Raw genomic sequence first — 57,671 nt, 5'->3', positions numbered from 1 at the left:
AACCAGATGAAGGAACAGCGACACCTCGTCGAGCATACGCTGATACGAATGAGCGGTTTTGACGATGATCGAATCGGCATATTTTTTGATTTTCAGCTCCTCGGCCATCGACAGGCTCTTACCCGTGAAGATGATGATCGGCAGATTTTCCAATCCCGGGTTTTTCTTGGCTTCTTCAAGCGTTTCGTAGGCCCGTTGATCAGGAATGCCCATGTCCAGGATAACGCAGTCAACTTCTTTTCCCTGCAGGGCGTCTATGCCTTCCGTGATGTTACTTTTCAGTTCTGAACTGATGTTGAAGGTCTCCAGGAAGTAGGCCAGTGCTTTGGCATGTTTGGGGTTATCTTCAATGATCAGCACCTTCTTGGGGTCGCGGGTCAGCACGTCTTCCAGCTTTTTGAAAACGGTCTGCATCTGCTCGAAGGCCATCGGCTTATCCACGAAATCGATGGCTCCTTTCAGCCGACTTTCGTTCTTTAGCTTGTGCGACGACATGATGTGTACCGGAATGGGGCGCGTTTGCGGGTTCGCCTTCAGCGCATCCATCACCTCCCAACCGCTCATGACCGGCAGCTGAATGTCCAGCAGAATGCCAATGGGTTTGTAGTGTGCCGCCAGCGCCAGGCCTTCGTCGCCCCGAACCGCCACAATGCCTTTGTAGCCTTTCTGACGGGCATAATCGAGCAGCGATTTGGCAAAGTGGACGTCATCTTCAACAATCAGGATCACCTTGTCTGTTTCCTCGATGGCGGCCCGATCGTCCGGAACGGCGTCGGGTACCTTGCTACTGATGTATCGCTTGCCGGGGTCTGGTGTCAGACCAGGTGATGCCGGCACTGGGTGGGGGGCAGGCGGCGCTTTTTCCTGCGTTTGCGGAACCGGCGGGGCCATGGCTAGTGGCAAACTGACCGTGAATGTACTGCCCTCCTCTACCTTGCTTTTCAACGTAATTTCGCCGCCCAATAGCTTCGCCAGTTCACGGCTGATCGACAAGCCAAGTCCGGTGCCGCCGTATTTGCGTTTGGTTGAGCCATCGGCCTGCTGAAAGGCTTCAAATACCAGCGGCTGCTTTTCGGCCGGAATCCCAATGCCCGTATCCGATACGGCAAAGTTGAGGGTTTGAGCGCTGGACGACTGGCGTGAGATACGGAGGCTGACCGTACCACTGGCCGTAAACTTAAGCGCATTCGAAAGCAGATTTTTAAGGATCTGCCCCAGCCGCATCCGATCGGTTTCAATCGCTTCAGGTACGTCCGGCATGATGGTAATCGAGAAATCAAGCCCTTTTTCTTTAGCCATCAGGCCGAATAACGCCTGTAGCTCGTCGGTAATGTCGGTCAGGGCCACTTCCTGATAATCGAGCTTCATCTGGCCGGCTTCGATTTTCGACAGGTCCAGGATTTCGTCGATCAGCCCCAACAGCCCGTTACCCGATGCCTGGATAACCCTGGCATATTCGACCTGATCGTCTGAGAGATTGGTTTCATTGTTCTCTGCCAGCAGTCGGCTCAGTAGCAGAATCGAGTTGAGGGGCGTCCGTAGTTCGTGCGACATGTTGGCCAGGAACTCCGATTTGTAGCGGGTGGCCAGTTCCAGTTCATCCGCTTTCTTCTGAATTTCGCCATTCCGTTCTTCCAGCAGCAGGCCCCGCTCTTCAAGCTCGGTGTTGGTTTGCTGCAATTCTTCCTGTTGCACCCGGAGTTCTTCCTCCGACGCCTGGAGTTTCTGCGCCTGCATTTCCAGTTCGGCGTTCAGGTTTTCCAGTTCGCTATGCTGCGCCTGTAACTCCTCGGCCTGTACCTGCGTTTCTTCCAGGAAGTTCTGTAACCGCACAAAATCCAGGGCTGCGTTGATGCCCATGGCCATCGTCTCTATGTTCTGTTCCAGAAACTGAACCTCCGAAGGGGTGGGCTGGCGCAGCAGGCCCACTTCAACAACACCTACACAGGTGTCGTCATAAACGAGCGGCACAACCGTTACCGACGTTGGCCGGGCGGCGCCCAGCGAGGAACGTACCTGACTATAGTCGGCGGGAAGGTCGGAGACGGTCAGCGATTTTTTGCTCACAATTGCCTGCCCGGCCAGGCCTGTTCCGGCTGCTATTGTCTGGGGAGCGTTGTCGGTCGCGTAGCTACCGGAAAGCTTGTAAGTACCGTCGGTATCCATCAGATACAACGTACCCAGCGGCGCGTTGAGGTAGTCGGTGATGGCGTTGATCAGGCGGGTGCCCAGGTTGGTCAGGCGCTTTTCGCCCCGGATCGCATCGTTCAGCTTTACAACGCCAGTCTGAAGCCAGTTTCTGTTTTTCAGGTCAGTAAACGTTTGCTCAAGCGAGGCGGCCATGCTGTTGAGGGCTTTGGCAATGCGCCCAAGTTCGTCGTCCTGCTCGTCGGCACTGCGCACGGCATAATCACCGTCGGCTATTTGTCGGGTTATGCCTTCCATTACGTTGATGCGTCGGGTGGTTTCGGCATATTCCCGTTCAGCGGCCCGTTGCTGAACCAGCCGATTATCCATGTCTGTTTTGATTCGCCGGTAGGTAAAGGCGGTGATCAGGATGGAGATAACCGCCGCAACAACCAGTAGAAAAGGCGTATAGGTTACGTAGAATTGCTGTTGCTGAAGCCGCGTTTGCAGCAGACTGCTTTCTGATCGCTGCACGCGGTCAATTATTACCCGGAGCGAATCCATAGCCAGTTTACCAGTGGCCATGGCGTTGTAGCGTTGCGCTGAATCCTGGCGTGTCCGGTTTTGCTGGAAAAGCGAGATTCCCCGGCGCATGAGCGTGAACTTACGCTCGTACAGATACTTCACTTCCTCCAGGTTTTTCTGTTGATCCGGACTGTCTGCAGTCAGGGCCCTGACCTGTTCGTAACTTTTTGTTACGCGCTCGTAGCTGTCTGTATAAGGCTGCAGAAAGGCCGGATCGAGTGTCAGCAGGTAGCCGCGCTGACCCGTTTCGGCATCTTTCATGGAGGAGATAATGTTCTCTGCTTCAATCAATACCTCGTTAGTGTGGTTCACCAGGTGCGAGTTGCTGATCAGTTTCTGGATGCTGTAGAATGACGCCACCAGGCTGATCAGCAGCAGCAGCGTTGACAGTGAAAAGACAACCTGAAGCTGCCTGATGACCGAGTTTGATAATTGCGGCATAAACGAGACTTGGTGAGCCTAACTGGTGAGCAGAGCAACAGGCTGCTCCGACTGTTTGATGGGGAGAACGAGAATGAAACGGGCACCTTCCCCTTCCTGACTTTTGGCGGAAATGAGCCCGTGGTGCTTGTCGATATTCTTTTTAGCAATGGCCAGCCCGATACCGGTTCCTTCCACGCTGGATTTGTTGTGCAGGCGCTGGAAGAGCACGAAAATGCGGCTTGAAAATTTCTCGTTGAACCCAATACCATTATCCTCCACGATGATCCGGCAGTAGGGGCCATCGGGCATTGGTGGCCCGTCAAGTGCTTTGCTGGCTATTAACTCGGCGTGAATGGCAATGACAGGCGGCACATGGGGCCTGGCAAACTTGAGCGCGTTACCGATCAGGTTCTGAAACACCTGCCTGATGCGGTGCGGAATGGTATCGAGAATGGGCAGCGGCCCCACCGAGATAGTTGCCCGCTGGCGGCTGATACTATCGTCGAAATCAAGCAGCAGTTCATCAAGCAAAGCATTCAGATTAGTGGGCTGGAATGATTCGGGGGCCGAAAGCTGGGCGTAGGCCAGCAGGTCGTTAATCAGGCTCGTCATTCGGGCCGACGCTCGAATGGATCGATCCAGGTACGTTGCCGCGTCGGGATTGTCGTTCAGGAACTGGTCTTTGATCAGGTCGTTCAGGAACTGGATTTTCCGCAGTGGCTCTTTCAGGTCGTGCGATACTACCCAGGTGAACTGCTGTAGTTCGTGGTTGGCCCGTTCCAGCTCAACATTGTTAAGAACCAACTCCTGCGTGCGCAGGGCTACTTCCTGCTCAAGTCGTTCGGCGGTTTGTTTCTGGGCATGAATGTCGGTGAACGTACCGATCCAGCGCACAATCGAATCGTTCTTTCGGCTGGGTACCGCCCGAAGCAGGTGATAGTGGTATCGGCCTGTACTTAATTCTTTCAGTCGGACTTCACGGGTAAATTCATGGCCACTAACCAGTGCCGCAGCCCAATCTGTAAGAAAATGGTCATCGGGATGCGCTTCGGGAAAGGCCGTATCTGTGCCCGTATAACGAATCCAGTGGGCGTTGACGTACTCGATCTGCCCGTCGGGTTTTACCGTGAAGGCCATGAGCGGAATAGAGGCTAGTACGGTCTGAAGATCGTCGACCTGGGTTGCCAGTTCTTCCTGCGCCCGTTTCCGAACGTCGATCTCGTGGCGGAGCGATTGCTGCGTTGCCCGGAGTTCCTGCTGCTGCTCGTAGAGTTTCTGGAGGGTCTTTACTTTTAAGACCAGAATATCCGGGTCAACGGGTTTGATCAGGTAATCGATGCCGCCAGCGGTGTAGCCTCGGGTAATGAATTTCTTTTCGGTGTTAACGGCCGATAGAAAAATGATGGACGTATCGCGGGCTTTGCTGAAACCAGAGATAGCGCTGGCCACTTCAAAACCATCCATACCGGGCATCTGCACATCCAGAATAATGACCGAATAGGCCGTAGTGAGCACTTTCCGCAGGGCTTCTTCACCCGATTCGGCCGTGTCGACCTGGAAGCGATGCAGTTCGAGGATCTTCTGGAGAGGAAGAATATTTTCCCGCCTGTCATCAACGATGAGGATCATGTAATGCTAGTAGTTAGTGCGTCGAAGCTGGGGGATTGCGCCGTAAAGATAACGTAGTAAGGTATGCTCTACCAGTCATGTTTACTGCATGGGGGATGACCAGTAGTTCCTGAATCAACCAGTAGTGTCCGTATCAGGTACGTTAGCGATAAAGTACGCAAGCGCTTCCTGTACCGATAGCTCCAGTTAAGGATTGATAAACTGTGCTGACCGTCAGCCTATTAGTGTAGAGCGGCCAACTCCGGTATGAACCGGTATGTAATGAGCCAGTTTATACCGGGGTTGGCTACACGTATACCAGCAAGACGGTGTTCAACTTAGTGTGTGGCCCAATCGGAGGTACGATAGAGACGCCGGTGGTATCCGGGAAAACGGCCTGCCTGATCAGAATTACGGTACGGAAAAAGACGAAGCCTGCTGTATCTGCTGAACCACCTGCGATATCAGGCCGAAAAATCACACAAGTAAGCTAAACTGGTCTCCATTAACGGGAGGTTCGAGGGCAAATAAACCGTGACCGTATCTAAGCGCCAAAGCTCCTGTTTATAAAACAGCAAAGTCCCGTCCGGCTACCTCGTAGTAGTGATTATGCAACCGCGTAACTGTATCCAGTTTCTCCCGTTTACCATCGCCAAAGTCAACGTTGCCGAGTGCTGAGTTGTCAATAGACCCTGCCTCTATCAGGAGTATCGCCGAGTGCGGTGTCTCGCCTACAGGATTCTTACAGATCAGAAGGCTAATGACCCTTCTGATATCTACCCGATCGGGTTTTATGATCAGCGGAGTGGCTTGGTTTCCGGGCACAGGGAAGGCAGTACATCATGCCCCGCAGGTACGTTAGCCTTTCTTGATCTATCGGAAAGCAGCCACAGAGAAGTACCTTTGCAAGGTCGCCACTACGAACGTGGCGACCTTCTTTGTTGGTATGCCGTTGATCACCAGCTCTACGTACCGCCCGCCCGCCTACCTGTGGAATGGCCATTTACAGACAATCGTCCCCTCGTTGTTCCGACAAATACCCGTCAGGTACGTTCGTCAGCGCATCGAAACCGCCGACGATGATTTCCTGGACCTCGACTGGAGCAAGACCCAACAAGCCGGCGAGGCAAAAAATCCGCTGGTTATCTTGTCGCATGGTCTCGAAGGCGACTCTACGCGGCAATATGTGGCTGGCACGGTTCGGCTGCTGAATCAGCACGGGTTCGATTGCCTGGCGTGGCACTACCGGTCGTGTTCGGGCGAAATGAACCGGCAGGCGCGTTTTTACCACATCGGCGAAACGGGCGATCTCCATACCGTTATTCAGCAGGCGTTGGCGGCTGGTTATCAAACGATTCACTTGGTCGGCTACAGCGCGGGGGGGAACATTACGCTCAAATACCTTGGCGAACAGGGGCAGGGCATACACTCGGCTATAAAAAGGGGCGTTGCTGTGTCGGTGCCGCTTGAGCTGCTGACCACCGCCGACCGGCTGGAGAAGTGGGACAGCATGGTGTATAATCGGCGATTTCAGAAAACGCTCAAAGAAAAAGTAATGCTGAAAGCAGGTACGTTGCCAGAGGCGTTACGGGCTACCGATCTGAGCCGGATTCGCTCGCTTCGGGAGTTCGATGACCTCATTACGGCGCCCCTGCACGGTTTCAACGGCGTAACAGATTACTACACCCGAAACAGTTCGCTGTCCTTTTTGTCGAAAATAACTGTGCCTGTATTGGTCCTGAATGCCCGGAATGACCCATTTTTGTCCCCTGAATGCTTTCCTGAGGCGCTGGCAAAGGAACTCACCCACGTTTGGATGGAGTTTCCAGAGCAGGGTGGCCATTGTGGCTTCCCGTCGGCCAACGGCTTACAGGCACCCACCTATGCCGAAGAACGAGTGCTTCAGTTCCTCACTCGGGCCATCGGCTAACGTACCTACACTTCATCGCAAGAGTCAGTCTGGCACTGACAACCAATTCATAACTGATTGACGTACAACAACCTGATTCATTAATTCTCTTGCAGATGACCACTCAAACGCCAACGCTCGAATCAACGGCATTACCCACCGACCAACCCTATTACGTCATTGATTTCGATAGCACCTTCACGAAAGTGGAAGCGCTGGACATTCTGGGTGAAATATCCCTGGCTGGCCGACCCGACCGTGACGACGTGCTCGATCAGATCAAAACAATTACCGATCGGGGCATGTCGGGCGAATTATCATTGGCGCAATCGATTCAGATGCGGCTGAAACTCCTGAACGCCCACCGCGATCAGTTGCCCGCCCTCGTTGAGCGCCTGTCGACAATGGTATCTGACTCGTTTCAGCGCAACCAGGCATTTCTGACCAGCCATGCCGACCAGATTTTTATCGTTTCGAGCGGCTTTAAAGAGTTTATCGTGCCCATCGTGACGGCGCTTGGCATCAAAGCCGAGAACGTCTACGCCAACACCTTCGAGTTTGACCAGGAAGGCCGGATCGTGGGCTGCGATGATAACAACCCCCTCTCGCAGGATAAGGGCAAGGTCAAACTGATGAAAGAACTGAATTTCGATGGTGATGTCTACGTCATCGGCGATGGCTACACCGACTATGAAATCCGGGAATCTGGCCTGGCCAACCGCTTTTACGCCTTCACCGAGAACGTGTCACGCCCTAAAGTTGTAGCGAAAGCCGATCATATTGCGGCTTCGCTCGACGAGTTTTTATTCGATAACAAATTGAGCCGTAGTCAGTCATACCCCAAGAGCCGGATCAAAGTGCTCCTGCTCGAAAACGTGCACCCAATTGCCGTCAGCCTGCTCGAAAAAGAAGGATTTAGCCTCGATATCCGGAAAGGCGCGCTCGATGAAGACGAATTGATCGAAGCCTTGCAGGGGGTCCATATCCTCGGTATTCGCTCGAAAACGAACGTGACCCGTCGGGTACTTGAGCATTCGCCCAAGCTGATGACCATCGGCGCGTTCTGTATTGGCACGAACCAGATCGATCTGGAGGCGGCTACTGAAAAAGGTGTGGCCGTGTTCAACGCGCCCTACAGCAATACGCGCTCGGTGGTGGAACTGGCCGTTGGTGAGATGATCATGCTGATTCGGGGCATTGTGCCGAAGAGCAACAAGATGCACGCCGGTGTCTGGGACAAGTCGGCGGTGAACAGCTTTGAGGTACGTGGTAAGAAACTCGGTCTGGTTGGCTATGGCAATATCGGTACCCAACTGTCGGTGGTGGCTGAGGCGCTGGGCATGGAAGTGTACTTCTACGACGGCGTTGATAAACTGGCGCTTGGAAATGCCCGCAAATGCCAGACACTGGACGATCTGCTGGCCGTTTCGGATGTAGTAAGCCTGCATACCGATGGCCGGAAGGAAAACAAGAACCTGATCGGTGCACGCGAATTCGGGCTAATGAAGCAGGGCGTGATTTTCATGAACCTGTCGCGCGGACACGTCGTGGATATTCCGGCGCTGGTGGATGCCATCAAGTCGGGTAAAGTAGCCGGGGCTGGCGTGGATGTATTTCCGTATGAGCCGAAAACGAACAACGAAGAGTTTATCAACGAACTCCGCGGATTGCCCAACGTCATTCTGACGCCCCACGTGGGCGGTAGCACCGAAGAGGCCCAATTCAATATTGGACAGTTCGTGCCGGCAAAATTAGTTAGCTACATGAACAACGGAAGTACGTATGGCAGCGTAAACTTCCCTGAGCTACAACTGCCACTGCTACACGATTCGCACCGGTTATTGCACATTCACGCCAACGTACCTGGTATTCTGGCTAAGATTAATAACATATTTGCAAAATATCATATTAACATTCAGGGTCAGTACCTGAAGACCAACGAAACCATCGGGTACGTTATCTCCGACATATCGAAGGATTACGCCGATGAAGTTGTTCAGGAGCTAAAAGACATTGACAATACGATTCGATTTAGATTGTTGTACTAAAAGGAGGAAGGTATGAAGGAGAACAGGAGGAAAGGGGTGCTTCGCTAGCAGAGCAAACGCATGTGAAAGATCCTTTCCTTCTGTTCTCCCTCCTACCTTTCCTTCCCCCATATGAGCCAAATCTACTTTACTCCCGGTCCGGCGGAACTGTATCCGACCTTTGCCCAGCACCTGCAAACGGCGATGGACGAACAAATAGGGTCGATATCGCACCGAAGCCAGCGGTTCCGGGATATTTACAAGTATACCGATGAGCAGCTGCGCATCCTGCTGAACATTCCGGCAACGCACGGGATCTACTTCACCGGGTCGGCCTCGGAAGTTTGGGAGCGGATGTTGCTCAACTGCGTAGAGCACGAGAGTTTTCACCTGGTGAATGGCTCATTCTCGCGTAAATTTTACGATTACGCCCTCAGCCTGCACAAGTTCGCTCACATCAACGAAAAGCCATTTGGCCAGGGTTTCGACGTGGCAGACATAGACGTACCTGATTACGCGGAACTGGTGGCTATCACGCACAACGAAACGTCGTCGGGTGTTCAGTTTCGGCCCACCGAGATCCATAAGTTGAAGCGGAAATACAGCAAAAAGCTATTCTGTGTCGATATGGTGTCGTCGGCACCTTACCCCGATCTGGATTTTACGCTGGTCGATTCGGCGTTCTTCTCAGTGCAGAAAGCCTTCGGCATGCCCGCCGGTTTGGGCGTATGGATTGCCAACGAAGCCTGCCTGGAGAAGGCTGAACGCCTGCAGAAATACGAGTCGATGACGATCGGCGCGCATCATACGCTTCCTGTGTTGAAGAAACACTACGAAACGTTTGAGACCCCCGCTACACCCAACGTGCTGTTTATCTACCTATTGGGTAAGATCGCGGCCGATATGAACAGGATCGGCGTGGCAACGATCCGTCGGCAAACCGAAGACCGGGCCAAACAGATCTACAAATTCCTGGAAACGAATGACGGCTTCACGCCTTTTGTGAAGGAAGATCGCCACCGGTCACAAACGGTTATTGTAGCTGAAACAACGCGGCCGGCGGCTGAAGTAATTGCAGCGGTGAAGGAATCGGGAATGGTTGTGGGCAGTGGCTACGGTAAGTTCAAAGACGGCCAGATCCGCATTGCCAATTTCCCGGCAACCTCTGCCGAACAGGTCGGCAAGCTGTTGGCCCGGTTGAAAGAAGTAGGGTAGAAACTAGTTTTTGGTGTAACGGTTCAGGCGGCTGCCGCCTGGTTTCAGGTGTCAAGTTTCAGGTGTCAAGTGGCGCTGCTAGCTCACTATTAGTTGATCAGCAGCGCTACTTGACACCTGAAACTTGACACCTGAAACTCTTTTGTAGCAAACCAAAAAGACTCTACTTGGTTAGTAGATAATAGTACATTACTCCAACTCAACGATGAAAACGATTATTTACACAGCCGCCCTTATTGCCGCCTGCTCGGCAAGCGTATTTGCCCAGGATAGCAGAACCCCGCCCGATTCGGCGGCCCGCCGCGAACGATTCAACCAAAAAGCCGACGAGGTAAAAGAAGATGTAAACCAGGCCGCCGATAAGGCAAAGGTGAAGGTTCGGGAAGAATACGAAGTAAGTCGCTCCTATCAGGAGCAGAATCAGCTAACGTGGTTTCAGAAGGGAAGCATCATGGGAGCAGCCTCGCTTGGGCTTGGTACTGGGTCGGGTAGTGGAACGTACCTGGCTTTTGCTCCCCGCGCTGGCTATTTCTTCAATACGGGCCTGGTAGCTGGTCTTCAGTTCAGCTTCGATAGCCGCCTGAATACCAGCTACAAAGCGAGCCAGACGGGCGTATTTCTGCGGTATTATCCATTTCGCACACGAATCAGTGGGTTTGGCGGCGTTGGCTACAATTTTGGCACCGAACGGTCGAGCAATATCGGAGCCGATCAGAAAGCCAACTACCAAAGCGTCAATCTGGAGATCGGTACCATGCTCTGGATACGCCGTAATCTGGGTGCTGAACTGGCCCTTGAAAGTAATTATTTCAGCCAAACCGATGCCCTGGCTGGTCGCAACAAAGGAGGTCGATTCCGCTTCGGTATAAACTATTTTTTTGGCCGGCCAAACAGGTAAAAAAGAGCCGAGAGCCAGGAGGCAGATGGTCGTAAGTCGCACGGCCAGTGTACCAGTTCTCTATAGACGCAACGCGCCTGTTTACCATCTGCTCCCGATAATTTAAAAAACGTTATGAATCAGAAAAAAGGAACCGGAAAGACAGCCCTCATCACGGGCGCTTCCAGCGGAATAGGCCAGGAACTGGCCAAATTATTTGCCCAGGATGGGTATAACCTCGTTCTCGTTGCCCGAAGCGAAGAAACGCTTCATCGGTTGAGTGAAGTATTCGAGATGAATTATGGCACCGAAAACGTAACCGTGATCGGCAAGGACTTATCGGAAGAGAACGCTGCGCAGGATGTGTATGACCAGGTAAAAGCCAAAGGCATCACGGTTGATGTGCTAGTCAATGATGCCGGGGTATCAACCTACGGTAAGTTTGCCAACGAGACCGATTGGGAGGCCGAAAAATCACTGATTCACCTCAACGTGCTTACTACGACGTTGATGACAAAACTGTTCCTGAAAGACATGGTGGCACGGAACGAGGGTAAAATCCTGAACCTTGCCTCGCTGGTCTCGATCACGCCGTTTCCGCTTCAGGCCGTGTATGCCGCCACGAAATCGTACATCTGGAACCTGACGCAGTCGCTGGTGAACGAGTTGAAAGACACCAACGTGACCATTACGGCCCTGATGCCCAATGCAACTGACACTGATTTCTTCAACAAGGCAGGTGCTGCCGACATTCTGGCAACAGACATTCTTGACGATGCCGCGATGGTGGCCAAGGATGGCTACGAAGGGCTGATGGCCGGTAAAGCCAAGGTGGTTCCGGGGGGTGTGAAAAATAAGGTGACCGAGATGATGGCCTATGTGGCCCCGCAGCAGATGCTGGCTGGTCAGATGCGGACGCTGAATACCCCTAAAGACCAGGTGGCCGAAGAAAGCAAAGAAACGGCATTGACCATCGGACTCAGTCTGGCAGCCATTGCCGTTACAGGTGTTGCTCTGGCACTGCTGTACAGGAACGTACCTGAGCTGGATAAGCTGAAGTACAAATACCAATACGGAAAAGCAAAGTATAAAGCTGGCAAGGTATATGATGATGTGCAGGAGGCTGTCGGTAATGTCCTGGCTTAAGCACTGAAAATGAAGTAGCTTACGCAGAAGGTCCATCAGGATTCGCTTAGACGGAAAAAGTCAACCCGCGAATTTTGGTGGGCCTTCTGCGTTGGCACTTACCGTCACTGCCTTCCCTACTTTTATGTTTCATTTCCAACCGTAACCTATGGCTACCACCTTACCTGCTGCTTTCCAGCACCCGTATACAATTGATCCCCGTTTCTCAAAATCGGTGGCCTATTTCTCAATGGAATTTGCCGTTGATCAGGCCCTGAAGACCTATTCGGGTGGCCTGGGTTTCCTGGCTGGGTCGCACATGAAAAGTGCCTTTGATCTAAAGCAGAACCTGATCGGCATTGGTATGCTCTGGAAACAGGGATACTATGATCAGGTACGGATGCCCGACAATTCGATGGGCGTGCTCTTTCGCGAGAAGATCTATTCGTTTCTTCAGGATACCGGCGAGTATTTTACCATCAATATCTTTGGCCGTCCGGTCTGGGTACGTGCCTACTACCTCGATCCGAAGCATTTCAATACGGCTCCTATGTTTTTCCTGACCACCGACGTAGACGGAAACGACGAGCAGTCACGGTCAATCTCGTATCGCCTCTATGACAATGACCCTACGCTGAAAGTAGCACAGTGTATGGTGCTGGGTCTGGGTGGCGCTAAATTGCTGGATGAAATCGATTACAGTCCGGAGGTATATCATTTCAATGAAGCTCATGCGTTGTCGGGGGCGTTTCATCTGTATCAGCAGTTGGGTAAATCGAAAGAAGCATTGCGCGAGCGATTGATATTCACCACGCACACGCCGGAAGAAGCTGGAAATGAAAAGCATAACATCCATTTTCTGGATAATCTAAGTTTTTTTGGCGGCCTCACCCTTGATGAGGTGCGCGAACTGACGGGAATTCACGAAGACGTTTTTAATCATTCGCTGGCGGCCTTACGTATGGCGCGCCGCGCCAACGGAGTGTCGAAGCTGCACGGTGAGGTGGCCCGCAAAATGTGGGGGAGCTACCCCGGCATCTGCGACATTACGCACGTGACCAACGCGCAGAATTACCGCTACTGGGCCGATACCCAATTGGCCGAGACGTATCGACACAAAGACGCAGCGGCAATGGCGGTTCGGAAACGGGCGATGAAACAGCCATTACTGAACATCATTGCTGATCAGGCCGGAAAACTGTTTGACCCCACGGTACTGACCATCGTTTGGGCCCGGCGATTTGCGGCCTATAAACGGCCCGATCTGCTACTGCACGATGAAGAGCGGTTCATGCGTTTGCTGAACAACCCCAACTATCCGATTCAGGTTATCTGGGCAGGGAAACCCTATCCGTTCGACGAAGGAGCCAAGCAGAATTTCAATAAACTGCATTACCGAAGCCATCTGCATCCGAATATGGCTGTGCTCACCGGATACGAATTGGCCCTATCGAAAGCGTTGAAAGATGGCGCAGACGTTTGGCTAAACACGCCGGTTGTTCCTCGCGAAGCCTCGGGTACGTCGGGTATGACCGCCGCCATGAACGGAGCGATCAACCTCTCGACAAATGATGGCTGGATCTGTGAATTCGCCAAGCCGGGGGGGAACAGTTTTATTGTGCCCGAAGCCGACCCGCAAGCTACCGCTGATATCCGTGATGCCCATGACCGCAACGGCCTGTATGACCTTCTGGAACAGCAGATTCTGCCTATGTACTACGACCGCCCCAACGACTGGCAAGCGCTGGTATCTCAGAGTATGACCGACGTGCTGGCCTACTTCACCGCAGAACGAATGGCAACGGAATACTATGAGCGAGTGTACGCCTGATTGTATACACTGATGTTGTCTTTCTTCGTGAAGCCTACAGCGCGAAGAAAGACAACATCAGCGTTTCAATGTTACCCGCGCCTGTTGCTCGTCTTTCTGAAGCTGTTCTACCAGGGCGGGTAAACCGTTGAACTTCTGTTCGGGGCGGAGAAACGACCTGAATTGCAGGGTCATGTGCTCGCCGTAGATGTCTTTGCTGAAATCGAAGATGAACGTTTCGATCGTCTGATGCTCACCGGCTACGGTTGGCCGGAAACCGATGTTTAACATACCCCCCAGGGTTTGCCCGCCCTGAATAACATCAACCGCGTAGACGCCATTGGCGGGAATAAGCTTCACGGCATCATCGACCTGGAGGTTGGCGGTTGGGAAACCTATGGTGCGGCCAAGTTGCCGACCTTTCACTATTGTGCCGGTCAGCGAGTAGGGGCGACCCAGAAAGCGGTTGGCTGCATCAATGTTTCCTTCATTCAGGGCAGTCCGAATCTTGGACGAACTAATGCCAACGGCTTCGATATCCTGCCGGGGAATTTCTTCTACCTCAAAGCCATACTCTGCCTGATGCGCCTGAATGTAGTCGAAGCCACCTTCACGGTCACGGCCAAAGCGGTGGTCGTAGCCGATCACCAGTTTCTTCGTACCCAGCCGATCAACCAGCACCTGCTGAATAAATTCTTCTGAACTGAGTTGTGAGAAGGCGCGCGTGAACGGGATCACCACCAGATGATCAACGCCTGCCTGTTCGAGCAGGTCGATTTTCTCCTCTAACGTACTGAGCAGGCGCAGATCCTGACTATCGTTCGAGACCACCGTACGTGGGTGCGGCCAGTAGGTCATCACCACCGATTGCCCATCAGGATGAGCGCGTGCCACTTCGTTGAGCCGCTTAAGGATCGTTTGATGCCCCAGATGAACCCCGTCAAACGTGCCGCTCGTAACAACGGCGTAGGGGAGGGGCGATAAACTGTCGATGCCGCGATGGACGATCATAAATTACAATGGCATTAGGTAGTCATTAATCATCATTAGGCGGTCATTTGCCTGTGTCGTCGTTAACTAATCAGCAGTCGTTACCAGATTCTGAATAACGCATGATGCCGCAGGTTAATGTCCGCCTGATGACTATCAAGACTCTTTTAAATAATCCTCAATAAACCCCTCAACGGTATGCGCGTCTTTCACGTCGAACTCGCCAATGCGGGTTCGGCGCAGGACCGTCATGTAGGCCCCGTTATTCAATAAAAGGCCCAGATCACGCACCAGACTGCGAACATAGGTGCCTTTTGAGCAAACAATCCGGAAGTCGATGGTTGGAAAATCATTCGTCATCACATTGAAGGCCGACACCGTCACCGTTCTGCTTTTAATGCCGCCTTCCACCTGATCGGCCGTTTCGCCGCGCCGCGCCCGCTCGTAAAGCCGTTCGCCATTGACCCGAATCGCGGAGTAGATCGGCGGAATCTGCTGGATCTCGCCGGTCAATTGTGCAGCGGCGGCACGTACCTGCTCATGCGTAATCGCTGACGTATCGAACTCGCTATCAAACTCAGTTTCCAGATCAACAGACGGTGTGGTTTTGCCGAGCACCAACGTACCTGTATATTCTTTTTCCTGCGCCTGGTAGCTGTCGATCTGTTTGGTCATTTTGCCCGTACACAGAATCAGCAAGCCCGTAGCCAGCGGATCGAGCGTGCCGGCATGACCGATCTTCTTCATCTTGCAGGCCCGGCGTATCTTGTTCACCACGTCGAATGAGGTCCATTCGCGGGGTTTGTCGATCAGAATCAACTGACCTGGATCGGGAGCAGGTTGGTTTGGATCCATATCTAAACTACAGAATATCGATTTTCACGCCAGCTGCCAGCAGACCAAGGATAGCCAGGCCAACCACGATGCGGTAGTAGCCAAATACCTTGAAACCATACTTGTTCAGAAAGCCCACAAAGCCCCGGATAGCCATCAAACCCACGATAAACGCAATGACGTTGCCAATGAGCAGTGTTTGGTAATCGGCTGGTTGCAGCATTTTATACGTTTTCAGGAGCTTGTATCCTGTGGCTGCGGCCATTGTAGGAACCGCCAGGAAGAAGGAGAATTCAGCAGCCTGCTGGCGCGTTAATCCCTGGGTCATACCGCCAATGATAGTGGCTGCCGAACGTGATACGCCGGGAATCATGGCAATACACTGAAAAAAACCGACTTTCAGGGCTTCCGGAAAGGTTATATCATAATCCCGTTCGGCATGCTTCTCGATGATCCGGTCGATGAACACCAGAATGACGCCACCGACAACCAGCGAAATAGCCACAACGACAACGTTCTCTAACAGGCTGTCGATAAAATCGTTGAGCAGAAAGCCGATTACGGCAGCCGGCAGAAAAGCAACCAGCAGCTTGAGGTAAAAATCGAGCTGGCCTGATACGGGGTTCACCAGTTTTTGTGCAAAATCAGGCAGGGCGTTATACCAGGCCATATCGGCACGGGTACGGGTGTCGCGCAGGAAACGGCGGTAGTAGAGCACCAGAACGGACAGGATACACCCAAATTGAATGTCGACCGTATACAGCTTCGTGAACTCGTCGCCGCTGATGCCTGCCAGTGACGAATAGATAATCATGTGGCCGGTCGATGACACGGGTAAAAACTCGGTCAGGCCTTCAATAATGGCCAGCATAATGGCATGAAACAGACTCATATAGGTAGCAGCAAAGGAGGGTTGCTCAGTGTGTAGAACAGCGTTTTTTTAAAAGAAGAAGACTGGAGTCGGCGCGAAACCGTAGTTTTTGCCGGGCGCAAAGCTACGATGAACGGAAACGGCTACCTACAAAAAAAGGGAACACAAAGCGAGCGGCCCCAAAAGGCGAATCGCTTTGTGTTCCCCGTTGCGCAACCGGGCAATGATTAATTGGCTTTTCCGGTTGGCTTTTTCAGGATGGCGAAGAATTCGATGATGAACCCGGCCGTAACCACGATGGGGCCCAGGGTCAGGCCGAAGAAGCCAAAACCAAAGGGTTCTGTATCGATGGTCATGATGAAGAACCCGACCAGGATGGTCACGATACCAGCGATCATCAGCTGAAAATTGACTTTGCCGAATGGCATAGCTGGTACATATGACGGAGAGGGCTTAGTTGCTTCCGGCATGGAGAACCCCGAAACAGGCGTTGTTTTTTGGGTTTTAGTGCGAACAGATTCCATATCTTTTATCCTTTTTTGGTTGTCAGCCCGTGGCCGCAACGTAAATCAATACAATTCGTCGAGCGATAGGTCCAGGTACCGATGAACAGCCTGTAAAGTGCTCAGTAAGCCAATGATCATGCCCAACATAATCAATCCGCCCGCCAGCATGACCAACTGAAGCGGTTCGGTCAGGGTGGTCAGTTCTGGCATACTGAGTATGGCGGCATACCAGCCAATAAACAAAATAATGGCCGAAATCAGACCAGCCATGAAGCCCTGTGTGAGGCCACGGGTCAGGAATGGCCGGGTAATAAACCCATTCGTTGCGCCAACCAGTTGCATGCTCCGAATCAACATCCGTTGCGAATACAACGCCAGTCGAATCGTGTTGTTCATCAGCACTACGATGATAATAAGCAGCACCAGGGCGAAGACCGCCATCACGGCATAAATTTTAGTGATGTTCCGGTTGATGTTATCGACCATGTTCTCGGGATAAACCACCTCAAACACGCCGTCCATCTTCTCGATACTACTCTTTACTTCCTTCAGCTTATCCTCCGCAAAATAATCTTCACGAAGCCGAATCCGGTAGCTGGCGTGCAGCGGATTGTCGGACAGAAACTGCGTGAAGTCTTCTTTCGTCTCCGCGATAAACTCCTTCGCCGCATCCTCTTTCGATACGTACCTGATCTGCGGCTGGCCATTTGCTGTCACCACAAACGGCTGATCTGCAATGGTTTTGGCCAGTTTCAGCCGGTCGGTCGAGTCGAGGTCGGTATCGAGAAAAGCCCGCACTTCGTTTCCTTCCCGGACATTGGTAACCAGCCGTTTCGACTGGATCGCCAGCAGGCCACAAGCACCGATGAGCAGCAAGGCCAGGGTCAAGCTGAACAGGATTCGACCGGTTGGGTAGGCACCCACATTCTTTTTCTTACGCGCCATTGAACAAAAATAGCCTTTTTCAACCAACGACCGCCGACAGGCTATCGTGTAGGGCCTATGAATTAGGAAAAATTAACGGAAGACAGTAAACGGCAAACAGTAAACTTATTTATCGATCGCCTGATAGACCAGTACCCGAAACTTATCATTCAGATCACCATAGGAGTTGGGGTATTTCTGGGTCATGATAACACCGATAATTCCTTTTTCAGGATCAGCCCAGTAATTGGTGCCAAAGAAGCCGCCCCAGCTAAAAAGGCCTACTGATACCGGAAGTTTTGCCGCCGCTTTTTCGGTAGCAATTTCAAAGCCAAGCCCAAATTTATTGTCGCCAATGTTCAGCGCACCAATCTGGTTTTGCGTGATCAGGTGCACCGTGGCCGGTGCCAATAACCGCTTGCCGTTGTATTCGCCACCGTTTAGCATCATTTGCAGGAAAATGGCGTAATCGTACGCCGTTGATGACAGGCCTGCGCCACCTGAATAGTATGTCCCCGCTTTGGTTGGGTAATCGCCCGAAATGCCCCCTGCCTGAACGGGCATAGGTACTACGGCCTTTGTAGCGGGTACTTCTGTATATAAAGTGGCCAGACGGGGCGCTTTATTAGCTGGCATGTAGAAGTAGGTATCGTTCATACCCAGCGGCTCGAAAATACGGGTCCGCAAAAACTGGTCGAGCGACTGGCCCGAGATAACCTCAACGAAATAACCCAGTACGTCGGTGCTCAGGCTGTAGGTCCACTTTTCGCCGGGCTGATTCACCAAGGGAAGTTTTGCCAGTGCCGGAATCGTTGCCGACAAGCTGTACATCGGCGTGCCGATACCGCTCGGAATGCCCGCTTTGGCGTAAATGGCGACGGCTTCTTTAGTGCCAATGCCCGCGTAGCTGAGGCCCGATGTGTGGGTCAGTAGCTGCCGGATCGTGATCTCGCTTTTCGCGGGCTTCGTCGTGTAGGTCGTGTCTTTCTCGTTAAACGTTTCGAGCACAACTGGTTTTTTAAACGCTGGAATGTATTTCGAGATCGGATCATCGAGCAGAAAACGGCCTTCTTCGAATAGCATCATCACGGCCACGCTGGTAATCGCCTTTGTCTGCGAAGCAATGCGCATGATAGCATCGCGCTGAAGGGGTGCTTTGGCGGTGGTGCCGTTCTCGCCAAAGGCTTTATGGTAAACCACCTGCCCATTCCGAACCACCAGCGCCACAATGCCCGCCTGTTTCCCCTGATCAACATATTCTTTCAACACCCGATCAATCCGTTGTAATCGATCGGCATTCACACCCACCGTTGCCGGCGATTTAGCGTCGGTCAGTTTGTACGGCTGGGAATAAGTCGCCGTGAGCGAAACCGTCAGTAAAGTCAGTGAAAGCAAAAAGCGCATGGGGGAGGTTTATTTAAGAGTAGGAGTGAGACGGGTACGTGCCAGGTTCAGCAGGCACGCTTGGGCAGGATACGAAGTACGCTTTTTTCTGTCGAAAATGCACCTACGCGGCAGCCCGCCTGAGCCGATCGTTCACGGCACGGCCAAGACCTTCATCGGGCACCAGTTGGGCGTAAAGCTGCGTCACGGGGAGTGCATCCAGGCGCCGCAGATAGGCAAACAGGTTTCGGGCTGCTTCCAGCACGTCTCCTCCCGGAGCCAACACCAGCTGATTTGCTTCGGGGATGCCGGGCAACGTACCTGAAAACGCCAGCACACCCACCGACTCGGCGAAATGGCGGGCGGGCAACGTGCCCGGCGGCGTAGGAACCTGCCCCTCAGCCAGCAACGTGAGCGGCTTACGGGGCGCGTAGTGCGATGTCAGCATACCCGGTGCCTGGGGAGCCTCCTGCGCCTGCGGATTCGAGGTCGACGTCTGCACTCGGAGTGGCCCTGTAATGGCTTCCAACTGTTCAATGGCCATACCACCCAGGCGGTAAACGATAGCCTGGTTGTCATTGTCGAAGCCAATGATCGTTGATTCGACGCCCACCTGGCAGGGGCCGCCATCGAGAATGTAGGGTACGTGATCACCTAGCTGGTCGGCCACATGCTGGGCCATGGTGGGGCTGATGTAGCCAAACGGATTGGCACTCGGCGCAGCCAACGGAAAGTTGAGCGACTGCAAGAGTGCCAGCGTCAGCGGATGATTCGGTATGCGAACGGCTACGGTATCAAGACCAGACGTGGTCAGGTCAGGTACGTGGTCTCGCTTGGGTAAGAGGAGCGTAAGCGGACCCGGCCAGCAGGTACGTGCCAACTGCTCGGCAACGGGTGGCAGTTCGCGCACCAGCGTCCGCACCTTATCGAGCGAATCGGTATGGACGATCAGCGGGTCGAAGGCGGGTCGGTTCTTGACCCGGAAAATCGTGAGCACGGCCTCGTCGTTCAGCGCGTTACCAGCCAGGCCGTATACCGTTTCGGTAGGAATTCCGACTACGTTTCCCGCCTCCAGCCAGTAGCGGGCGGCGTTGAGGTCTGTGCCGATCATGCCAGATAGATACCGTCTTCTTTCAACACAATTTTCCGGTCTTTGTACAACGCGCCAACGGCTTTCTTGAACGTCTTCTTGCTCATTTCCAGTAGTTTGTAGATGGCTTGTGGGTCAGACGAATCGGTCAGGGGCAAAAAGCCGCTGTGCGCCTTCAGCTTATCAAGAATTGCCTGTGCGTTGGGCTCCACTTTGGCATACCCGGCCGGTTGCAAACTCAGGTCTACGCGCAGATCCTCGCGGATGCGTTTCACATACGCTTTCACCTTGTCGCCAATGCGAAGAGGTTTAAACAATTCGTTGGCGTAGAACAACCCACGGAACTGGTCGTTGACCACCGCGATCAGGCCCAGATCCGTCCGTTCGTAAATGAGCGCCGTTACTTCGTCGCCTTCCTTCAGATCTTCGGGGGCTTCATCGTCAACCAGCGCGTTGATCTTTGACGAACCAATCAGGCGATCCGTATCGGCATCGTAGCCGCAGTAGACCACATACCAGCGCCCTTCCGACATGGGTTCTTCCTGGGCTTTGGTGGGCACCAGCAGGTCTTTTTCTAGTCCCCAGTCCATAAATGCACCGAAAGACGAAATAGCCACGCATTTCAACGCCGCAAAGGTATTTCGAATAACCGCCGGGCGCAGCGTAGTGGCAATGGGCCGATCTTCCGAATCCGTATACACGAATACGTCGATTTCGTCGTCCTCCTTCAGGTCATCAGGTACGTACTTGTTGGGCAACAGAATGTCATTGTCATCATCGTCGCCCAAATACATGCCTACGCTTGTCATGCGCAAGGCTGTGAGCCGGTTATACTGGCCAATATTAATCATAGTGCAAAGGTACAACGTTCACCGGTTATGCTGTCGAATTGCTTGCTCTGACCTAACCCCCGCTCTAAAGCGACTAGGCCGAAGCACCATCTGCTATCGCCTTTGCCATAGCCAGCCCGGATAGGAAAGCGCCTTCGACGTTGCCCTGCCCGAAACCATCGCCGCCGAATAGGAGTGGGGCCGGTGTTGAGGCTGCCAGGAAAGGCTCGCTGTAGCGTTCAGTGGCGTTGCTGTAGCGCCAGCGGTGAATTTGCTGATCGATGACGGTTTCGGACGAAACATAAGCAGCCGCGGCCGCAACCAGTTCGGGAAGCAGCGCCTTCAGGTCGGTATCGTCAAGGTGCTGCTGACTGTAGCTGTGCGATGCGTGGAGTGTTACGGTGGGCACTGCCGGAGAAATGCCTTTCTGCTGATTGTCGGCTACCCAGGATACCGGCGAGTCGGCCGGGAGTTTCAAACCACCGGGCGTGGGTACGTTGCTTGGCTGACTGAGCTGAAGCAGTACGGCCAAACAGGGCTGATAGTGAATCGCGTTCAGAATAGCTTTTTCGGAAGGGTCTAACTCCAGGCCAGACTCTTGCCAGAGCGCCAGTGCCTGAGGAGCGGGTAGGGTTACCAGCAACGAATCGGCAGCAATTGTCTGTCCATCATCAAACGTCACGGCCCAGCCTTGGGGTACCTGCTTCACGGCAACAGCGCGTTTACCTGTCTGCACGTGTACATCCGTTGCCAGATACTTCGCTATACTGCTCATGCCGTCTGTACCAACAAAGCGCGGGTGCTGAAACGACGCCGGGTCCGATTGCTCAACGTGCCAGTTGCTCACTACGCCAGCGTGCTGCATTTCCTGGGTTAGCGCGGCAAATTCGGGTGATCGGGCCGAGAAGTACTGTGCCCCATGATCGGCACGGCCATCGGCGATTCGGCGGGTGGCCAGCCGACCACCCACACCGCGGCCTTTATCGAAAATGAGAACGGTATGGCCTTGTCGGGTTAATTCGCGGGCGGCAGTCAGGCCAGCCAGTCCAGCACCAAGAATAAGCGTAGTGGGCATGTAGAGTGTATCGTTGTCAGTAACCTAGTAACCCACGATGAACAGGAAATGTCTGACTGTGGGCCAAAAAAGCGAAAAGCCGTCCATAAACTGAACGGCTTTTCGGGAAAGGCAACACGTTGGTCAGATCACTTCGCTGGCTTTTTGAAGATTGCTTCGTCTACCGGCCCATTAACGACCACTTTATTGGTGTTGAACGAGATCGATCCCATCTGACCGCCAACGATTTCCATCGTGTTCGGGAATTTAACGCCGTTTACCTCTTTGTAGTCAGAGAAAAGGATTTCACCTTCCTGCCCATTCATCGATGTCTTGATTTTGCTCACCAGGTACGTTGTTGCGTCGAGGTACTGATCAATCGTTGAACCGTCTTTAGGTGTTACTTTCAGGTGATACACATCTTTTTTGTCGACCTGCTCTTTGCCAACCAGTTCAACCTTAGTGCCGTTGTCTTTATAGTTGACTAGCGAACCAAACGGATACAACTGGCTCATCGACTGCTTTAAGGTGTTAGCGTCCATATCCTCGGGGTCGCCGGTGCCACCCATCATTGCCGGACGGATCATCCAGCCGGTGGAGCCGTTAACAACCTGCACCATTGAATTGCCCATTACGGTCGACTCAGATCGCATTGCTTTTCCAACCATTACGGTTGTAACGCTGGGAATTTCCATCCCCTGCACAGACAGCGACCGGTCAGTAACCACCGATTTCACGGCGCTCAATTTATCCATACCGCCCAGGGCAGCAACGTGTTTGTCAACAAGTTCATCGACGGTTTGGGCATAAGCGCCGAACGTCACGAAAGCGGCCAGCGTAGCGGCCAGGAGTTTGTTAGTTTTCATTAGGTAAGCTTAGTTAAGTTTTTTTTAAGACTTCTCCGTCATTGGGCTACGCTGTCATTAAGTGGCTATTGATTGTTTTTCTACTAACAACAACCAATGATGGCGAAGCCTAATCACGGCGAAGCGCACTAATAGTTCTACTGCCGTGGGGTACCACCGCCGGGAGCACCTCCAGCCGGCGCCTGACCGCCACCAGCACCATCGCTCTTCACGTCGTCGTTATTCACCGACTTGGCTTTTTTGCGGGGTGCTTCCATGGTCATCTTCCCGATTTTATAGGTAAACGTTAGACGGATACCCCGGTTGTAAAGATACACGTCATTGACCTGACTAAACTGAGGCGAGTTAAGTACCGTATGAATATTGAATCGGTTGGCGAAGAAGTTCTCGGCGGCCAGCCCAATGCTTCCTTTCTTGTTCGCAATATCTTTCTTCACACCCAGCGTATAGAAACCAAAGCCGCCCTGCGTACCCTGCAACTGAATGGTGTTACCCTGCATGAAGCCAAACGCCTGAATACCCCATCCGTGTGCGAACTGAGCCGACGCAAACGATCCACCGCTGATCTGGAAACCATCATTCGTTAATTCCTGCGAAAGACCGTTTTTGCCCGTTACCTGTCCGGTTAACCGAGTATAGAAGGAGTTGAAAAACACCCCGATATTGATTTTTGAGGTAGCGGCCACGTTGGCGAAAATGTTGGTGCCGAACGCACGCTGACGGCCAATGTTCTGGTAGGTTGTAACGATAGCCCCCTTCAGCGTATCAGACGGTTGGCTGACCTGCGTAATGGCATTATCAGTTACCCGGCCAAAGAACGTAGCGTTGATAAACGTTTTCTTGATAGTCCGGCTCAGGCCCAACTCAAAATTGTCGGTCAATTCGGGGCGAAGTGCGGGATTACCAACGGTGATCACCTGTGGGTTCGATGCGTTATAGTTCGGGTTCAACTGCTGAAGACCCGGCCGCTGAATCCGACGGTTATAGCCGAGCTTAACGGTGGTACCTTTAAAGGTTTTCGATGCATTGACGCTGGGAACCAGTACGCCGTAATCACCAACGCCAACGGGACCACCTTCTTTCGTGCTGGCATCAATGAATGTGTGCTCGTACCGAACGCCACCTTTCAGGGTATAGCGCTTCTTTGTCGTATAGGTGTAGGAGGTATAGCCAGCCGCAATATTCTGGTTGTAGGTCAGTGCACCCAGGGTATTGTTGTTCTGGGTCAGCAACTCGCCCGTTGGGCCACCAAACAGATATCGGTAGTCACTGTCTACTCTGCGTAAAATGGCTTTCCCCCCAAACTCGATCAACTGGTTTTTCTTGATGGGCGTCTGGTAATCGGTTTGCAGGGTAAATTCCTGGTTCACGTTCGAGTTCAGGTTCCGCTGCCGGCTAACCAGCGCACTGTTAGCGCCAAACAGGTTCGCATCGAAGTTGTTGGTCAGGTCTGTCCGGCTATACAGCGTCGAGATGCTCCATTCCTGTTGTGGCTTGAATGTGTGCAGGTAATCGACGTTCATATCCACCGTTCCCGACAAATTTTTGGCGTCAACGAAACGGTTGACGCTCGAACTAACTGCTCCGTTGGTAGCCAAACGGGTAACCAGATTCTGCAGGGTATTGAAATTCCGGACACCATAACGTACCCCGGCCGTGATGCTCTGGTTTTTAGCCAGATCATAGTCAAAGCCAAGGTTATACTGACCAAAAAGTCCGTTGCTGCTCCCATTTCCAATCTGGCTGGTTGTGGTAGTAACTCCGTTCGACTGGCTGGTCTGTTCCAGATCCGTATCCGTTTTGGTGTTATAAATGCCGCGGCCGAACCCCCCGAGCGTAAAACCGGCTTTCCCCTTCCGGTAGCTACCGTTTAGCGACAACGACGACCCCCGGTTACCCACGCCCGAATCGACGTTCAGGTTGAGGCCCTGCAGGCTGTTCTTTTTTGTGATAATATTGATAATTCCCCCCGATCCTTCTGCGTCATATTTGGCCGATGGGCTGGTGATTACTTCTACCGTTTTGATCTGATCGGCCGGGATTTGCTTGAGCGCGTCAGCCACGCTGCTGGCCACGATAGTAGAGGGCTTATTGTTGATCAGCACCCGGATATTGCTGCTTCCGCGAAGCGACACGTTGCCGTCCAAATCAACGGTCAGCAGGGGAACTTTCCGTAATACATCCGACGCGTCGCCACCCTTGGCGGCAATGTCTTTTTCGGCGTTGTAGACCAGCCGGTCAACTTTTTCTTCAATAAGCGCGGCCTGACCAGTTACCACCACTTCGTTGAGTTGTTTTACGCTGGAGCTCAACTTAATCACCCCAATATCAAGGGTTTGTCCGTTAGAAACTGTCAGGCTGTCAACTGTCTTTGTCCGGTAGCCAACGAAAGTGATCAGGGCTTTATAATTGCCTGCTACCAGTTTGCTCAGGGTGAATTTGCCCTTATCGTCGGCTACGGTGCCATCAACGGCCTTACCGGTTGCTTTATTATAGAGGGCAATGCTGGCAAATTCAACGGCCTTCGTCAGGCTTGAATCAACCACGTACCCAGTTATTTTGGCGGTACCTTTGGGGCTATTATCGCCTGCGGTGCCAGGCAGGGCTTTGGGTTGTGCCGCGCCGCCCATGCCCGGAAACTGGGCAAAAGCGGGTGCCGATAATCCGGCGGTGAACAGGGCAGCACTGAAAAGTAAAACAGTCGTCTTCATAATTTGGCGGTTGTACAATACAAAGATGTCGTACCATCAACATGTACGAAAAGGAAAGGGGATAGACCCCAAATTTGGCAGGATAGACAGCCAATTCCGCCCGACGAACGGCGCGCCGATCCGTAGTGGTGAAAGGAAATTGCCGCTCTGGAAAACTGTAAGCTGGTTATCGTCGTTGACTGTTGCATGCGTCGGTCTGTTGTTCGTTGGCTTGTCCTGTTGCTGATTGCCCTGCCCCTCGGAACGGTTATTCTGTTTCCAACCCTGTGGCGCTGCCTGACTATCGCTCATGCCAGCAACTTTAAAGCCGTTCAGGTTGGTACACGAGCACTGTACATTAGTGCTGATGCCAGCCCCCGCCAGCGCGATGTGTTGCTGACGCATCTGCAGGTAGCCTCCGAGCGGATCAGACGATTTTGGGGAAATCAGCAGGGGCAGGCAGTGATCATTTATTGCCCAACACAGGAACAGTATTCGCTTTATTGCTCTGGTGGCGAAGGCGCTGGCTGCAGCCTTGGTATGCCCTGGGGCGCCTCCTTTCTGGTGCTCGGGCCAGAGGGGAATAGCCCCGATGTGATGGCCCATGAGCTTTGCCACGATGAGTTATTTGCCCGACTTGGCTGGCTGACCGTGAAGCAGCAGGTGCCGCAGTGGTTTAACGAAGGGCTGGCGCTGATGGTCGATTATCGGTTCTCGAACGGCAACAGCACTCCCCGCGAGCGCTTTCTGATTTATGATGCTGAATGGAACTACCGAGCCCGCGGTCCGCAGGGGTTAAGCCCGCAGGTAATGCCCGTAATATCCTCTTTAGAATCGACCCGCGATTTTTTTTATGGTGATTATGGCCGCGTTATGCTGGCTTATCTGACGGCCGGACGTGAAGTGTCGCGCTGGTTGGCCACAGTTGGCCCAACGGCGCTACCCCGGTTGATGACCGGTTTATCAGAAGGCGGAGCTTTTGCCACTGTGTACCAGTATGCCCGCGATAAGAAAGCAGGTACGTTGCAAAAAAATGTTCCGCCCGCAAACCATCCGACGCATTAAGCCATTGTTATCTTTGTCTTGCTCCTGCCTGCAACGCTTATCTACACGATGACGACCAACAACAAGTACGTAACCGCCACTTCGCGCCACCCAGGCACCACCACCGTCAAGGAAGCGTTCGACAAGTTGCTACAGGTCTATAAACTGCGGGGGCGATTCAACGAAACGTACCTGGAAGCCTACTGGGGCAAAATGATGGGGCAGGCCATTGCGTCGCGTACAACCCGCCTGTACGTTCGCGAAAGTACGCTATATATTGAACTGTCGTCGGCTCCGCTCCGCAGCGAACTGGTCAATGCCAAGCAGAAAGTAATTCAGTTGGTCAACAAAGAAGTGGGGTCAGACGTGATCTCTGACGTGGTCTTTATCTGAGTCCAAAGCTGGTACTGTATCCGAAGCCATACCAACACGCAGGGAACGGCTTTGATACTGTAGGGGACAAAGAATTCATTCTGCCATACTTTCGGAAACAGATCGGTCGGGGTCATTGAGGTAAAGATGATCACCAGCGACAGCAATACGTTGTCGAGCATCGAGGTTGGCGTATCCAGTGTTACCCACCAGAGCCCAACGCCTACAACCGCCAACACATACGTTGGTGATTCGGCCATCTTATTGAAAATGATCACGAACAGCAGGAAGTAAGCCAGCATCCGGCGCTGGTAGGTGCGATCCTGCCACAGGCTGAACCGGATAAATGGCGCCAGAAACAACGTGATGCCTACCAGTTCGATAAGACGTAAATTGCCATCAGTCTTGGCCATGCCGAACCAAGCTACCAGAATTCCCGGTACCGAGATCAGGATACCCAGCTTACTATCGACCACAACGCGACCCCATTCGGCATATTCGCTCACGACGCTGTTCCACGGAATCATCGTCCAGGGAGCCAGACCAAGCAGTATCGTCCAAACGACCATGGCCAGCAGGAATTCGCCTTTTTTTGGGTAAAAAAGGAAGAAGATGGCCGCCCCAACGCCGTAGAATTTAATGTATAGGCAAAGCGTAAAGAGCAGGGCGGCGATCCAGACGCGCTGACTGCGGAGGAAGTAAATGCCCAGCAACATGGCGCCCACAATGAAATTGTTGCTCTGCATGTTTTGGGCCGTGATGAGTCCTTCGGCAAATGCAATAAGTAAAACGATCACCCGCTTCCGGTTGGCATCGGCATAGTCGCTGAGGTAATACCAGATACCCACCACCAGCATAGCCGCGTTTAGCAGATTCCAAAGCAACACGCCGAGCCAGTTTGGCATGTAGTAAAACGGCCCCATCAGCCAGGCAAACGTCGGGCTGTACTTGTAATTATCTTCAAACAGCGTTGGATGAAGGCCGTATATCGTTTTGTCGATCAGGAGGTTATGAAACGGCTTGGCAAACATCAGGTAGTTATTGAACTGCCCGAGTGCGTACTTCTGTCCCGCCACGGCGGTGAAGATAACCAGCGTAATGGCGGCCATCCGGTAGGATGTCAACCAGCGAAAGGGACCGTTGAGTGTAGCGTCTGTCACGAGAAATGGTTGTGTTGATTGTGATATTTTGGTAACGGTGGCTTCGTGGCTGCTCGCTTTTACTTTCGCGCTGCATGTTGCTTTCGCACGGACCCACAGCGGCGGACCAGGCGAAAGCAACATGCAGCGCGAAAATAAATGCTTCTATCTCAGCGTATCGGCAAATTCACCCATAGTTGTGTACTCACCATGTTGCCGGAGGAATCGGAGCAGCGCTTCAACCCGGTCGAGCAGTTCATCGCGGGAATGGCGTTTCACATAGGTTGGGATTTTGTCGAACTCGCCCAGATCTGTGAATTCCCAGGGATGAACATAGAGATTGACGAACCCATCGGCGCGTAGTGTTTGCAGGCAAAGCTGCTTATAGAGGCTGAACGGAAAGTTTTTCAGGCTCAACCAAAACAGGGGTAACCGCACATGAGGCGTTACCGAAGCAGGGATTTGCCAGATCGTTTTCTCCCGAAAGGGTAATCGGGGTTCGCCCCAGTGGTTGTAGCGGCCGGGAATGAACGTAGGGTGCAGCGACGAATTGTAGACGTACCCGGCGGCCACCAGATCGTCGGGATTGGTTTCACCCATCCGTGCCCTCCGAAAGCCCCGGATCGGTTGCCCCAACAGGTTTTCCAGCGCCCGTTTGGAGGTGGCCAGATCAGCCGGTTCAAACGTGGTGTGGTAATATCCGTGCGACGCCACCTCGTGTGTTTTGGCCAGCCGTTTCATCAAGTCGGGCTCGTGTAGCGCGTAATTGGCCGTTGTAAACAGCGTTGTTCGGGCATTCAGTGCATCAAACCGTTCAGCCAGCAGGCGCAGGCCTTTTGTGGAAACGGCAATCTGTTCGTTGAGTGAAAGGTCGTGGCCATATTCAAGGGCCGTATCGAACTCTTCTACGTCAACGGTGAAGAGTATATGTCGGGGGTTGGTGCTTGCCATGTAATGACTTCCTCAATCTCGCTTGTATCACCGATAATGTACGGCGGGCGTCGTTTCACCTCATCAAACGTTTTCCCCAAATATACGCCCATAATGCCGATGACGATGAACTGAACACCGCCGATGAATACGGTCAGCACAACCAGCGTGGTCCAGCCAGAGACGGTTGCGTTGGTGAAAAAGTATTCATAGAGCACCTCCAGACCCGTCAGCGTGGCAAACAGCGACATAGTGAACCCCATGGCCACAGAGACATATAAGGGCTTTGAACTGAACGACGTAATGCCCATCATAGCCAACTGAAGCATCTTTTTGAAGGAATACTTTGTGGTGCCGGCAAAACGGGCCGCAGGCTCATACTCAATGCGGCATTGCCGAAAGCCCATCCAGGAGATCATGCCCCGCAGAAAAAGATCATTCTCCTTGAACTGCTTCAGCACATTAAGCACTTTGCGATCGAGCAGGCGGAAATCGGCGGCTCCGTCTTCCAGCTCAAGGTCAGAGGCGGCGCGGAGGAATTTATAAAAATTGCGTGATGTGAACCGTTTCGACCAGGGGAGGTTAGGGTCGGGGGTACGCACCGTATACACCACGTCGAAGCCTTCCCGCCACTTTTTGATCAGGGTCGGAATCAGCTCAGGTGGATGCTGCAAGTCGGCGTCAAGGCTGATAGCACAATCACCACGGGCATGATCGTACCCGGCCCGGAGGGCTACCTGATGACCAAAGTTTCGGGAGAACGACAAAAACCGCACTTCCTCAAACGTTTGACTCAACTGCCGAAGCACCGCTTTTGTCTGGTCGGTGCTGCCATCATCAACGATCAGGATTTCGTAAACACCCAGCGGCTCCATCACTGCCCGTAGCCGTTCTACCAGAAAAGGAAGGTTATCCTCCTCATTGAAAGCAGGGATGACGAGACTGATCAGGTTAGGAATAAGCGGGGCGTTCATGCAAGGCAGTTGACTAAACGGGGAAACTACTAACAAATATACGAATTGCAGTGGCCAGGATTTACAGCCAGTCGCCTAGTAGATTGAGCACGTCCTGTTCGGTCGCGTCGCCAGTTATAATGATATCGGCCTGCCGGTAGATGGGGAGCCGATGCGTGTGCCGTTGCCGCAGGTTGTCGAGAAGCGCCTGGTCTTCCGCGTTGAAAAGTGGCCGTTCGGGGGCATCGGAGGGGAATTGCTGCGCGTGGGCAATCATCCGCTGCGCCAACGCTTCGGGAGCTACATCAAGGAATACCGACACCCCCGACGATTTAATGTAGGTCATATTATCGTGGAAGCAGGGCATGCCACCACCCGTTGCCACTACCAGACTGCCACCGGGCTTGATGGTACGAAGTATGCGCGCTTCTGCCTGCCGAAAATAGGCTTCTCCTTCCTGCGCAAAAATATCGGCTATACTGCGTCCTTCTTCCCGAATGATGAGCCGGTCTGTATCAATAAAATGATAGTGGAGCTCTCTGGCCAATCGCTTGCCAAGCGTGGTTTTACCCGACGACGGCATACCAATGAGGTAGATGTTCTTCATTTGGAGAATGAGCGGATGAGTGAATATGTTGACTATTCACTCATCCGCTCATGTAATCATTACTTCACCGCTTCCAGCACCTCCGCCTTGTCTGGTGTGCGGTTATTATGCCATTTGCCACGTACCACACCGTTGCTCAGTAACCACGTACCTGGGTCAGCACGCATGATGGTCTTCAATACAGTTGCGTCGCCTTTATAGGCCGGAATGTCCAGCAAAAACTCTTTTTTGAACGCGTTGACTGCCTCGTCGGAAGCTGAGGTAAGCAGAAGCGGCGTAACAGTAGTGCCTTTCAGGTCATTTACCAGTGTTCTGATGGCGGGCACCGTACCGGCGTCGATGGTGGCGGGGTCTTTCACGATGATAAACAGCTTATTTCCCTGGAAGCTTTGCTCCGTGAAATCGCCTTCGGTGTCGCTCCAGATCCGGTAATCGGTGATTTTTGGTTTTGCTGATTCGTTCAGCGTGATCATTTCTTTGAACTTGTAGGTAGTGTCGGTGGGGTACTTGTCCATTTCGTACTCCTTACCATCTTTGGTCATGATATAACTAAACCGAATTGGTTCTGACGGCTTCATCTGCACTGGGATGCTCTTTCCAACGGCGTACGGAAGCATGTCGAGCGGCGATAGGTACTGGATAGCCCAGACGCCCAAACCTACCGATAGCACAAACGACAGGAAAACAGCCCAGCCCGTTTTTCGTGATTTCATGCGGTTACGATGGCCGATAATGAACAGGATCAGCACCATCAGAATCACGTCTTTGGTAAACGAGGTCCAGGGTTTGAGTTTGAGCGCTTCCCCGAAGCAGCCACAATCAGTCACTTTGTTGAAATAGGCCGAATAGAAGGTGAGGAAGGTGAAGAAACCTACCAGTAACAGCAAGAGCCAGGTGGTCAGCTTGGGTCGGTACGATACCAGCAGCGCCACACCCAGCACTACTTCAGCGGCGCACATAAATACCGAGAAATAAAGCATGTAGGGAATGAAGGCGTGGAAGAAACCAGCCAGTACCGGTAGGTCTTCGGCAAACACCTCGAAGTACTCCGTCATCTTGATCTGAGTACCAACGGGGTCGTTCATTTTAATTAAACCTGACAGAATAAAGAGCAGACCGACAAGTACCCGCGCTATTCTGGCTACGGTTAACATCGTGGGCGTGCCTGTCTTTACCGGAGGCTGTGGTGTGATTGCGTTCATTGGTTGGGTTAAAAAGAGGCTTTGTTGCAAACTTTATTCCAGAGTCAGCTTGATGAGACAAAAAACGGCGTAATTGATCATGTCCATGTAATTGGCATCAACGCCTTCTGAAACAAGCGTAGTGCCCTGATTGTCTTCAATCTGCTTGGTTCGCAGTAATTTCATCAGTACCAGGTCGGTCATCGATGATACCCGCATCTGCCGCCAGGCTTCGCCGTAATCGTGGTTTTTGGCGAACAGTAGCGTCATTACCTGATTCATCTGAGCATCGTACAAGCGCTCCAACTCGTCGGTTGGAATGTCAGTACGGGTGTCTTCGCTGGTGGCCAACTGCATCTGGATCAGGGCCATAACGCAGTAATTGATGATGCCTACAAACTCGGGCTCAATGCCTTCTCCCACTTTACTGACGCCCGTTTCCTGCAACGTACGAATGCGCTGGGCTTTGATATATATCTGATCGGTGATGCTCGACAGACGCAAAATGCGCCAGGCGGTACCATAATCCTGGTTTTTTTTCAGGAACAACTCCTTGCAGCGCAGCACGACCTGCCGATATTGGGCTTCTGTTGACAAAACAGGTTTCAGTTTTCTGTTTACCGCTTTCAGTTGCGTTACCTGATACTGGATCTATCTTCAGCAACGCAACTGAAAACAGCGAACAGCAAACTGAAAACTTCTTCTTTGATGCTCAAAATTACGCAAAAAACACTGAACTGCCGGGGGCGGCTCGTTGATCTGACAGTACCAAAGGTGATGGGAATTCTGAACGTCACCCCTGATTCGTTCTATGCCGGTAGTCGGCTCGATGTTGGCCGTGAGGTAGCGGTTGCGGCTCAAATGCTCAATGAAGGGGCTACGTTTCTGGATGTGGGCGGGTATTCTACGCGCCCTGGCGCGGCTGAAGTGAGCGCCCTCGAAGAAGCAGATCGGGTGTTGCCCGTCATTGAAGGGATACTTGATAGTTTCCCCGATGCGCTAATTTCCGTCGACACGTTCCGGGCCGACGTGGCTCGTCTTGCCGTAGAGCAAGGGGCCGTTCTGATCAACGATGTGGGCGGCGGCACCCTCGACCCGGCAATGTTTGCCACGGTGGCCGCTCTGAGCGTTCCCTACATACTCATGCACATGCGAGGCACACCCCAGACCATGCAGGCAATGGCAACCTACCAGACTGTTACGCTGGAGGTGATCGATGAACTGGCTGGCCAACTGGCACAATTACGTACCCACGACGCATCAGGTACGTTGCCGGTCGACGTGATTCTCGATCCTGGCTTCGGATTTGCTAAAACGATAGACCACAATTTTCAGCTGCTCAACGAGCTTCCTGCTCTGGCGTGTGTTTTCGATGAACCGCTACTGGTTGGTGTGTCGCGGAAAACAACGATCTGGAAAACCCTGAACGTAACTGCAAACGAAGCGTTGAACGGCACTACGGTATTGAATACGGCTGCTTTGCTGAAAGGAGCATCAATTCTGCGGGTTCATGATGTGCGCGAAGCGGTTGAGGCTGTGTTACTTACAGAAAGATTAAAAAAAGTTTATTGCTAAACTTGCGTTCATATAGACAAACTCCTACTTTTGCAGTCCCAAATCAGTAGCTAATTTATAGCGAGCAATTTAGGACGATCTGGTAGCTCAGCTGGTAGAGCAATACACTTTTAATGTATGGGTCCTGGGTTCGAATCCCAGCCGGATCACGAGTAACAAAAAGGCTGACAGCAATTGCTATCAGCCTTTTTTTGTGTTTTCTGTTTACCGTCTTCTGTTGCGTTGCTAACGTACCTGACAATGGTTTAGCGGAGCAGCAGAGGACGGTAAACAGAAAAGAGAGGATAGATTTTAGTCTCTGCCAAACTTAAGCGACGTACCTACCAGGAAACCGGTACCCATGTACTTACCGCCCTGTACCTGACCTACCACTTCCACCCGGAAGAAGGGGAAACCGGGAATCAGGCCGTCGAGGCCGTAGCCGATTTCGGTGTAGTTCTTACTGGCGGGCGTAGCCAGATAATGCACGAACAGGTTCTCTTTCAGACCGGCCAGCCGGACCAGCGTCAGCTGTGTAATCAGCAGATGGCGAAATTCACCCAGCACGTGCACCTCCGCAAATTTGCTGCGGGTGCTATACTGGTAGTAGGGCAACATTCGGAATGAGCTGACCGGATCGCCCAGCTGAAAAAAGAATTCATTTCCCTGAAAGTGCTTAAAATCAGGAAAATAGACTGATGAGTTGTTGATAAATCCACCCGCCGAAAGCTGATACGCCAGGCGGCTACGGATGCCGGTCTCGAACGAATGACGCCAGGTTGCCTGCGCAAAATCATAATCAACGTCTGAGCCGCCCAGGCCCGAAATACCTTTGCGATAATTCAGTGAAAGGAGCGGAGCCTCGCTGTTACGGAGCTGGATGCGCCTCCCATTACGAATCCGGTAACGCAGTTCGCCCAGGCGGAGGGCGGCGTTCAGGTTCAGCGTCAGGGCCTGATGCACCGGGAAGGCCGCGCTTTCAACTTCGCTCGTGGCGGGCCGATTTGGCGTATAGCTGAATTGATTCCAGTTGATCAGGGGTTTGATGCCTTCCTTGTAATTGGCCAGCTCGGTACGTTCAGCATATTCGAGGCTACCATTCACCTGCAGGCGACCTTCGATTGGTAGCGCTGATAGGTCGAGCTTCAGGTAATCTTTCTGAAAGAGCTTCATGAAGTTTCGCTCAAACAGGGTTGTTGTCAGGGCATTAAGGCTGGGGCTGATCGGGTTGTCCGGGTTCAATTGCGCCACAAATCGGCCACCAGACAGTTCCAGGGCTGTTCGTTTGTGCTGGTACCCAAGTGTGCCATACCCAACGAACTGATTACGCCCGGTCTGATACCGTCCCAGACCCGACCAGGTCCAGTAATTCTGCTTCACGCTGTCGAGCCGGTGTCGGTAGCGGAGCGAAGCATCGATGGTAAAACCTTCAATGGTGTTGAAATTGAGCCCCGCTAACGGACTTACCCAGGTCAGTGAGGTAGCCCGCGATGGACGCCATACCTGTGTGCCAGTCAGCACGTTGACCATGGTTTGCGACTTTTTCCGGTCGGCCCGTACCTTTTTGGCGCTGTCTGTCTGAACTATGCCTTTCCGAATGGCCACAATGCTGTCGCCTTTCTGATAGCTAACAACTTCGGCCTTCGTGAGTGGAACCGTCCGTAAGGAATCCCAGAAGGCGTTGCTGCGCTTTTTTGCCAGCGTATCAATGACCGTAGAGTCGTTACGAACAACGTTAACATCTTCTTTACGCTCTTTACGGGCTTTGTATTCCTGCTTCTCGTATTCTTTCACGAGTTGCTTCAGGTTCTTGGTCGAAAACTCTTTTTGTTTGGCCACGGCATCGGCAAAGGGCTGATTTTTTACGTCAGTCTTGCTCAGCGTCCGTGCGGGTGGGTTGAACCGTTCGTCAACCACTTTTACATCCTCGACAAAACCGGGGTTTAGGGTAAAATTGGTGAAGGTCTGGTTGCGAACAAAGCTGGCCGTGAAACTGGCACCCATAAACGCGCCATTGATCTCAAACTGTTGATTGACAGGCATCCAGACGTTTTTGACCGGACTGCAAACCACTTTTGTTAATACGTTGAATCCCATCTCATTCCGGGTTTCAAGCTGAGCACTATAAACGGCCCAGGTATCCTCAATGATGTAGATTGTTCCCCGCATAACCCCATCGCCAAACTGCTTCGGAATTACTTTGATCTTCGATACATCAACGCCTTGTTCATGAAAAGTGCCTTCATACTCAAACTTGTAATATCCGAACGCATTTGGTGCCAGCGGTGAAACGGCCCCCAACAACTTCGGGGTATAGAGATTAGCGCTGTAATAACTGGATACCTGAATGAAATCACCCGCCGAGTTTCGGTTGGCAATAATGCGTTGCTTCACCGTATTGGGCAACCGGAAATCTACTTCGGCTACGGTCTCGTTCAGTACCGGGCGACCTACTTTGAAGTTGGCTTCTTTTTCGGCCTCTTTCAGCTGTTTCTGGTACAGGAATGTCATTGGCAGCTTATGCACCGTGATCGACGATTTGGTGTAGACCCTAGCCGTAAATTGCTGAACCTGAAGCTGATGAAAACGGGCTTTGGCAATGGCCCGCCGCATGATACTTACCGCCGGGTCTTCGGTGTTCTTGCCAATTTTTACATCCTGTAACGTGATCGACTGTTGCGCCATTGTCACGTTGATCTCCTGAAAACCATCTGTGATGGTCACTGATCTGGATTCTGCCTTGAAGCCCAGAAACTGAAAAACGATCTCATACTGCCCGGGTTTCAGTGCCAGTTCATAGCGCCCCTCTTCGTTAGCAATGGTGCCTAATGTGGTGCCTCTGGCAGCGATAGTGGCAAATGACATCGCCTCGCCAGTGTTTGACTTTACAATACCCCGAATACCCTGAGCCGTTGAACCAGACAAGCCAAGCAACAGAAAGCCAATTACGAAACTAGAAATGCGTACAAAATGGAACATACGGATAGTTCAGGTAGGTGGATGATGAGGTTAAGCAAAGAAAGGCTGATAACGCGCTCGGAAAGCAACTTTTAGATAAAGTCGGGCCAGATAAGTTTAAGTTCTCCATTCATGGGGGGCGAGTAACTATAGGCATAGATGCTTTTCAAAGCATAAACGTTGTACCGCTTCTAACTAATGTTGTGAATCAATCGATAGACAGATTTGTACTACTGACGAATCCCTCCACTGTATGATTAAGAAGACTAAACAACCGTTATCCTCCGAGTTGCTGCCACATAAATCATTTCAGCAACGTCTGGCCGACCGCCGCCGTGGTAGTAGTACGCTGGTTGAACAGGAAGTAAAACGGGAAGATCTTGGCTTCGGTACGGCCATCAACGATGCATCTTCCCGGTTGGTTAACAAAGACGGCAGTTTCAACGTAGTACGGGCGCATCAGGGATTCTGGAATCAGGTGAACCTGTACCACACGCTGATTACGATGCCCTGGCCGAAGTTTCTGAGCATTGTCTTTACCTTTTATATCTCGTCAAATACCCTCTTTGCTACGTTCTACAGCCTGTTGGGCTACGAGAACCTGGTTGGGCTTGACAAAGTAACCCCAAACACAGCCATTGGCCGGTTCATGGGGGCGTTCTTCTTCAGTTCACAAACACTGACTACCGTTGGCTACGGCCACATAAGCCCGATGGGGTACTGGACCAGCGCATTAGCCGCCGTTGAGTCTATGTTTGGCTTGTTGCTATTTGCTATGGCCACAGGTTTAATGTATGGCCGTTTTTCGCGCCCGGTGGCCAGTATCCGTTATTCGACCAATTCGGTTTTCGCGCCTTACCTGGACATCAACGGCTGGATGTTCCGCATTATTAACCAGCGCACCAACCAGTTGATTGACGTTGAAGTGGAGGTATCGCTCTCCCGCCTCGACAGAAAGCCCGACGGTTCTCTGTATCGCCGGTATTACCCGCTAAAACTGGAACGCAGCAAGGTGAGTTTCTTTCCGGCCAACTGGACACTGGTACACCCGATTACCGACGAGAGCCCGCTCTATGGCTGCACCGCCGAGCAGCTAGCCGAATCAGATACGGAATTCCTGATCTTGTTGCGTGGTGTTGAAGATACGTTCAACCAGGCGGTACACAGTCGTTTCTCGTATCGTTACGACGAAATTCGCTGGGGCCAGAAATTTAAACCTATGTTTACGGCGACCGTTCTGGCTGGCCGGGCCACGCTGGTAGACCTCGACCAACTCGACGAAACCATTCCCGCCGAACTCAATTGATAGCTGGTAACTGCTAACTGGTAACTGTGATTACTCCTCCTTTTCTACGCCCCGGTGATACCGTAACTATCGTGGCTCCGGCCAGCCCACTTCCGTACGACGACCTGAATAAGGCCTTTCACCTATTGCGCCACGACTGGCAATTGACCGTGTTGGAAGGTGCTCATTTACAGGCCAGCATTGGTGCTTTTGCCGGTACGGATGAGCAGCGCCTTGCCGACCTTCAGCAGGCTATCAATGATCCATCTGTGCGCGCAATTTTTGCGGCCAGGGGTGGTTACGGGTCCTATCGTCTGGTTGAAAAACTCGACCTCACGCCGTTGCTTACCAACCCGAAATGGCTGGTTGGGTTCAGTGATATAACGATTCTGTTGAGCCACCTTCAACAACTGGGCGTGGCAAGCCTTCACGCCAGTATGCCCCGCCAATTCAGGCTAGACGATATGGAAGACGATATAGAAACGCTTCGTCAGTGGTTGTTTGGCGAGCCTGTTGCACCCTATGTAACGAAGCCGAACACGCTCAATCGCTTAGGAACGGGCGTAGGTACGTTGGCTGGTGGGAACCTGTCGCTGCTGATTCACGCACTGGGTACGTCGTCAGATGTAGACTGGACCGGCAAACTGCTGTTTATTGAAGACATTGACGAAACTGTCTTCTCACTCGACCGAACGATGATTCAACTTCGACGGGCGGGTAAATTAGCTAACCTGGCCGGCCTGCTCGTAGGTACGTTCTCCGACATGCGCGATAACCTGACATCGCCATCAGGTAAAACGGCCAATGAGCTTATTGCTGAAGCAGTATCGGGCTATACGTACCCGGTAGCGTTTGGTATGCCAATTGGCCATGAAGGGCGTAACCTGGCTATGCCCGTAGGCCTGCCAGGTACGTTAACAGTAGCGGATGAAGGAGGTTCACTGGCCTTTTAACCGCTGGCGCTTATCGCACAGAAGGTACAGCGTCAATGGTCTAATCCACTTTCTTCATCTCTTTCCAGCTTTGATCCTGGAATGTAGCCGCCGGATCGAAATTAGGATTGTTGCTCATAATGAACGTGCTACCGTCTCCTTTGCTCCAGGCATGATTATACGCTGAGGTTAGCTCAACTTTTCCGGTGGCATCCTGGTAGTTTTCTACTTCACGAATGGTTTTTATAAAATTTGTGTGGATGCGATCCTGCGAGTTTTGTCGCTCTTCCCAGTTTCTTAGATCGGAATCCATGCTCCTCAGCCGGGCTTCCCCGTTACGGATCGCGTTTTGGCCTATAGTACGGGTCTGATCATCCATCATTTTTATTCGGCCAACGTGGGCAATGTGTTTTTTTCCTCGCACGTCTTTCCAGAAACCTTTAACGGCATCGCTCCATGTAGGGTTGGTCCGGATGCTACTCATCAGAACAGCAAACTGATTTATAGCGCGCTCCTTTTCGCTGGCAGGGTATGTAAAGACGGTGCGTTTGGTTACCTGAGTTGTGTAAATTTTATCAGATGTACCAGTATAGATATTTGGCACAACCGTTTCCAGCGTGGTTACGCCCAACACGACTAATCCCTCCCGGCCATCCGGCCAGCGTACTTCAGCATTCACTGCCGTCTGATCGAACTGCATTTGACCTGCTCCATATTGCATCAACTCCCGTTGGCTTTCTTCATTCGATTGTTGCATCTGCTCGACCACGGCCTGAGCGGGTTCTATCTTTATCAGCTCAGCATTGTTCAGTTCTTCCCGAGTAAATACATCTCGTAGATACTGCTCTGCCTGCATCGGCTCTCTGTATGCGCAGTTAGGCGAAGAACTGCTGTTGTTCTGGTTAAATTGCCTCAGCTCCTGACTGGTATTCCACGAATAAATGACATCGGGATAAATCTCGAAACTGAACTTTCCATCAGCCGATTTGGCCGTCAGCTGAGAAAATGTGCCCGCGCACGATGACCCCGGCGCATTCCACTTTATTTCACCGTCGCTTTTCCAACCCGTTGGCAACAGAATACTGTAGGCTTCCTGAGGTTCAGTAAAGCCATTTTTGTCGAGTATACGCACTCGCTCGAACAGGACATAGTCATCTCCAGACACGTAGGTATCAGCCGGTTTTTCCTGGTTGGTAGCTTGCTGATCTGAAGTAGTTGGCTGATTGCCGCAACCAGATAATGCGTACAGAATGGGAATTAGTAGTGCTTGAAGTAGAGGCAAACGCTTTTTCATAGGGAGTATATTGAGTAGGAGCGGTTCGTTTTACGCCAATTCAGACAGTCGAATTCTCACCAATATGACATGTATACTCTGTTGACAAGGCTGCATCACAGTTTCACTGCCGATAACCCAATTATTGGTTCATAATCCAGCATGGCTGTCCAGTAGTCTTCTGCCTGATCGTGGGTGCCTGCTGGCGAAGAACCTACCGAATGCCAGTGAATCTGGGTAAGACCAGCCTGACTTAACGCTGTTTCATGAGTGGCCTTAGCCAGATGATAATTTACAACGGCAATGTGAGACATGTCGGGTTGATAAAACCGCCAGGTGATTTCTGCTCCCTCCTCATAACCGGCATTTTCGCGGGTGAAGCCGTAGGGAAACATCGCCTCGACGGGAGCCTGGTAATCAGGGTTGCTGTTAATGGTAACAAAACGCCCGCCAGGTTTTAAATGGTTGGTAATGATCTGTCCCATCTGCTGCAATTCATCAGCAGTCTGTGCATAGTTGAGCAAGTAAGTTGCGGTGATCAGATCAAACTTTTTGTTCAGATTCAGTGATAAGACATTCTGGCAATGGTAGGTGACACCAAGTGATTGCTGCTCTTCTGCTTCATTGGCAAGTTGGATCATCGCATCCGAAATATCTACGCCCATTACCCCGGCGGCCCCCCTGAGCTTAAGTTGTCTGGTATAAAAGCCCTCGCCGCAAGCCAGGTCGAGCACATTCAGATGGGCCAGCTCGCCTACCAACTGAAAAAAGGTATATGACTCGACGTGTTTTCGCCAGGGCATCATTTTTGAAGCCTGATACTCTTTAGCAATGGCGTTATAGTCAGTTGGCATTGGCTGGCATTTGAGTGGTTGTGTAGCGAAGTAGGCGTACGAATATACGAGTGCTGGCGCGTACAGATTTTCGATATAGATTAAGTGGTTATCAATCTGTTACCTTCTGTTGGATGAGGTGGGGCTCATCGCTGAATGCGGTGTGTATTTGTACGCTTTCCAACTGTTTATAAACGAGTAGGGCCACCGCTGTTCAGCGGTGGCCCTACTCGTTTATACCGTTCAGGTACGTTCCTGCAGGTACCTAAACACCTATGGTCGTCTTGCCGGCACTAACTTGTTTTGTTCCACGTAACGAAAACCACAAGCCAGCTCCAACGAGGCTGATTAACAGAATATTAGCGATCAGGTCGAGGCTGTTGCCCAGTGCAACAACGGGTGGGTCGAAGCGGAATTCGATGGTGTGTTTGCCTGCTGGTACGCGCATGCCCCGCAAGATGTAATCGGCCCGGAAGTGGGGTGTTTCTTTGCCATCAACATACGCCTTCCAGTCGTCGTTGCCCCGGTAATATACTTCCGAGAAAACGGCCACCTGCTCAGTTGGACTATCGCTCTGATAGCTTAGCTTGTCGGGCGAGTAGGCCGTTAGCTGAATCGATCCTGCAGGAGCCAACGTACCTGGAAGGCCCTTCAACTGGTCGGCGAATCGCTTATCAACCACGGCTGTCTGTTGAGCATTCAACGTTTTTAACGCGGCCATTTCGGCATCGGCATCGGCAACCTGCTGGACGCTCTGCACAAACCAGGCGTTACCCAGTGCGTTGGGGTTCTGTTGTGCCGCCGGATTTCCCGACGGGCGACCGGTGCTGTCGACGGGCGGTGCAATTACGTATTTCACGTTCAGCATGTTCAGGATATTATCTGCATTGCTATTAAACGCGTAGGTAATCATTTCCTGATAGCGTTGCAGCTTGGCGGCATTGTATCCCCCAATCGACTTATGGAAATAGGATGCCCGGTTGCTACTCATGAAATCGAAATTGCCGTTCGAATTGTCGAATACGCGGTAGCTCAGTGATTTATCTTGCAGAATCTGTGCGTCGGCGGGCGTCTCTTCGAAAGCCGAATCAACGGTGGAGTGGGGGATAAAGCTCTGATTATTGATAAACCGCCGCCCCAGGCTGTACACGTCGATGGTATTCAGCAAAAACAGCAACGGTAATAACAGACCGGCTTTCAGTTTCTCGGTCAGGTAGAGCCAGATAAGCCCACCAGCCACGGCGATGTAGAAGAACGCCCGGAATGCATCGGCCCTGAGCAGGCTGGCGCGGTCGCTACGGAGTGCGCGCAGCAGGTCAGCTGCATCGGCGCCAAACATGGCCGCGTCGTTTTCGCCCTGGAAATCGAGCAAACTACCGCCAAGCAGCGCCAGTAAGAGGGCAACACCCCCGGTCAGGCCGAAAGCAATCAGAAAAGGACGTTGAATGTCTTTGAACGTTGGCCTTTGAGTAAGCAGGGCTTGCAGCGCCAGCGCCGCTCCGCCCCCCAGGAAGATTGGTGTCATGGTGAGGGTCATAGTCACCGCCCTGAACTTGTTGAAGTAGGGGAGAACGCTGAACAGAAAACCGTTGAACCACAGCATGTTCTTGCCCATTGCCAACAACAGTGTGAGCAGCAATCCGCCAAGCATGAACCACCGTAACGACGATTTGCTGATCAGCAGGCCCAGTACAAACAGAAACACTAAGATGGCCCCTGCATACGCTGGCCCGTTTGTACTGCCCCAGTAGGTCGGTATCTGCCCAATCAACTCGTCGGCCGATAAACCTCGGCTAACCAGGACCTGATAAGTATCTGATTTCGAGTCCAGTCCACCAGCGCCAGCCAGTCCGCCATACAGGTTTGGAATCAGCATGGTCAGCGCCTCGCCTACGCCATAACTGTATTGAAATGCGTAGTCTTCGTCCAGGCCGTCGGCGGGTTTAGCGGTTGCTGCCTGCCCGGGAGCTGCAACAGCCGTTGTTTTCGCCGTAAGTTCTGACTTGCCCCGCGTAGTTTCTTTCGAATATTGGTTCAGCACCAGCAGGCGTTTGCTGAACGACGCCATGCCGATACCCGTTGTAATCCCAAAAACAGCCAGCCCAATGAGCAACCGACGTACCTGGCCGATTCTAACCAGCCGGATCCCTTCAATGAGCACATATATACCGACACATAGAAAGAGGTAATAGGTGATCTGAACGTGGTTGGCGCTGATGTTCAGACAGGCGAACAGACCCGTAACGGCGGCTCCGGGCCAGTAACGGCCGCGCAGGCAGAGTACCAGACCAGCCAGTATACCGGGTGCATAACCCAGCGCCAGAATTTTAGAAATGTGCCCTGCTTCAATGGTGATCAGATTCCAGGAGGCCAGCCCGTAGGCCGCCGCCCCCATAGCAGCCAGCCACCCCCGCGATGAGCCAGAGAGTGGCGTATCTGCTGCGTCAGTTTCCCGGTCAATACCTGATCTGCCCAGCAACACAACCAGCAAGATGTACATGCCAAGCATCTGCATGAATACCACGTCGACAGGCCGGGGGAATAGCCTAAGCACGGCCGCAGCGGCCAGACCTACATAGGTGTTCGGGTAATCGTGGGCAATGAGGTAGCCGGGCATACCGCTGAAGAGAGCGTTGGTCCAGTTGGGGAACTGCCCGGTCTCTTTTTTATACTGCCTCAATTCCATCGTAGCGGCATTACCCTGCCTGACGTCTTGAAGCGGCAATTCTTTTCCCTGCCACGCTGGCAGAAAGTAGACAGAGGTGAGAATGAAGAGCCCGAGAATAAACAGCAAATGAGGCTTTAGCCGCTGAAAGAGGGTACGTTGTTCCATATGGGGCAAAAGTAGGAAAAAAGGAGGAAGGGTAGGAAAGGGAAAAGGAGGAGAGGGAGAACGGAAGAAGGGGTGGAGCGGGAGCAGAACGTACAAACTGCATCGTTCCTTTCCAACTTTCCCTTCCTCTGTTCTCCCTCTCCTCCTTTTCCCTTCTGCCTATTTCAGGAGTCCGTACTGCTTCAACACGGCTTCTGGCGGCCCGTCCCAGTTGTTAGGGGTGTTGCCCATATAACCAAGGTCTTCGATACCCATTTTACTGGTATAAAACCCCGTCATGGTGAAGTTGCGCATCAGGTTGAAAAAGGCCACACCCTGCGACATAGCCGGCGTGGCCTTCTGCGGATACGCGATCAGATCAACCATCTCAATTTGCTGCGCTTTAGTCGCGTCGGCAAACGGTTTGGAAAACCGTTTGCGGCACTGGTTGTCCAGCCATGCCAGCCCACCGCGCATGGGTGTCTGGTTGGCGGGCTGATCTTTCATCATAAACTCGATAAACGCCGGAACACCCGCCTGCGACGCACTCCCCGATTTGGCATCGGCGGGCAAAATGATATCACACAGCAATGTCACCGTCTTGAGTTCAGCGGGTGTGAAAAATTTCTCTGCGTTCAGCTTCGCGTCACGTTCAGCTTCAAAAGCCTGACGGCCGCCGGGTACTTTCAGGGGCACTTTCTTGTCGGGCGGAGCCGGTACAGCCGCTTCTGCCGGACCAACAGCCATGCCGAGACTACTCAGCGTTAAGGCTTTAAGTGAATCTCTGCGTTTCATATGTTTTTCTTTTTGACTTGATCGATGAGGTATTCAGACGTGCGCATTGACGAGGCCAGGATGGTCCACGTTACGTTTTTGTCGCCCTGAGTAACGAACGGAGCGGCATCAACGACGAAGAGATTCTTTACTTCATGAGCCTGCTGGAATGCATTCAGCGCTGACCGTTTAGGATCATTGCCCATCCGCACTGTTCCCACCTCATGAATAATTTTGCCGGGGGCTTCCAGGCCATACCCGTGGTTGGTATTGGGGCCAGGTTTCTCGCCAAGTGGTATGCCTCCCATCGAACTAATTATTTCTTCGAAGGTATCCTGCATGTGTTTGGCCTGCTTTACTTCGTAATCAGACCATTTATAATTGAAGCGCAGCGTTGGAATGCCGTATTTGTCAACTTTCGTTGGGTCAATTTCGCAGTAGTTGCTTTCCAGGGGCACCGGTTCACCCCGACCTGCCATACCAATGTAGGCACCATAGAAACGGCGGGCATCCTCTTTCAGCCGTGATCCGTAGCCACCGGCGGGTAGCGTTTGGCCATTCTTATACGGGTATTTGCCATTCATGTTTTCCATGTTCATCCCGTAACCGAACGAAGGCATGCCCATTCCGCCGCCATATTCGATATGGTAACCCCGGGGAAAATCGAGTTTCTTATTGTCGAGCCACCAGGGAGTAAACACGTGCATACCGCCCACACCATCTTCGTTGTACCGCACCCGGTCCATCAGCGCCGGAACAAACGCCGACCGGGAAGCACCCGTAGAGTCGTTCAGGTACTTACCAATCACACCACTGCTGTTGGCCAGGCCATCCGGGTGGCGGGCCGACTTTGAATTGAGCAGAATCCGCGCTGATTCGCAGGCACTGGCGCCCAACATAACCGCCTTGGCGCGAACCGTATGCTCCTGCAACGTACCTGTATGCACAAAACTAATTCCTGTAGCCTGACCCGTTTGCGGATCGGTCAGCACCTCGCGGCACATGGCGCCGTTGATGAGCGTTACATTACCTGTTTTAACCGCCGGAATACACAAGACCGACGACGATGAAAAGTCGGCGTAGGCCTGGCAAGACCGATTACACTGATTGCAATAAAAACACTGGCCGCGCTCATTGTTGATCGCTTTGGTCAGAATTGACAGCCGCGACGGAATAACGGGAATACCAATGCCCTTGCCTGCCTTCTGCAATAGCAACTCATGCAGACGGGGCTTCGGTGGGGGCAGAAAGTGACCGTCTGGTTCATTGCGCATGCCTTCTTTCGAGCCAAACACGCCGATCAGCTTATCAACCCGGTCATAATACGGAGCCAGATCGTCGTAGGTGATCGGCCAGTCATCGCCAACGCCAGTCAACGATTTACGGCGAAAATCATCGGGCCCGAAACGCATCGAGATACGGCCCCAGTGATTGGTACGGCCACCCAACATCCGCGACCGGAACCAGTGGAATTCGGTGCCCGCAGCGGCTGTATAAGGTTCACCGTCAATTTGCCAGCCACCCCAGGCCGCGTCGAAATCACCAAATGCCCGTGTAGTGCCCGCCCCCCGGCGTGGTGATTCATAGGGCCACTTCAGTTGAGTAATGTACTTCGGGTCGGCGGGGTCAAAATAACCACCAGCTTCGAGCAGGACTACTTTAGCGCCGGCTTTAGCCAGCATATAGGCAGCCATGCCGCCACCAGCGCCGGAGCCAACAATAGCAACGTCGTATACGGTAGGTGTTTCCTTAATGTGAAAAGAATCCATGAAGTACCCGTTTGTGATTTGGATGAGTTACAGATAGTAAAGTTACTTTTTAGCCGAATATCCCTATGGTAAACCCTGGAAACTTATAAGGCAATAATCCTCAGCCTGGAAAACGGACGGTGTACAGCCTGAACAGATACTGACCGCGCCGGTTTTCCAAGCTGAGGATTACGGAGTTAGGCTGTTTGCGGCTTAATTACCGCTCATGAAGACAGCGTTACCAAAGAGGAGTTTGCCATTGTACCAAAATCCGCGGAAAAGTGGGTTGTCGGCCAGATAGATCACCTGTCCTTTACCCAGATCCTGCACCCCAATGGCCAGCGTTTGCTTCAATTTCTCTTTCGCATTTTTGCCGGCAAAACCAGCCACCAGGTTACTGTCTTTCAGGTAGCCAACGTTCCAGCCGTCTTTCAGCATATCGTAGGTATGGGTATCCTGCACCAATGTGAAATAACCGCCCGACAAACCGAAGCCAAGGGGATGGGTGGCGTCGAGATTCAGCCGGTAGATGCTGCCCGGTGTTTCATCTGAAACGGCTACACGTTCGCGATCGGCATAAATTTTCAGCGAATCGGTCAGGGCTTTTTTGCCTTTTGATTTGTCCTGATCATTCTTCTCGTCTTTTTCTTTCAGGTCGAAGCCTTCTTTTCCCACCAGAGCGGCAGCGGCCCGCTCCATGGCAATCAGTTTACCACCTCCACGAATCCAGTCACGTATGGCTGTCAGCGTACGATCGTTGAGCAAACGCCCGTATCCGTAGCCATTGGCCAGTACGAGCACATCGATCTGTGTCCAGTCAACACTCCCCAGGTCGGCACCGTTGACCAGGCTTACCGGATATTTCAACTCCTGATCGAAGTAGTGCCATACTTCACCCACCGACGTAGCGGCCGTGCCTTCGCCCGATACAACCGCCACACGGGGTGTCTTCAGCGACATTACAAAATCGGATCCGAAGTCTGATCCTTTCGTAACAAAGCCGGTAGTAACGGGGAACAAGGTGATGTTTAAGGCGGCCGCTTCCTGTCGAACCAACTCATCGAAACGATTGCCGAGGCGTTCGTTGCCCGCCCGGGTAATCAGCAACGTACCTGCACTGTATTGCTTACCGTTCAGTTCGAATGGTTTTTCGGCCGAACGTACCCGGACTTTCTTTTTCAGGAGGCCGGCCAGTAATTGTACAGACGGCATTGACTGCCAGTTGGCCAGGTAGGCATACGGGCGGTCAACGGTAGTAACAGACGCTGGTTTAGCCGTTATCGCCACCGGGTCGATCCGGCTGGTGAGACCGTAAGTTTGCAAGCCGAAAGCATAAGGCAGCGACCAGGCCGTGATATCATACGTCACGGAGTCTTCCAGCATCGACTTTGGCTCGAACAAGATCTTCAACAGGGTTGATTTCGGCTGATAAGCACTAATAATCAGGTCCTGCTCATCAATTGACAGGTTCCTGTCAGTGGCCTGTGTCATGTAGTTGTATACCCCGGAAGACGTACCTGACGACTTGCCTTTCGCTGATGAGCCGCTGGAAACCGTCTGTGCTTTTCCGGCTGTTCCGTACAGGATGTGGTTCTTATCGAGCAATTGGCGCAGGGCCATCACTTTACCGTCATCACCCCCGCTTTTAACAACATACGTTTTGTACGTACCTACGGGGGATGTCTGTGCTTTGTCGAAGAATGCGCCAAATTCTTTCACGACCTCTGCCGATCGATCAGCTACTGATTCGAGCGTTGCAAAGGATGAGGCTACGTGATGATCGATGCGCTGCCGGAGCGTCAGGGTGTCGCCGTCAGCTTTCCGAATGGCTAAGCCAGACCGGCTGTTTCCGCCCTGCTCGTAGGTCATACCAATGGCCCCGTTGTATGTTGGGTATGTATCGCCGTAACTCGGATAGAACAAATCAAATCGCTCACGGGTATAGTACAGCCAGTGGTTCTTGTCGAAGTAGCGGCTGCAATACTGGCCGACAACAGTTTGGAACTGCCGCTGAAAAGGCGTGATGTCTTCGTGAAAGGGTCTCGCTGAGGGGGCAAAATAGTACGGGCTTTCAACACCCATCTCATGAAAATCACCGTGTAGGTGTGGCATCCATTGCTGATAAAGCGTCATTCGCTGCTGGGTGATTTCCTGGGTTTGCCAGGCCCAGTCGCGGTTTGGGTCAAAATAATAGTGTGTGTATCGACCACCGGGCCATGGTTCGCTATGCTCGCGGGAAAACGGCGTGGGGTCGGCCACCCGACCCTGCATCTGGTTATACCAGTTTACATACCGATCGTGCCCGTCGGGGTTAAGACCCGGATCGAGAATGACCACGCTGGTTTCCAGGATCTTTGGTGATACGGTAAAGTTTGAACTGGCTTTACCTGGTTCCAGCAAACCATAGAGGACCTCCATAAATGCCTCCGAACTGACGGCTTCGTTCCCATGAACGTTGTAGCTCAGCCACTGAATAGCGGGCATCGGGTTGCCGGAAGGCTTACCCGACAGCATGCCGATACGGCGCAGGTTATCGGTCCTGATTTCGTCGAGGCGAGCGATATTGGCTTCGCTGCCAATCGCCACCACGGCTAACTGGCGACCTTCATATGTGGTGCCATACGGAATTACTTTAATACGAGTGGGGGCCTGCCGGGCAACTTGTTCGGCATAGGCAATAACGCGATGATGAGGTGTATATCGTTCTCCGACAGAATAACCCAGAAACTGAGCCGGAGAGGGGAGAGAACTTTGGGCAAAGACCGGCGTGTAGAGCAGATACGTACAACAAAGGATGTAAGCAATGAAAATTTTTTTCATGCCGATGGCGGGGTGAAACGAGTTGAAATTGAGCTAATTGTTACTCATCAAAAATAGCAGTAAAAGAGGTCTAACCCATTTTTAGAAGAAAATTTTAGGGGTGGGTATTGCATTTTACGCTTATCGCTGTACTTTTGCATCACGATTCGCTGACGGCGTAATTGAGCAATCAAAAACACGTCAGGTCTTTCACAAAGACGGTCGATTCGTCTAGCGGTTAGGACACTGCCCTTTCACGGCAGCGACACGGGTTCAAGTCCCGTATCGATCACTTAGTATCACTACTATAGTAGTGTAAAAACCCCTGAATACGTTGATATTCAGGGGTTTTGTGTTTATATTGCATTCGGTGCGCTACTCGATTTAGCGGGATATACTACCCACCATCCCCGAACAAATCCCCGAACGCTAAAATGAATAAAATCAAGTTTACCCTTACTGAGAGCAGAAAAACCAAATCAGGCGAGTACCCCATTTACATGCGCTTCAACCATGGCGATACCGAACTGGTCTATCCCACCGGCGAAAAATGTAAGCTGGCAGAATGGGACAAAGACAAAGAAAAGTTCAGACGGTCCATGGCTGGCTATCAACAGGCCAACGAATACTTACAGCTGCTGCGGGAACGGCTGACCAATACCTACCGGGATCTGCGCAACGATGGCCTGCCCATCACGAATGACACCCTGCGGGCTGGACTGAATGCGTCTAAATCGCCCGTAGCAGTTGAGGATGTGGCTACCCGGTATGAGCAGTACCGGTTGCAATGCAAAAATGAGGGCTACAAGGAGAGTACCATAAAATCGATGGGCTCCACTACAGCCAGGCTCCTTCGCTGGCAACGATCAAAAGGTAAAGTGTATATAACGCATTACACCAACGCTGAGCATAAATCATTCCTCAAATTTCTGGATGCCGAAGGGCTGCATCCCAATACCATTGGCTGTGTCTGCAAGCACCTGGCCACATTTTTCAATGCCCTGCGGCTAAACGGGCATAAGCTGCATCCACAACAGGCAAAAATCAGTAGCCAGAAGATCGATACAGAACGTATTTGGCTGAATGAACTGGAACTGGAGAAACTGGAGCGGGCTGAATTGCCTGACCATCTATCCAGAACGCGGGATGCTTTCCTGTTTCAGTGCTGGACAGGTCTTCGCTACAGTGATCTACGGCGCATCACCAACGCCAATATTCAGCCGAGAGGCGGGTATGATGTACTCACGTTTATCCCCGAAAAATCAGTCAGCCGTAAAGTGGGCCGTACCAAATCTGTTGAGGTGCCTATCCTGCCTAAAGCGGCCCGGGTGCTGGGGAACTATACGGAGGAATATAGGCTGCTGCCTGTTCTGTCGAATCAGAAGATGAACGACAACCTGAAAGAGATAGCCAAGCTCGCCGGCATTAGCCAGCCAACAGAAACATTGATCAAGCAGAACGGTCATATGGTGGTAAAGGCCGTGCCAAAGTGGTCGTTGCTGAGTTCGCACATTGCCCGACATACGTATGCTACACTATCCATTGTTAAGGGAATTCCACTTGAGGTGGTGAGCAAGGCACTGGGACATAGTCGACTGCAGACAACAATGGTTTACGCCAAGATTGCTGACGAATGGAAAAACAGGCTTATCCTGGATGCCTGGAAATAGCCAGGGGACAGTAAGCTGCCCTGCGGGGGGGGGGCTGTAGTAAGGCAGCAGGCAGCGGTACTAATACCAGCCTGCCTTTGTGTATCTTTAACCATCTATGTGGGGCACGAAACTACGGTACAGCATCAGTCTTGCAAGCCTCTGGCTGTTACTGCTTCCAGCTGCAGGGATCTGCCAGACTTCCCGTACGGCGGCGTATTTTGTCAGGGCAGCGCTCCGGGCTGAAAGCCCCCGGCAAGCAGTCACCTATGTCGACAAGGCCTGCCAGCTGGCGGTCGGTAGGCAGCAATACAAAGCCGCTGCCGACTATCGCTTTCAGCTCAGCAGTGCTTTCTTCGACCAGTCTTACTACATGGATGGTATCCGTCAGGCGCAGTTGGGACTTGAGCTGGCCCGGACGTACAACGTCACAGACGATACACTGTCGTTTAAATATTACAGTTTGCTGGCCTCGATATACAGCCGACTGACCATGAATGATTCTGCCAGGTATTGGTACCATCGGAGTGAGCAGTTGCTTCAGGCCAGGCCACGGCTGGTGCGCCTTATACCTGACTATATCGAAGCCTATTACTACAACAAAGGCAGCTACGCGATGCGCCTGGGTGATCAGGAGCAGGCGGCTGCCTACATCACCAAATCCGTAGAGATGGTCAGTAAAACCGGCAATAAACGCTCAACGGCATTGTCGTATTTACAACTGGCCAATTACCATTTTTCTGTTCACCAGTACAGGCAGGCAGGGATATATTATCAGGATGCACTAAATGATTTTTCACCAGAGGCCGTCGATGCCTGCTGGGGGTACGCGCTGCTCGGCAACTGTTACAGGGCTGGCGGGCAGCTTGCTGAAGGACTACGGCTACTGCAATTCAGCCAAAAAAAGTACGAACAGCTTGTCAGCCAGCAGCAGAGTGCCCAGGATTATGACTTTGAGTTTGAAAGCAGCTACTATCGGGGAAAGTGTGAGCAGCGGATGGGACTTAGTGAGGACGCCATTCACTCGTACCAACGCTGCATTCAGACATATCGCCGACTGTATGGGAGTAAGGGTGAGCTGATTGCAGCCAGCTGGACGGGGCAGGCTGAGATTGCGTTCACCAGGAAGCAATACGGGGCAGCGCTGAAACTGGTCCAGCAGGCACTATTATCCGCTTCGGTACTTTTCGCCGACAATAACTCCGGGATGAATCCGAGTTCCGACGACATCAAAGCCGGGAAAGCGTTGTACGAAGCACTGCACCTTAAAGGAAGAATCTGGTTTGGTATCTACTCAAAGACACAGGAGTTGAACGCGCTGAATAAGGCAATTGACACGTATGGGGTTGCTCTTAACGTTGCTCAGCGCATTCGCCGTTCGTTCACGAGGCTGGAGTCTTCTTACTTTTTCAATGAATCGATTCACCCCTGTGTAGAGCATGCACTGGAGGCATTTTCTGAGATACAGAGTCAACCGCAGGCAATCCAGCAGCATGCGGCCGTTTTTGACCTGCTTCAGTCCTACCAGGCGATGGGGATGGCCGATGCCCTGCATGAAAAAACAGTCAGGCATGAAACGATTCCCGCCAGCGTATTACAGCAGGAGCAGACCCTCCGTCAACAGCTTGTTGCGGTAGAAACGCAGTTGATCAACCAGCCTGCAGGCAGAAACCAGTCACAGCTGTTGATCAGGGTGGGCGACTTAAAACGCGCACTGTATTTCTTTGAAGACCGGCTGGCCCACCAGTATCCCCGTTACTACGAACTAAAATATACCAGCCGGCAACTGCCGCTGCCTGTGCTGCAACAGAAACTGGATAATAGCACTGCGTATCTTTCTTACTTTACCGGTGAGCGTTTCCTGTATGGTTTTCTGGTCTCCCGCTCCCGTGTAGTGATGTTCCGTCGGGTGATGACTCCAGCCTATGCAAGGGCAGTTACGGAGTTGCACCAATCTCTTTCCATCAACCCAGGTATGTTCGACTACGAAGGACGACCCGCCGCCAACCGGTTATTTGATTACCTCATCAGGCCGATCGAATCGCAGTTGACAGGGATTCAACGACTGATTGTGGAGCGGGATGGTCAGCTGGCCAACATTCCGTTTGACGTACTTGAAGCTACCGGACAGCCGGAGGCCTATCTCTGCAAACGGCTGGCACTAAGCTACAGCTATTCGGCTAAGTTGACCTTTTCAGACACGATACCTGCCAGGCCATTTCGTCCGATCAGCTTTGCCCCCTACAGTGAGGATTCTTCATGGCGGGACAAAAAGCATGGCACGCTAGCTTTACTGCGTAACTCCGCTGCTGAAGTGAAGCAGGTGGGAGGGGATATTTTCCTGAACGCCCAGGCAACAAAGTCAGCGTTCCTTCGCCGTATGTCGCAGGCTACCCTTATTCATCTGGCTACACACGCGACGGCTGATGATGCGCACCCGGAAGCATCATCGATCAATTTCTATCCCAATACGCCTGACAGCCTGCTACGATCGCTGGAAATAGTCAATCTTCCGCTCGATCAGATCCGGCTGGTGGTGTTGAGTGCCTGTTCGGGAAATAGCGGCCTGTTACGAAAGGCAGAGGGGATATTGAGCATGGCCCGTGCCTTCAGATTAGCCGGTTGCCCAACCATTCTGACGACTACCTGGTCGGCACACAATCAGTCAACCAGCCAGCAGGTAAATCTGTTCTATAAGCATCTGCACGAGGGATTACCGGCGGACAGAGCATTGCAGCAGGCACGCCTGGATTTTCTGGCCTCCCCAGCTTCCCAAAAGTGGGGACATCCGTACTACTGGGCGAATTTTACGCTGATCGGGAACCCCGACGTTGCCTTTCCCGCTACCTCACCCTCGATAAGCTGGATTGTGATTTCCATGCTGGCACTGTTAAGCATCGGCGTCGGGTTTGTCTACCTGCGTTCGAGGTCACACTCAGGTAGCCAGCCAGATACGCCAGCCGATCTGCCAGCGATCGACTAAGCCCACATCATACGCATCTTTTCCTTTCAGCTGGTTGTAGATATCTTTCGCTTTTTCGGGCTGCCCCGTATTCAGGTAACACACCACCAGGTGCCACTGTACGGCTTCCCGAAAATAGGGCCGTAGCCTGGTGAAGTTCAGTACCTGTTCAAAGCGGTGGGCTGCTGGTCCCGACTGCCCTTCCGAATACAAGGCCTGTGCTTCGAAAAACAGGTCAAAAGCCTGTTTGCGCTGGTCAGTTGAGTCGGCCTGATACTGACTATTCAGATCACGAATTACTTCCCAGTCATTCTCGTAACCTGGTAGCCTGACAGGTTTGACAAACAGGATCAGCAGCGCTGCAAGGCAGGCTGCGGCTAATCCACCTCCCCAGGATATCCATCGAGTGCGGGTTAACTGCTGCTGTCGGCCGGAAGTATGCAGTTGCTGAAGGGTCTGACGAATGTGCTGCTCCATATGAATTGTTTCCATGGCCTTAAGACCATATTGAAGAGAAGCGACCTCCTGGGCAAAACGGGGGTCCTCGTTCATTACCTGTTCAAAAAACACTTTTTCAGCGGCAGGAAGCTGTCCTGTCCAGTAGCGCTCGATCCACTCCCATTCATTTTCCTGACCGGTTGGACGTTCCATAATCTTCAGCTTAAAGGTTTTCCTACCTTTTTAAGGCAGTTGTATTTAATCGTTTTTGCGTTGTTAGCTGTCCCCAGCTCAAACCGTACGGCAATTTCCTGCATCGAATAGCCATCGGCATAGGCTCGCAGCACATTGTAGCAGGTTTCGCCGACAGCCCGGACTTTCTCCCAGAAAGCATCGACAGCCTCATTATGCTCTAAGGGCTCATCCAGGCTCATAAGATGGTAATCATCCAATGATTCCGTATCCGTAAAGCGTACCGCCCGACTGGCTGCCCTGATCCGATTGAGCCACAGGTTACGGGCAATCTGGTACAGGTACGTTTTGATTCGGGCAGTGGGCTGGTACCGACCTGCCTGCACAGCCTGCCACAAACCTAATAGGGCATCGTCAAAGAGTTCCTCCCCATCCTGAAGCGTACCGCTGTTCTGGTGAACCAGCCGTACGATCATGTCTTTGTACTGGCCATGCAGCTGCTTCACGGCTTTGTCAACCTCACGGGTATCCGAAGAGGCTAACTGGAGGATAAGCTGCTCATCGCTGTAGCGGTTTCTCATGATCAGGCACAGTCTGGTTCTTGCTCTATGAATACCCGCGGGCAACGGTTTGGTAAAAAAATATACAACTAAAATGTGATACTCCGCTCCTGAGCGACACTAGCAGTAGAGATAACGGTAGGCGCCTACGTACTCTGAATTCATCGATTCATTTCCATATCCAGAAACGTATGAGACAGATTATGAGGTGGGTAGCCCCCTGTCGTTCAGCGGGCGTGTGCCTTGTGGTAGCCACATTACTTTACCTGGCAGGCTGCCAGACTAACCCCGGTGTTGAACCGGCCGAACGTACCCGGAAAGATTCAACCAGTGTCCGATTGATGGATGACGAACTGCCGGAGCCACCCAAGAAACCGAACGGACCGGGTTGCTGTCAGTGAGATCGCTCCAGTGTCCACGAGCAGACCAGGTTACAGGGTCGATGGATGAAGCCATCGACCTTTTTTTTGATGCAAAATGTGATGTATTACCTTTCCCGGACAGTAGAGAGATAAGCACTATGTTTAACGGCAAAACTGTATGGGGATATTTACACGAAAAGACCGGTACGAACCCTATCGGAAGCTACCAGAAGACGAGTTACTGAATGCCATTCAGGCTGGTGACCAACTGGCTGAGCAGTACCTGATGGAAACGTTCTCGTCTGCTGTGTCGGCGCACATGGGCTATCAGCTGGGTAACAAACCGGATCAGCTGGGTGAACCAGACGATTATGTACATGATGCCTTATTGCTGTTACTAAGCAAAGCCCGTTCTGCTGGTTCTGCTGTACTAAAACACGACTACTCCACCATCAATGGGTGGCTGAAGCAAGCCGCTACAAATTTTTTACGGGCGGCAACCCGAAAAGATAAAGATACCGACCGGGAGGACTGGCAACCTGATGGAGACGACGATGGGTGCCAATCTATCCTGGAGTCGATCGAGGATAAGGGGGCCGATGCATTTGTCGAGCTGATTAGCAAAGATCGTTATGAACTTGTCCGGCAAGTGCTGGATATGCAGATAGGAAAGCTGCAGACGTTGATCAGACTTAAGTTCATGGAGGGGTTTTCCTGGGAAGAAACCGCTCAGCTGATGATCCAGCTGTATCCGGACAATGATCCCCCTTTCAACGTCACCTACCTACAGAGAACCTACTGGGATCGCGTACACAAACGTCCTTTTTGCGAAAAACTTATTGATGCCTTCAACCGCTACGGTTATGACCTCAGACGAAAAAGATAATCTGCTCGATCGCTATGTATCGGGCCAGCCTATGAGTGCTGATGAAGAAGCGCAAGTAGACCAGTTGGTGACTACTGACCCCGACTTTAAAATCGACTACATACTGCGGCGGGAATTGTTCGAAACAGGAAAACGGGAGCGGCGTGCCGCCTGGGAAGCCGGGTCGCAGGTACGTTCACTCCCTGTGAAACGCACTATGTTTCCGATGCGTTGGATAGCGGCTGCTTCGGTCATTCTCCTGCTGGGAATAGGGCTGGTCTGGTGGATCCGTCCTTTTGACGACGACCAGCCGTTTTCAGGGCAGGCGCTTCTGTTTGAGCAGCAGGGTACGCAGCTTGGACTTGCCGGTCAGGATTCACTGGCAGTAGGCACCGTAGCCTGGGTCGTTACCAAAGCTCCTGACAATGCATACGAGTTCAGTCAGCTGGATACACTTCGGATTTTTACTACCAGCCCCGATCTGTGGAAGGATCAGGACTGGCAGCTGACGAGCCTATCAGAGGTACGTTACCGGCTTCGGGTAGGCAACCGTACCTACGCGCTCGAGCAGGGACGCTCCATCCGGCTTCCGCTCAACGAAGAGAAGTGACGACTCAGCGACCTTTGCGAAGCAGGCGATGCGGACGGTCGAAGTATAACGTATCCCGGCCGAGTTTAACCCGAAAGAAGGTGTCAGTCTTCGTTCGTTCTGATTCGATAGTAATAAACGGACGTGGCGTACTGAGTTCCATCAGGTAATTCCCCGACCAGGTAATCGCAGCAGGTGGATCATTAACTTCCTGAAGAAGTAGCCCGCCCGTCTGGCAACCAAGTGATTGATCGGATTTTCGTTGTAGGGGTTTCGGCAACGGATGACGGGCGGCATTTTGTTGTTTCGTCCTGATCAACTGCGCCACCTCGCCGTTGAAGTGAGCCTGAAATGCCCCCTTCTTTACGGCGAGACTGAAATTCTGATTAGCTTTCGGCCAATCACCTAGTGCGCTGTAGGCCATCCCCTGAATCAGATACCCATTGGGTGGTAATGGTTGACTGGTTTTCTGAGTCATGTTTGTCAGGATGCCAATCGATAGGAAGGCGTTAGTAGACAGCAGGGCGGCCTGTGCCTGATTCAGGTAAGCAGGCCTGTACGCCGCGTCTAATCCGATGGCCCGTCCAAACGCAATGTCGGCGTCTTTAATCCAGGTAGCCTGCTCAGGACCCGGAGGTAGTCCACTCCGTTCACCCATCTGGAGCAGTCGGTTACGTGGGTCTACCTCGAAGGGAAAGGCAAAATAGCTAAGCGCATCTTTTTTGCGGGAGCGGATCAGTTGCTGTAGTCGGCAAACGCCAAAGTTATTAAACGCTTCTTTGAGTGGATATCGGGTAAACACGTACTCGAAACAGCGGGCTGCTTCCGGAAAACGTTCGTGGCAGTAGAGTGCGTGCCCCACGGCAAACAGGTTGCCAAAGTTTCGGAATTCTACCGCTTTAGTCCGGGTAGTATGTTGCCGGTCCGCTTTTGTGGGATACCCCCAGAGCTTATCAGCCAGCTGATAAGTAGTATACAGCGAGTTGAATAGCTGCTCAAGGACAGGCTCGGGATCAAAGCCTGCCATGTAGGCAAACAGCAGACCTGTCTGATCAGCCTGACTCTCCTGATCGATCGAGATTTTTTCGGGCATGGGAGCGCTTTTCTGATCGGCAA

General features: G+C 52.3%; 47 protein-coding genes and 2 tRNA genes (2 of these 49 cut by a window edge). 18 read left to right on the top strand and 31 right to left on the bottom strand.

Annotated features, from left to right (window positions below):
* The 4 genes from J2I46_RS20375 to J2I46_RS20360 all read right to left on the bottom strand — a co-directional run.
* Window positions 1-3,153 carry the 5' portion of a response regulator gene (locus tag J2I46_RS20375; RefSeq protein ID WP_207330897.1) on the bottom strand. Its footprint begins 444 nt before the window's first position, so only the first 3,153 of its 3,597 coding nucleotides appear in the window; the start codon lies at window positions 3,151-3,153; its stop codon lies off the left edge, out of view.
* Window positions 3,154-3,171: 18 nt separating this feature from the next.
* Window positions 3,172-4,764: a sensor histidine kinase gene (locus tag J2I46_RS20370; RefSeq protein WP_207330896.1), complete on the bottom strand. Its 1,593-nt coding sequence runs from the start codon at window positions 4,762-4,764 to the stop codon at window positions 3,172-3,174.
* Between the two features lie 286 nt (window positions 4,765-5,050).
* Window positions 5,051-5,224: a hypothetical protein gene (locus J2I46_RS20365; protein ID WP_207330895.1), complete on the bottom strand. Its 174-nt coding sequence runs from the start codon at window positions 5,222-5,224 to the stop codon at window positions 5,051-5,053.
* An 83-nt stretch (window positions 5,225-5,307) separates the two neighbouring features.
* Complete coding sequence (locus J2I46_RS20360) at window positions 5,308-5,568, bottom strand: hypothetical protein (protein ID WP_207330894.1); 261 nt, start codon at window positions 5,566-5,568, stop codon at window positions 5,308-5,310.
* 121 nt (window positions 5,569-5,689) lie between these two features.
* Between J2I46_RS20360 and J2I46_RS20355 the strand changes: the two genes are divergently transcribed.
* The 6 genes from J2I46_RS20355 to glgP all read left to right on the top strand — a co-directional run bounded on the left by J2I46_RS20355 (window position 5,690) and on the right by glgP (window position 13,727).
* Complete coding sequence (locus J2I46_RS20355; protein WP_207331018.1) at window positions 5,690-6,673, top strand: YheT family hydrolase; 984 nt, start codon at window positions 5,690-5,692, stop codon at window positions 6,671-6,673.
* A 95-nt stretch (window positions 6,674-6,768) separates the two neighbouring features.
* Entirely contained in the window at window positions 6,769-8,700 is a 1,932-nt protein-coding gene (serA, locus tag J2I46_RS20350; RefSeq protein ID WP_207330893.1) for a phosphoglycerate dehydrogenase, read from the top strand.
* A 111-nt stretch (window positions 8,701-8,811) separates the two neighbouring features.
* On the top strand, window positions 8,812-9,894 hold the full coding sequence (locus J2I46_RS20345) for an aminotransferase class V-fold PLP-dependent enzyme (RefSeq protein ID WP_207330892.1): 1,083 nt from the start codon (window positions 8,812-8,814) through the stop codon (window positions 9,892-9,894).
* A 205-nt stretch (window positions 9,895-10,099) separates the two neighbouring features.
* The gene (locus tag J2I46_RS20340; RefSeq protein WP_207330891.1) at window positions 10,100-10,792 is read left to right on the top strand and encodes a hypothetical protein; all 693 of its coding nucleotides are present in this window, start codon (window positions 10,100-10,102) and stop codon (window positions 10,790-10,792) included.
* Between the two features lie 114 nt (window positions 10,793-10,906).
* The gene (locus J2I46_RS20335) at window positions 10,907-11,917 is read left to right on the top strand and encodes an SDR family NAD(P)-dependent oxidoreductase (protein ID WP_207330890.1); all 1,011 of its coding nucleotides are present in this window, start codon (window positions 10,907-10,909) and stop codon (window positions 11,915-11,917) included.
* 148 nt (window positions 11,918-12,065) lie between these two features.
* Complete coding sequence (gene glgP / locus J2I46_RS20330) at window positions 12,066-13,727, top strand: alpha-glucan family phosphorylase (protein WP_207330889.1); 1,662 nt, start codon at window positions 12,066-12,068, stop codon at window positions 13,725-13,727.
* A gap of 57 nt (window positions 13,728-13,784) precedes the next feature.
* Here the strand turns inward: glgP and J2I46_RS20325 are convergent, their stop codons facing one another.
* From J2I46_RS20325 to J2I46_RS20275, 11 genes are all read right to left on the bottom strand, one after another.
* Window positions 13,785-14,717 (bottom strand): bifunctional riboflavin kinase/FAD synthetase, encoded by a 933-nt coding sequence (locus tag J2I46_RS20325; RefSeq protein ID WP_207330888.1) that lies wholly within the window; start codon window positions 14,715-14,717, stop codon window positions 13,785-13,787.
* Between the two features lie 135 nt (window positions 14,718-14,852).
* Complete coding sequence (truB, locus tag J2I46_RS20320) at window positions 14,853-15,551, bottom strand: tRNA pseudouridine(55) synthase TruB (RefSeq protein WP_207330887.1); 699 nt, start codon at window positions 15,549-15,551, stop codon at window positions 14,853-14,855.
* A 7-nt stretch (window positions 15,552-15,558) separates the two neighbouring features.
* Window positions 15,559-16,422, bottom strand: a complete 864-nt coding sequence (locus J2I46_RS20315; protein ID WP_207330886.1) for an undecaprenyl-diphosphate phosphatase — start codon at window positions 16,420-16,422, stop codon at window positions 15,559-15,561.
* A 206-nt stretch (window positions 16,423-16,628) separates the two neighbouring features.
* Entirely contained in the window at window positions 16,629-16,925 is a 297-nt protein-coding gene (locus tag J2I46_RS20310; protein ID WP_207330885.1) for a DUF3098 domain-containing protein, read from the bottom strand.
* A 45-nt stretch (window positions 16,926-16,970) separates the two neighbouring features.
* A complete protein-coding gene (locus J2I46_RS20305; RefSeq protein WP_207330884.1) occupies window positions 16,971-17,852 on the bottom strand; it encodes a cell division protein FtsX in 882 nt (293 codons plus the stop codon).
* A gap of 105 nt (window positions 17,853-17,957) precedes the next feature.
* Window positions 17,958-19,235 carry a serine hydrolase domain-containing protein gene (locus J2I46_RS20300; protein ID WP_207330883.1) on the bottom strand — a complete coding sequence of 426 codons (1,278 nt, stop codon included), beginning with the start codon at window positions 19,233-19,235 and terminating at the stop codon, window positions 17,958-17,960.
* Window positions 19,236-19,338: 103 nt separating this feature from the next.
* On the bottom strand, window positions 19,339-20,325 hold the full coding sequence (locus tag J2I46_RS20295) for an L-threonylcarbamoyladenylate synthase (protein ID WP_207330882.1): 987 nt from the start codon (window positions 20,323-20,325) through the stop codon (window positions 19,339-19,341).
* A complete protein-coding gene (locus J2I46_RS20290) occupies window positions 20,322-21,155 on the bottom strand; it encodes a CvfB family protein (protein WP_207330881.1) in 834 nt (277 codons plus the stop codon). Before J2I46_RS20290 ends, J2I46_RS20295 begins: the two co-directional genes overlap by 4 nt.
* Window positions 21,156-21,228: 73 nt before the next feature.
* Entirely contained in the window at window positions 21,229-22,209 is a 981-nt protein-coding gene (locus tag J2I46_RS20285) for an NAD(P)/FAD-dependent oxidoreductase (RefSeq protein ID WP_207330880.1), read from the bottom strand.
* A gap of 128 nt (window positions 22,210-22,337) precedes the next feature.
* Complete coding sequence (locus tag J2I46_RS20280) at window positions 22,338-23,054, bottom strand: outer membrane lipoprotein-sorting protein (protein ID WP_207330879.1); 717 nt, start codon at window positions 23,052-23,054, stop codon at window positions 22,338-22,340.
* A 137-nt stretch (window positions 23,055-23,191) separates the two neighbouring features.
* Window positions 23,192-25,765 carry a TonB-dependent receptor gene (locus J2I46_RS20275; RefSeq protein ID WP_207330878.1) on the bottom strand — a complete coding sequence of 858 codons (2,574 nt, stop codon included), beginning with the start codon at window positions 25,763-25,765 and terminating at the stop codon, window positions 23,192-23,194.
* A 186-nt stretch (window positions 25,766-25,951) separates the two neighbouring features.
* On the opposite strand from J2I46_RS20275, the gene J2I46_RS20270 reads away from it, so the two are divergent.
* Together J2I46_RS20270 and J2I46_RS20265 are read left to right on the top strand one after the other, a co-directional pair.
* Entirely contained in the window at window positions 25,952-26,809 is an 858-nt protein-coding gene (locus tag J2I46_RS20270; RefSeq protein ID WP_207330877.1) for a hypothetical protein, read from the top strand.
* 48 nt (window positions 26,810-26,857) lie between these two features.
* The gene (locus J2I46_RS20265) at window positions 26,858-27,181 is read left to right on the top strand and encodes a DciA family protein (RefSeq protein ID WP_207331017.1); all 324 of its coding nucleotides are present in this window, start codon (window positions 26,858-26,860) and stop codon (window positions 27,179-27,181) included.
* Here J2I46_RS20265 and J2I46_RS20260 read toward each other — a convergent pair.
* The 6 genes from J2I46_RS20260 to J2I46_RS20235 form a co-directional block, all read right to left on the bottom strand.
* Window positions 27,124-28,320 carry a glycosyltransferase family 87 protein gene (locus J2I46_RS20260; protein WP_310589055.1) on the bottom strand — a complete coding sequence of 399 codons (1,197 nt, stop codon included), beginning with the start codon at window positions 28,318-28,320 and terminating at the stop codon, window positions 27,124-27,126. The two genes, J2I46_RS20265 and J2I46_RS20260, sit on opposite strands and share 58 nt — an antisense overlap.
* A 144-nt stretch (window positions 28,321-28,464) precedes the next feature.
* Window positions 28,465-29,250 carry a polysaccharide deacetylase family protein gene (locus tag J2I46_RS20255; RefSeq protein WP_207330876.1) on the bottom strand — a complete coding sequence of 262 codons (786 nt, stop codon included), beginning with the start codon at window positions 29,248-29,250 and terminating at the stop codon, window positions 28,465-28,467.
* Window positions 29,205-30,203 carry a glycosyltransferase family 2 protein gene (locus J2I46_RS20250; protein ID WP_207330875.1) on the bottom strand — a complete coding sequence of 333 codons (999 nt, stop codon included), beginning with the start codon at window positions 30,201-30,203 and terminating at the stop codon, window positions 29,205-29,207. The genes J2I46_RS20255 and J2I46_RS20250 overlap by 46 nt, the downstream gene beginning before the upstream one ends.
* Before the next feature lie 61 nt (window positions 30,204-30,264).
* Window positions 30,265-30,789: a shikimate kinase gene (locus tag J2I46_RS20245; RefSeq protein WP_207330874.1), complete on the bottom strand. Its 525-nt coding sequence runs from the start codon at window positions 30,787-30,789 to the stop codon at window positions 30,265-30,267.
* 59 nt (window positions 30,790-30,848) lie between these two features.
* Window positions 30,849-31,991: a BT_3928 family protein gene (locus tag J2I46_RS20240; protein WP_207330873.1), complete on the bottom strand. Its 1,143-nt coding sequence runs from the start codon at window positions 31,989-31,991 to the stop codon at window positions 30,849-30,851.
* Between the two features lie 33 nt (window positions 31,992-32,024).
* On the bottom strand, window positions 32,025-32,567 hold the full coding sequence (locus J2I46_RS20235; RefSeq protein ID WP_207330872.1) for a DUF1599 domain-containing protein: 543 nt from the start codon (window positions 32,565-32,567) through the stop codon (window positions 32,025-32,027).
* Between the two features lie 111 nt (window positions 32,568-32,678).
* Between J2I46_RS20235 and folP the strand changes: the two genes are divergently transcribed.
* Both folP and J2I46_RS20225 read left to right on the top strand, forming a co-directional pair.
* Entirely contained in the window at window positions 32,679-33,545 is an 867-nt protein-coding gene (gene folP, locus J2I46_RS20230; RefSeq protein WP_207330871.1) for a dihydropteroate synthase, read from the top strand.
* A gap of 76 nt (window positions 33,546-33,621) precedes the next feature.
* Window positions 33,622-33,694, top strand: a tRNA-Lys gene (locus J2I46_RS20225).
* A 142-nt stretch (window positions 33,695-33,836) separates the two neighbouring features.
* On the opposite strand, the gene J2I46_RS20220 is transcribed toward J2I46_RS20225, so the two are convergent.
* A complete protein-coding gene (locus J2I46_RS20220; RefSeq protein WP_207330870.1) occupies window positions 33,837-36,503 on the bottom strand; it encodes a DUF5686 and carboxypeptidase regulatory-like domain-containing protein in 2,667 nt (888 codons plus the stop codon).
* A gap of 232 nt (window positions 36,504-36,735) precedes the next feature.
* Here J2I46_RS20220 and J2I46_RS20215 point away from each other — a divergent pair, with 232 nt between their 5' ends.
* Both J2I46_RS20215 and J2I46_RS20210 read left to right on the top strand, forming a co-directional pair.
* Entirely contained in the window at window positions 36,736-37,788 is a 1,053-nt protein-coding gene (locus J2I46_RS20215) for an ion channel (protein ID WP_207330869.1), read from the top strand.
* Window positions 37,789-37,814: 26 nt separating this feature from the next.
* Window positions 37,815-38,720, top strand: coding sequence for a S66 peptidase family protein (locus J2I46_RS20210; protein ID WP_207330868.1), 906 nt, complete (start codon window positions 37,815-37,817; stop codon window positions 38,718-38,720).
* Between the two features lie 40 nt (window positions 38,721-38,760).
* Here J2I46_RS20210 and J2I46_RS20205 read toward each other — a convergent pair whose 3' ends face one another.
* The 6 genes from J2I46_RS20205 to J2I46_RS20180 form a co-directional block, all read right to left on the bottom strand.
* The gene (locus J2I46_RS20205; RefSeq protein WP_207330867.1) at window positions 38,761-39,993 is read right to left on the bottom strand and encodes a hypothetical protein; all 1,233 of its coding nucleotides are present in this window, start codon (window positions 39,991-39,993) and stop codon (window positions 38,761-38,763) included.
* A gap of 95 nt (window positions 39,994-40,088) precedes the next feature.
* Window positions 40,089-40,826 (bottom strand): class I SAM-dependent methyltransferase, encoded by a 738-nt coding sequence (locus J2I46_RS20200; protein ID WP_207330866.1) that lies wholly within the window; start codon window positions 40,824-40,826, stop codon window positions 40,089-40,091.
* A 244-nt stretch (window positions 40,827-41,070) separates the two neighbouring features.
* The gene (locus J2I46_RS20195) at window positions 41,071-43,638 is read right to left on the bottom strand and encodes a YfhO family protein (RefSeq protein ID WP_207330865.1); all 2,568 of its coding nucleotides are present in this window, start codon (window positions 43,636-43,638) and stop codon (window positions 41,071-41,073) included.
* Window positions 43,639-43,797: 159 nt separating this feature from the next.
* A complete protein-coding gene (locus tag J2I46_RS20190; protein ID WP_207330864.1) occupies window positions 43,798-44,412 on the bottom strand; it encodes a gluconate 2-dehydrogenase subunit 3 family protein in 615 nt (204 codons plus the stop codon).
* Window positions 44,409-46,160, bottom strand: a complete 1,752-nt coding sequence (locus J2I46_RS20185; protein ID WP_207330863.1) for a GMC oxidoreductase — start codon at window positions 46,158-46,160, stop codon at window positions 44,409-44,411. The genes J2I46_RS20190 and J2I46_RS20185 overlap by 4 nt, the downstream gene beginning before the upstream one ends.
* Window positions 46,161-46,352: 192 nt before the next feature.
* Window positions 46,353-48,959: a M14 family zinc carboxypeptidase gene (locus J2I46_RS20180; protein ID WP_207330862.1), complete on the bottom strand. Its 2,607-nt coding sequence runs from the start codon at window positions 48,957-48,959 to the stop codon at window positions 46,353-46,355.
* A 199-nt stretch (window positions 48,960-49,158) separates the two neighbouring features.
* Between J2I46_RS20180 and J2I46_RS20175 the strand changes: the two genes are divergently transcribed.
* From J2I46_RS20175 to J2I46_RS20165, 3 genes are all read left to right on the top strand, one after another.
* Window positions 49,159-49,230, top strand: a tRNA-Glu gene (locus J2I46_RS20175).
* Window positions 49,231-49,372: 142 nt separating this feature from the next.
* The gene (locus J2I46_RS20170) at window positions 49,373-50,608 is read left to right on the top strand and encodes a site-specific integrase (protein WP_207330861.1); all 1,236 of its coding nucleotides are present in this window, start codon (window positions 49,373-49,375) and stop codon (window positions 50,606-50,608) included.
* A gap of 97 nt (window positions 50,609-50,705) precedes the next feature.
* Complete coding sequence (locus J2I46_RS20165; protein ID WP_207330860.1) at window positions 50,706-53,570, top strand: CHAT domain-containing protein; 2,865 nt, start codon at window positions 50,706-50,708, stop codon at window positions 53,568-53,570.
* Here J2I46_RS20165 and J2I46_RS20160 read toward each other — a convergent pair.
* Together J2I46_RS20160 and J2I46_RS20155 are read right to left on the bottom strand one after the other, a co-directional pair.
* Window positions 53,523-54,200, bottom strand: a complete 678-nt coding sequence (locus J2I46_RS20160) for a tetratricopeptide repeat protein (RefSeq protein ID WP_207330859.1) — start codon at window positions 54,198-54,200, stop codon at window positions 53,523-53,525. The genes J2I46_RS20165 and J2I46_RS20160 overlap by 48 nt on opposite strands.
* 5 nt (window positions 54,201-54,205) lie before the next feature.
* On the bottom strand, window positions 54,206-54,760 hold the full coding sequence (locus tag J2I46_RS20155; RefSeq protein ID WP_207330858.1) for an RNA polymerase sigma factor: 555 nt from the start codon (window positions 54,758-54,760) through the stop codon (window positions 54,206-54,208).
* 170 nt (window positions 54,761-54,930) lie between these two features.
* Here J2I46_RS20155 and J2I46_RS20150 point away from each other — a divergent pair, with 170 nt between their 5' ends.
* From J2I46_RS20150 to J2I46_RS20140, 3 genes are all read left to right on the top strand, one after another.
* Window positions 54,931-55,140, top strand: a complete 210-nt coding sequence (locus J2I46_RS20150) for a hypothetical protein (protein WP_207330857.1) — start codon at window positions 54,931-54,933, stop codon at window positions 55,138-55,140.
* A gap of 139 nt (window positions 55,141-55,279) precedes the next feature.
* On the top strand, window positions 55,280-55,987 hold the full coding sequence (locus J2I46_RS20145; protein WP_207330856.1) for an RNA polymerase sigma factor: 708 nt from the start codon (window positions 55,280-55,282) through the stop codon (window positions 55,985-55,987).
* On the top strand, window positions 55,965-56,576 hold the full coding sequence (locus J2I46_RS20140) for a hypothetical protein (RefSeq protein ID WP_207330855.1): 612 nt from the start codon (window positions 55,965-55,967) through the stop codon (window positions 56,574-56,576). The genes J2I46_RS20145 and J2I46_RS20140 overlap by 23 nt, the downstream gene beginning before the upstream one ends.
* A 4-nt stretch (window positions 56,577-56,580) precedes the next feature.
* On the opposite strand, the gene J2I46_RS20135 is transcribed toward J2I46_RS20140, so the two are convergent.
* A protein-coding gene (locus J2I46_RS20135; RefSeq protein WP_207330854.1) for a M48 family metalloprotease crosses the window boundary here: on the bottom strand, window positions 56,581-57,671 show its 3' portion. The gene runs 394 nt beyond the window's last position; only the last 1,091 of its 1,485 coding nucleotides appear in the window; the start codon falls outside the window, past its right edge; it ends in the stop codon at window positions 56,581-56,583.

This window comes from Fibrella forsythiae (assembly GCF_017353175.1).
Lineage (GTDB): Bacteria > Bacteroidota > Bacteroidia > Cytophagales > Spirosomataceae > Fibrella > Fibrella forsythiae.
Note: the sequence above shows the minus strand (reverse complement) of the source record. Positions and strands in the feature narration are given on the sequence as shown.

Coding starts and splice junctions, on each gene's coding strand:
- J2I46_RS20370 (WP_207330896.1), bottom strand. CDS start 4,764: ATGATCCTCATCGTTGATGACAGGCGGGAAAATATTCTTCCTCTCCAG.
- J2I46_RS20355 (WP_207331018.1), top strand. CDS start 5,690: ATGCCGTTGATCACCAGCTCTACGTACCGCCCGCCCGCCTACCTGTGG.
- serA (WP_207330893.1), top strand. CDS start 6,769: ATGACCACTCAAACGCCAACGCTCGAATCAACGGCATTACCCACCGAC.
- J2I46_RS20345 (WP_207330892.1), top strand. CDS start 8,812: ATGAGCCAAATCTACTTTACTCCCGGTCCGGCGGAACTGTATCCGACC.
- J2I46_RS20340 (WP_207330891.1), top strand. CDS start 10,100: ATGAAAACGATTATTTACACAGCCGCCCTTATTGCCGCCTGCTCGGCA.
- J2I46_RS20335 (WP_207330890.1), top strand. CDS start 10,907: ATGAATCAGAAAAAAGGAACCGGAAAGACAGCCCTCATCACGGGCGCT.
- glgP (WP_207330889.1), top strand. CDS start 12,066: ATGGCTACCACCTTACCTGCTGCTTTCCAGCACCCGTATACAATTGAT.
- J2I46_RS20325 (WP_207330888.1), bottom strand. CDS start 14,717: ATGATCGTCCATCGCGGCATCGACAGTTTATCGCCCCTCCCCTACGCC.
- truB (WP_207330887.1), bottom strand. CDS start 15,551: ATGGATCCAAACCAACCTGCTCCCGATCCAGGTCAGTTGATTCTGATC.
- J2I46_RS20315 (WP_207330886.1), bottom strand. CDS start 16,422: ATGAGTCTGTTTCATGCCATTATGCTGGCCATTATTGAAGGCCTGACC.
- J2I46_RS20310 (WP_207330885.1), bottom strand. CDS start 16,925: ATGGAATCTGTTCGCACTAAAACCCAAAAAACAACGCCTGTTTCGGGG.
- J2I46_RS20305 (WP_207330884.1), bottom strand. CDS start 17,852: ATGGCGCGTAAGAAAAAGAATGTGGGTGCCTACCCAACCGGTCGAATC.
- J2I46_RS20300 (WP_207330883.1), bottom strand. CDS start 19,235: ATGCGCTTTTTGCTTTCACTGACTTTACTGACGGTTTCGCTCACGGCG.
- J2I46_RS20295 (WP_207330882.1), bottom strand. CDS start 20,325: ATGATCGGCACAGACCTCAACGCCGCCCGCTACTGGCTGGAGGCGGGA.
- J2I46_RS20290 (WP_207330881.1), bottom strand. CDS start 21,155: ATGATTAATATTGGCCAGTATAACCGGCTCACAGCCTTGCGCATGACA.
- J2I46_RS20285 (WP_207330880.1), bottom strand. CDS start 22,209: ATGCCCACTACGCTTATTCTTGGTGCTGGACTGGCTGGCCTGACTGCC.
- J2I46_RS20280 (WP_207330879.1), bottom strand. CDS start 23,054: ATGAAAACTAACAAACTCCTGGCCGCTACGCTGGCCGCTTTCGTGACG.
- J2I46_RS20275 (WP_207330878.1), bottom strand. CDS start 25,765: ATGAAGACGACTGTTTTACTTTTCAGTGCTGCCCTGTTCACCGCCGGA.
- J2I46_RS20270 (WP_207330877.1), top strand. CDS start 25,952: ATGCGTCGGTCTGTTGTTCGTTGGCTTGTCCTGTTGCTGATTGCCCTG.
- J2I46_RS20265 (WP_207331017.1), top strand. CDS start 26,858: ATGACGACCAACAACAAGTACGTAACCGCCACTTCGCGCCACCCAGGC.
- J2I46_RS20255 (WP_207330876.1), bottom strand. CDS start 29,250: ATGGCAAGCACCAACCCCCGACATATACTCTTCACCGTTGACGTAGAA.
- J2I46_RS20250 (WP_207330875.1), bottom strand. CDS start 30,203: ATGAACGCCCCGCTTATTCCTAACCTGATCAGTCTCGTCATCCCTGCT.
- J2I46_RS20245 (WP_207330874.1), bottom strand. CDS start 30,789: ATGAAGAACATCTACCTCATTGGTATGCCGTCGTCGGGTAAAACCACG.
- J2I46_RS20240 (WP_207330873.1), bottom strand. CDS start 31,991: ATGAACGCAATCACACCACAGCCTCCGGTAAAGACAGGCACGCCCACG.
- folP (WP_207330871.1), top strand. CDS start 32,679: ATGCTCAAAATTACGCAAAAAACACTGAACTGCCGGGGGCGGCTCGTT.
- J2I46_RS20220 (WP_207330870.1), bottom strand. CDS start 36,503: ATGTTCCATTTTGTACGCATTTCTAGTTTCGTAATTGGCTTTCTGTTG.
- J2I46_RS20215 (WP_207330869.1), top strand. CDS start 36,736: ATGATTAAGAAGACTAAACAACCGTTATCCTCCGAGTTGCTGCCACAT.
- J2I46_RS20205 (WP_207330867.1), bottom strand. CDS start 39,993: ATGAAAAAGCGTTTGCCTCTACTTCAAGCACTACTAATTCCCATTCTG.
- J2I46_RS20200 (WP_207330866.1), bottom strand. CDS start 40,826: ATGCCAACTGACTATAACGCCATTGCTAAAGAGTATCAGGCTTCAAAA.
- J2I46_RS20195 (WP_207330865.1), bottom strand. CDS start 43,638: ATGGAACAACGTACCCTCTTTCAGCGGCTAAAGCCTCATTTGCTGTTT.
- J2I46_RS20190 (WP_207330864.1), bottom strand. CDS start 44,412: ATGAAACGCAGAGATTCACTTAAAGCCTTAACGCTGAGTAGTCTCGGC.
- J2I46_RS20185 (WP_207330863.1), bottom strand. CDS start 46,160: ATGGATTCTTTTCACATTAAGGAAACACCTACCGTATACGACGTTGCT.
- J2I46_RS20180 (WP_207330862.1), bottom strand. CDS start 48,959: ATGAAAAAAATTTTCATTGCTTACATCCTTTGTTGTACGTATCTGCTC.
- J2I46_RS20170 (WP_207330861.1), top strand. CDS start 49,373: ATGAATAAAATCAAGTTTACCCTTACTGAGAGCAGAAAAACCAAATCA.
- J2I46_RS20165 (WP_207330860.1), top strand. CDS start 50,706: ATGTGGGGCACGAAACTACGGTACAGCATCAGTCTTGCAAGCCTCTGG.
- J2I46_RS20160 (WP_207330859.1), bottom strand. CDS start 54,200: ATGGAACGTCCAACCGGTCAGGAAAATGAATGGGAGTGGATCGAGCGC.
- J2I46_RS20155 (WP_207330858.1), bottom strand. CDS start 54,760: ATGAGAAACCGCTACAGCGATGAGCAGCTTATCCTCCAGTTAGCCTCT.
- J2I46_RS20150 (WP_207330857.1), top strand. CDS start 54,931: ATGAGACAGATTATGAGGTGGGTAGCCCCCTGTCGTTCAGCGGGCGTG.
- J2I46_RS20145 (WP_207330856.1), top strand. CDS start 55,280: ATGGGGATATTTACACGAAAAGACCGGTACGAACCCTATCGGAAGCTA.
- J2I46_RS20140 (WP_207330855.1), top strand. CDS start 55,965: ATGACCTCAGACGAAAAAGATAATCTGCTCGATCGCTATGTATCGGGC.